Raw genomic sequence first — 54,903 nt, forward strand, 5'->3', positions numbered from 1 at the left:
CGTCGCTCTTCCGTTCAGGCGTACGCCTCGTCCCCGGCCCGTCGGCGTTTCAGTTCCCGCCGGGTCCCTTCAGCGGACAGCTCGTCAGCAGCGTGTGCCGGTCCGCGCCGCCGGGCCTGGGCAGGGTGCGGCTGGGCGGTGGCTGGTGGCCGCGTCCGAGCCAGCCCTCCAGTGCGGTGAAGGCGGAGCGGTGGCAGGGGACGAGCGGCCGGAGCCGGTCCGGGAAGACGTCGAAGAGCGAGTCGACGTGGGTACCGCCCTCGACGCGGTAGTACCGGAAGAGGCCGCCGCGTCCCGCGTCACGGACCATGCGCGCGTAGACGTCCGAGTCGGGGCCGATGGGCAGGAGCACGTCGAGGGTGCCGTGCAAGGTGATCAGCGGCCTGCCGATGCGCCCCGTCAGCGAGATCCGCTCGACGGCGCGGTGCACCTCGCCCGGCCGGGCCGCGTAGTCGTAGTCGGCGTCGCAGCCCGCCGTCCCGGACGGACAGTACGGCGTCCCGGCTTCCACGGAGCCGTCGAAGTGGGGGTCGAACTCCTCGCGGTAGATCCGCTGGGTCAGGTCCCAGTAGTACTGGTGGTGGAAGGGCCACAGGAACTCCGAGCCCGCCGGGAAGCCGGCCGCGAGCATCTCCTGACGGGCGGGTTCCGCGCCCGCTCCGCCCGCCGCGTAGGCCGGGTAGGAGCGCAGGGCGGGTGGCAGGAAGGTGAACAGGTGGGGGCCTTCCGTGCGCCACAGGGGGCCCTCCCAGTCCACTCCCCCGTCGTAGAGCTCCGGATGGTTCTCCAGCTGCCAGCGGACCAGGTAGCCGCCGTTGGAGATGCCCGTGGCCAGGGTGCGCGACGGCGGCCGCAGATAGCGCTGGGCGACCACCGAGCGGGCCGCCCGGGTCAGCTGGGTGACCCGCTCGTTCCATTCGGCGACCGCGTCGCCGGGTTCGGCGCCGTCGCGGTGGAAGGCCGTCCCGGTGTTGCCCTTGTCGGTCGCGGCGAACGCGTAGCCCCGGGCGAGCACCCAGTCGCCGATGGCCCGGTCGTTGGCGTACTGCTCACGGACCCCCGGCGAGCCGGCGATCACCAGGCCCCCGTTCCACCGGTCGGGCAGGCGTATGACGAACTGGGCGTCGTGCTGCCAGCCGTGGTTGGTGTTGGTGCTCGACGTGTCGGGGAAGTAGCCGTCGATCTGGACGCCGGGGACACCGCTGGGAGTGCTCAAGTCCCTCGGTGTCAGCCCTGCCCAGTCGGCGGGGTCGGTGTGGCCGGACGCGACGGTGCCGGCGGTGGTCAACTCGTCCAGGCAGTCCGCCTGCTGCCGCTCGGCCCCCGGCACCCGAAGCGTGTCCGCCCGTACGCAGTGCCCGGGGGCCGCGGAGCCGGGTGCGAGGGCATCGGCCGGGGTCGCGGTGAGGACGAGGAGCAGTACCGCTCCCCCGGCGGCCCACCGTAGCCGCCTGCCTGGGACGGGATGTGCTCTGTTCATGGGGCTGCCTCCGGGTGCGTGAACGCTGTCGGGCCAGCGGACGCTACCGCCGCGCACCACGCGCCGGGAGGCTGCGCGTCACCACAGCCGGAGCGGTCGCAGTGGAGCTCGCCACCATGGGACGCCGCGGCTCACGGGGTGTCGGAGCCGGGAGCCGGGGTCGCCGCGGGGTCCAGGATGCGGTTGAGGAAGTTCCTGGTCCGCTCGTGCTCCGGACGGCCGATCACCTGGGCCGCCGGTCCCTGCTCGACGATCACGCCGCCGTCCATGAACACGACCCGGTCGGCCACTTCGCGGGCGAAGCTCATCTCGTGGGTGACGACCATCATCGTCATGCCCTCGTCCGCCAGTACCCGCATCACCGACAGCACTTCGCCGACGAGTTCGGGGTCGAGTGCCGAGGTGGGCTCGTCGAAGAGCATCACCTCCGGGCCCATCGACAGGGCCCGGGCGATCGCCACCCGCTGCTGCTGGCCGCCGGACAACTGCGCCGGAAAGGCGTCCGCCTTGTCCGCGAGACCGACGCGCGCGAGATTCTCCCGGGCCACGGTGGCCGCCTTCTCCTTGTCCCTGCCGAGCACCCGGCGCTGCGGCAGGGTGAGGTTTCCGGTGACGCTGACGTGCGGAAACAGATTGAACTGCTGGAAGACCATGCCGATACGGCGGCGCACCGCGTCGATGTCGACATCCAGGTCGGTGACCTCCGTACCGCCGACGAACACCTGTCCCTCGTTCGGCTCCTCCAGCAGGTTCACACAGCGCAGCAGCGTCGATTTGCCGGAGCCGGACGGGCCGATGACGCAGACCACCTCGCCGCGGGCGATCTCCAGGTCGATACCGCGCAGGACGTGGTTGTCACCGAAGGACTTGTGCAGTCCGCGGATCTCGATCTCCGGGCGGTCGCCGGCCGTCGTGTCCACCGTCTCGGTCTTCTTCTGTGGCATCTCGTCCTCAAGTGGCCTTGGCCGCGCGGGCCTCGAGGCGGCGCACCACGAAGCTCAGCGGCACGGTCACGAGGAGGTAGCACAGGCCCGCGACCAGGATGGGGGTGGAGTTGGCGGTCTGGCTCGCGAGGTCCCGGCCGAATTTCGTCAGTTCCCGCTCCTCCAGTGTCACGCCCAGGAACAGCACCAGCGAGGAGTCCTTGAACAGCAGGACGAGTTCGTTGGTGAGAGGGGGGATGACGATGCGGAACGCCTGCGGAATGATCACCGAGACCATGGCGCGCGCGTGCGAGAAGCCCAGCGAGCGGGCCGCTTCCATCTGGCCCTTGGGTACCGCCTGGATGCCCGCCCGGATCGTTTCCGCCATGTAGGCGGCGGCGACCAGGCCGAGGCCCAGCGCGACCTTGCCGTACGTACCGCCGGGGATCTCGGTCCCGGGGAACGCCAGCGGGACCGCCACGCCCACGAAGATGAAGATCAGCAGGGCGGGCAGGCCCCGGAAGAGTTCGATGTAGACACTGGCGAGCCACCGGTAGGGGGCGACCGACGAGAGCCGCATCATCGCGATGACCAGACCGAGCACCAGGCCGAAGACGAACCCCGACACGGTGTACACGACCGTGTTGCGCAGGGCGAGGGTGATGATCTCCGGGAAGAGCCGGACGGCCAGGTCCGTCTGCGCGAACTGGTTGCGCAGCCGGTCCCAGTCGGCGAAGAAGCCGAGCAGGACCAGTGCGGCCACGAAGATCGCGTACTGGATGCCCTGCGAGACGCGGCGCCGCTGGCGCCGCGTCAGCCGAGAGGTCACGAGGCGGCCTGGGGCATCGGGCCGATCCACTGCTCGTAGAGCTTCTTGTAGGTACCGTCGGCCTTTGCTGTCGTGATCGCCTTGTCGATCGCGGCGAGGAGGGCTGTGTTGCCCTTCTTCACCGAGAATCCGTACTGCTCACCGGTCTGGATGTTCTGGCCGAGGACGAACTCGGCGGCGTTCTTCGGGTCCTTGAGCCAGCCCTGCACGACGGGGTAGTCGATGACGACGGCGTCGACCTGGCCGGTGCGCAGACCGTTGAGCACCGCGTCCGAGCTCTCGAAGGCGACCGGGTCGAGGCCCTGCGACTTGGCGTAACTCTCGCCGGTGGTCTCCGCCTGGGCGCCCAGCTTCTTCGTCTTGACGTCGGCGAGCGAGGTCACACCGCTCTTCCTGGTCGCGAGCAGCGCCTGCGTGGCGTCGAAGTAGGGGACGCTGAAGTCGACGTTCTTCTTGCGCTCGTCGGTGATCGTCATACCGGCCGCGGCGAGGTCGCACTCGCCGGAATTGAGGAAGGCACCGGTCTTGAAGTTCTCGAACGGGGTGTCGAGGATCTTCTGTTCGACTTTGAGATCGGCCGCCACCAGGTCGATCAGGGCCACGTCGAAACCGACGACCTTGCCCTCCTGCTCGAACTGGAACGGCGGGTACGGCAAATGGGTGCAGGTGGTCAGCTTGCCCTTCTCGACGACGGGTACGCCTCCGGCCGCCTCCCCCGGCCCCTCGCCGTTGGCGCAGCCCACGACGAGGAACATTCCCGCCGCGGCGGCGCCGGCCGCGGCGCGGATCCGGAGACTGCTGCGGTGACTGCGCTGTCCTTCGGCCGTCCAGGACACGGTTGACCTCCACGGGGTGCGGGGCGGGCGGCGGTCACGGACGAGACCGTCGGTCGCGATCGTAAGCCCCGTGCGGCATGCGGCGAGGGACCATTCGCGATGCGGCGTATCGGGTGTGGAGTTTCGCGCCACGCCCGCGTCCCGGTCAGCTCACCACCACCGGGGAGGAGCCGCCGGGCACCGTCAGGCGGGGCGCGCCCGTACCGTCCGCCGGGACCGACCAGATGTCGCTCGCCCGCCCGCCCTGCCCCGGCAGGGCGTAACCGACGGTCGTGTCGTCCAGCCAGGCGGCCTGGTCGTCGACGCCGCGCGACTCGGCCAGCGGATGTTCGCGCATTCCCGCCAGGTCGAGGACGTACAACCGCCAGGGCGCCGTCTGGTCGTCCGAGACCTTCTTCTTGAAGGCGATCCGCGTGCCGTCCGGCGACAGCGACGGGCATTCGACGTTCTCACGCAGCGCCTTCGCCGACCAGTTCCGCAGGTCGCCCTCGACGAGGTGGGTGCGGCCCCTGGTCGAGACGGTGGCGTAGAAGCGGTTGTCGTCCCGGGCGAAGGTCACCCCCCAGTAGTTGACGTCGGGGGCGTGGTAGCGGGCTCCGTCGACGGTCAGCGGGATCTCCTCCATCGATTTGACCAGGTAGCCGGTGCGCAGGTCCAGGATCGACGTCCGGGTGGAGAAGGCGGAGGTGGCGTAGGAGTCGCCGGTCGCGAAGGTCGTCCAGGACAGCATCTGCCCCGAGGCCGAGACGCGGGCCCGGTTGGGGATGCCGGGGACGGTCACGCGGCGGACCTCGCGCAGCTGCCGGTCCAGTACGAGGGCCTCGGTGCGGGCCGGGATGCCGGGCAGGCCGCGCAGGCACAGGGCACGGTCCCCCGCCGCGTGGAACCGGTCGCAGGAGGGGCCGCCGTTCGCGCCCGCACCCGCTGGACCGGGTCGGCGCGCGACGAGCCCGGTGGCCGAGTCCCGGAAGTAGAGCCCGGGCTCGGCGAGGCTGAACGAGACGGCCGCGTCGGCCTGCCGGGGCGGCCTCTCGCGGTGCCTGGCGTGCAGTACGTAGCCCAGCGAGCCGCCCGCGAGAACGAGCACGGCGACGATGACGAGGGCGAGGCGGAGCCGGGGCGAACGGGGATTCATGACTGCTCCGGGGCGGGTGCGGAGGCGGGCAGGACGCGCCAGGCGGCGATCAGGGACCCGGCCAGCGCGAGCGCCGCCGCCCACAGCGCGGGCCCTTGGCCCCAGTAGGTCCAGGCCGCCCCGAAGCCGGCCGCGCCGACGAGCCGGGCCAGCGCCTGACCGGTCTGCAGCACCGCGAGCCCGCTGGCCCGGCCGTGCGCGGGCAGCACGGGGCCGGCGAGCGCCATCAGGACGCCGTCCGTGCAGGCGTAGAAGATGCCCAGCAGGACCAGTACGGCCACGACGGTCGGCCAGGCGACGGGGGCGAGCAGCACGGCGTACGCGCCGAGCAGGGCGGCGTGCCCGTGCAGGAACGGCAGCCGCCGCCCGGTCCGGTCGGCGATCCGGCCCACCGGTACGGCGAGCACCAGGTATCCGGCGGCGGCGCCCAGCGGCAGCAGCGGGAACAGGGCGGGCGGCAGGTCGAGACCGCGCTGGATCAGCAGGTAGAGGAAGGCGTCGCCGATGGTGGTGGCGCCGAGCAGGGCGGCTGCGTACAGGACGCGACGGAAGGCGGGGTCGCGAAGTGCCGTGCGCGGGAGGGGCCGTGCGCGGACGGGTGCCGCGGACGCGGACGGGACGTACAGGACGAGCAGGAGCACGCCGAGCAGGCCGGTGCAGAAGCTGACGGCGAAGACCGCGTCGTAGGCGTCGGCGGTCGCCCACAGCACGGCGAACGCGGCGAGCGGCCCGAGGAGCGCGCCCGTGGTGTCCATGGCGCGGTGCACGCCGAACGCCCGGCCGAGCGTCTCCGGCGGTCCGCTGAGCGAGATCAGGGCGTCGCGCGGGGCGGTGCGGATGCCCTTGCCGAGCCGGTCCGCGGCGAGCGAGGCGGCGATCCCGGCGGTGGCGCCGCCGGCGAGGAGCAGCCCGAGCCGGGAGAGCGCGGAGAGCAGGTAGCCGGCCCCGGCGACCCGCCTGTGCCGGCCGCCGCGGTCGGCGAGCCGCCCGCCGAGCAGCCGTACGAACGCCGTCGCGCCGTTGAACAGGCCGTCGAGGAAACCGAATTGGAGTGGGGAGAGGCCGAGGCCCAGGACGAGGTAGAGCGGCAGCACCGCCGTGACCATCTCGGAGGAGACGTCGGTGACGAGGCTGACCGCGCCGAGCGCGAAGACGGTGCCGGGAACGCGCCGCCCGGCCCCTGCGGGGCGGGGCGGCGCGTCCGGGCGGCCGGTGTTGGCCAGGTACATCAGTGGCAGCTGTACTTCGGGCTCGTGTCCTTGACCTGCCCGTCACTGGCGACGTAGGTCCAGCCGTAGCCGGAGTCGGTGAAATCGAGCTTCAGGACGCCGTATTGACCGCTGATCCGCTTCTGGCTGTTGGGCTGCACCTCCTCGATGGGGTAGGGATCGGCGCCGCCCATCCCTCCGACGATCTCCACGATCCCGTTGGCGGTCGCCCTGCCCTCGGGGTCCTGCGGGGCGAACCGCTCGTAGTGGTGGTCGTGCCCGCCCAGCACCAGGTCGGCCTTGGCGCCGTACAGGATCTTCCACACCGGCTTGGACACCGGGTCGTTGCCGTGCCCGCCGGACGAGAACAGCGGGTGGTGCCAGTAGGCGGCCACGCACTTCTTGCCGTTGGCGGCGAGGTCGGCCTTGAGCCAGTCGAGCTGGGCGGCCTGGTCGAAGGAGTTGGAGTCGAGGGCGATGAAGTGCCAGTTGCCCTCGTCGAAGCTGTAGTAGCTCTTGCCCTTCGGGTAGGCGATGCTCCCGAAGTAGGCCTTGTACCCGGCGAGGGGGCCGGCCGGGTCGTACGTCTCGTGGTTGCCCGGGACCGGGTGGGTCTTCGCCTTGAAGGCGCCCCAGGTCTTGTCGTAGTAGGCGCGGTAGTCGGCGAGCCGGGCGTCGTCGTACTGGTTGTCGCCCATCGTCAGGTAGAACTTCGGATTGATCCGCTGGGCGAGCGCGGCGGTCTTGGGGTGTGCGCAGCCGCTGTCGGAGGCCGTGCACTGGGCGGCGATGTCGCCGGCGGCGACCACCGTGAAGGCGCCTGCCGGGGGTGTCCCGCCGTCGAGGCTGCCGTACACCTCGACCTCGTGGAGCGAGTAGCCGTACGCCGTGCCCCGGGCGGTGCCGTGGACGCGCAGGTACCTGCCCTTTCCGGACAGCCCGGTCCAGTCGTCGACGCCGCCGTTGCCGGCCCTCTCGTCGGCCATCGGGGTCCACGTCGCCCCGTCCGTGGACATCTCGACGCGGTACGCCTTGGCGTGGGCGGCCTCCCAGCTCAGCCGGACCCGCGAGACGGTGGCGGTGGCGCCGAGGTCGACCCGGATCCACTGGGGGTCGCTGCCCTCGGCGCTGGCCCAGCGGGTCGCGGAGTTGCCGTCGAAGGCGTTCGCTGCGCCGAGGGAGGAACTCTCGACGGACGAGGCGGTGGCGGGTTTCCCACGTGAGATGAGCGGGTCGACGGCCGCTCCGGCCGGTCCGGACCAGGCGAGCAGCAGCCCGCCGATGAGCGCGAGCACGGCGGCGAAGGCGATGAGAAGGGGGTGAAGTCTCCTGCTGGGCATGAGGGGTTGAGCTGAGGCATTCAGGCGCATACCTGGACTCCCTGGCCTTGGGGACGGCGAGAGCTGGAACACCGGTGCGGGACACGGCCCCCGAGCCGGGCGGGCAGGGGGCAGCGTCACGGCGGCCGGGTCAGAGCTCTCGCTGAGCACGTCATGCCCCGGGGAAAGGGGCACCGCGCCAAGCCGCCGACGGGGATCGTAGTGGATAGGAAGGTTTCCTACCAGTACTCCAACCGGGGCTGTGGCAGGTGGACTTGGACCGACGGGACCAGCGCAGCGGCCCCGCTCATGCCTTCGTGACCGGTGGGAGGAAGGTGCCCACGGGCGTGCGGTGCCACCAGGTCCGGCTGCTTCGCAGTTCGCGCCGGTCAGTGAACGTGTAGCGGTAGAGGCGAGCGCGGATGCAGGCGGGCGGGGAGGCGGGGAAGGGGTTGTGCCGCAGGAGCTTGAGGGTGGCCGGGTCGTTGTCCAGGAGCTTGGCGATGAACGATCCGAACCAGGGCCTCGCGTAGGCGGGTGAGATCGCCGCGAACCACATCAGCCAGTCGAGGCGCAGGTGGTACGGGGCCACCTGCGGCGGCAGATGGCGCGGGTCTCCTGGTTTGGCCTTGAAGCCGTACTCCTTCCACACCGTGTCGTCGGCGATCTCCTGCTCGTCGGTGCCTTCGATCACCACCTCGTGCCGGACGCGGCCGACGCTGCCGAAGGCGCCGTAGGTGTTGACCAGGTGGAACGGATTGAAGGAGGAGTTCATTACCTGGTGGCGCGAGAAGAGGTTCCGTACCGGCCAGTAGCTGAGCACGGCCACCACCGCGGTGACCGTCAGCACGATGCCCTGGTACCACGCGGGTGGGGCGGCGAAGCCGGGTGGCTCGGGCAGTGGCAGGGCTTCGGCGGCCCGGACCCCGTCGATCACGGTGAACGCGAGGAGCAGGGTCAGCCAGTTGAGCCAGGCGAAGTTGCCGGACGCCACGAGCCACAGCTGCGTGACGACGATGACGCCCGCGGCCACGCTCGCGACCGGTTGCGGAGCGAACAGAGCCACCGGGACGCCGAGCTGGGCGACGTGGTTCGCGGCGGTCTCGACCCGGTGCAGGGGCCGCGGCAGGTGGTGGAAGAACCAGCTGAGCGGGCCCGGCATGGGCTGGGTCTCGTGGTGGTAGTAGAGGCAGGTCAGGTCACGCCAGCACGGGTCGCCGCGTACCTTGATCAGCCCGGCGCCGAACTCCAGACGGAACAGCAGCCAGCGCAGCATCCACAGCACCAGGACCGGGGGCGCCGTGTCCTCGTTGCCCAGGAAGATCGCCAGGAAGCCCGCTTCCAGCAGCAGCGACTCCCACATGAAGGCGTACCAGGTCTGCCCGACGTTGACGATGGACAGGTACAGCACCCACAGCAGCGCCCACAGGAGCATGGACCCCCACAGCGGCACCCGGTCGGCCGCCCCGGCCACCAGGGCGGCCGAGAGCGCCACGCCCGTCCACGCGATGATCGCGAAGAACCGGTCCGAGTAGTGGAGGTGGAAGATGCTGGGCGACCGGCGAAACGGCACGGCCGCCACGAAATTCGGCACGGGCAGCATCCCGCGCTCACCGATGAGCGCCCGGAACTGGTTGGCGGAGCTCAGGAAGGCGACGAAGTACAGGGCTGCCAGGCCGCGCTGGAACACCAGCCTGCCCAGCCAGTAACTGTCGTCGGTGAACCACTCCACAGCAGCACTCCCGGTGGGGACGTGGGGCCGTGGGCACGCACGCCCGCGGCCTCCCCTCCGCATCCGCTTCTGTGGTGGCGCTTGCCCACCGATCGGCCAGTCATTCCGCCGGCCGACGGCAGGGCCGGGCGGCTTACGGTCGGCGGGTGGGGGTAGCCGCCCCGTAGGAACGGCTACCGGCGGCAGGAGGAGCCATGGTCCGGCAAGTCCACGAGGTGATGACCGCGCATCCGGTGACCGTCGAGAAGCTGACGTCGCTGGCGGAGGCGGCCCGGGTGATGCGTGACGCCGACATCGGGGACGTCCTCGTGGTCGACGAGGGTCGGCTGCGCGGCATCCTGACCGACCGGGACCTCGTCATACGCGCCATCGCGGAGAACAAGGACCCCGCCGACACGACGGTGCACGCCGTCTGCACGACCGAGCCGGTCACCGTCCGGCCCGGCGATGACGTCGGCCACGCCGTCGATCTCATGCGCCGACACGCTCTGCGGCGGCTGCCCGTGGTAACCGAGGAGGGCGAACTCGTCGGCGTCGTCACCCTCGGTGATCTCGCGGTCGAACAGGATCCGGGCTCCGCTCTATCGGCGATCTCGGCAGCGGAGCCCGACTCCTGACCTCGGCCGTCCGCCACCTGACGTGCGTCGCGCTCACCGTCCACCCCACCGGTACGCCCAGCTCGCCGGGCGTGCTGCGGCTGGGCCGGGGCCGCATCACCGTACTGGCGCCGGACCGTCTACGCGATGAGGCCGGATAGCAGAAATGGGTGCGACGGCGTCGAGTCCTAGTCCGAGATCGCGGGTCCGCCGTACCGCCCCGCACCGCGCCGCGCCCTTGGTGACGGCCACGCCGTGCCCGTCCGGCTACGGAACACCGCAGGCTGACGTCACCGAACCGTAAGGCCGCACCGGCGCGCGAGGCGTACTCCTCTGCCCGGCTGAAGGCCGTGAACGTGGACGCCCCGAACCGGGCGGCGACCCGCTCGTCCACCCCGGTGCTCCGCTGCCCGGACCGGATCGGCTCCGGCACGGCTACGCCCAGAGCAAGTGGGTGGCCGAGTGGCCCGTCGCACGGGCGGCCGCGCGCGGCCTTCCCCTGTCCGTGCACCGGCCCTCCCGGATCGGCGCGGACACCGGAACCGGCGTCCGCCAGAGCGCAGACTGCTTTGCTTCTGTCTGCTGCTCAAGGCATGTGCCGAAGCCGGGTCGGCGCCGGCCAGGGGGCGGCCCGTCCTTCGACCTCGTCCCCGTCCCCGTCCCCGTCGAACCATGTGCGCCAAGCCGTGGTCGCGCTCCCCCGCCGGCGCGACACCGTCAACCGCACCTTCCACATCACCGCCGACGAACGCCTCCGGCTGAGCACCGCCGCCGAAGGCCGGCAGCGCACGAGGGCGGTGTCCCCGACGCGACCCGGCCGCGAGCGGAACGTCAGCGGCCGGTCCTGTCACCGCCCTCTCGACGCCTGCGGCCGCGTCGGCCGAGGGCCCCCGCCAAACCGATCAAGCCGCCCGTGAGCGCGCCGGCCACGAGGATGCGCAGCAGGTCTTCCATCGAGTACTCCCCTCTCAGCCAGGTTCACCGTTGCTCAGTCCGCCCCCAGCGACCGGTTGAAGATCTCTTCTTCTCACGGCAGAGGCGTGCACGTGCTCGGGTGCCTGATCGACTACGAACGGGGACACTATCGACGTGCAGACGGCCTGGCTTGGACAAATTTGACCTCGCCTCTCACAGGGCGAGGGCTCCCTCCGCCACGCGGGCGGCGGCCATCTGGCCGGGAGTGGTCTCGGCCAGAGCACGGAACTCGCGGTTGAGGTGAGCCTGGTCGTAAAAGCCACAGGCAGCGGTCACTTCAGTGAGATGCGCACCCTCGCCGGTGAGCAGCCTCACGGCCCGATGGAAGCGCAGTACCCGGGCGGACATCTTGGGTGTCAGGCCGATCTGTTCGGTGAACCGGCGGATCAAGTACCCCTGGCTCCAGCCCACTTCGGCCGCGATCCGGCCGACCGGGATCGCCCCGCCGGCGCGGGACAGCAGTCGCCAGGCGTGGCTCACCTCGGGCGCGGGATGCGGGCCACGCTCGAGCCGGGCCGACAACGCGAGGTCCAGCAGGTCGAACCGGGCTCCCCAGTCGCTGGTGGCTGCCAGTTGCTCCACCAGCACTCCGGCCTCGGGGCCGAGGACGTCGCGCAGCTCGACCACCCTGTTGGTCAACTCGCTCATCGGCACGGCGAACAGCCGGAAGGCGCCCAGTGGGGTCAACTCGAGCCGAATCGCCTCCTGCCCACCGGGATGGTCACACACCCGGGGCCCGTCCTCCAGACCCACGACCAGCGAGCCGGTCACCTGGCTGTTCGGGCTCGCGTCCCCCAGCCGGCGCACTTGCGCGAACGGCTCCCCCAGGCTGATCACCACGACGGCTCGACCCGTGGGAACGAGCCGCACCCGATAGGGCGAGGCCGCCGCCTCCCAGTAGCCGGCATAGCTGTGCACGATCGGGCGCAACTGGGCAGGCCACGGCCGGGTCACCCGCCACCGATCACCCACCCGAGTCACCTGGACTCCCCGACCGGCCACGCCTGTGCTTCCGACCACCGGCATACCCTCTCCCCTCCCGTGGCGACGGGCGCCCAGCGCCGGCCCAGCCCCCTGATCAGCCGGTGCACCTCGGCCCCTGCACCACTTCCAGGTCAAGCATCAGCATCTCAGAGAGATCCGCGGTGCAGGCGGCCGCCGTGTGAGGGAGGGGCAGGCCCCGGCATCCCGCACCCGGCTCGTATCCGGCGGGCACGCCGGTGCGGCCACGGAGTCCGCCGACTGACCTCACGATCCCAGAAGCGGTTCCTCCCGTGCCTCCAGTTCCGGGTCGGCTTCGCCGGCGCCGCTTCCGGTACGGCTGCGCGGTGGCTCAGGCCGTACCTCGAAGCCGCCGCGACCGTCGAACCGCACCGCGTGCACCACGTCGAAGCCATCCGCCGGCGAGGGCTTGCGCAGCCGCTTCAGCGTGGCCAGGACGCCGACGTCCGGGACGCGGTCGTGGCCCCCACGGGCGGCGTTGCGCCGCAGCGAGCCGGCCGCGTCCGGCGGGAACCAGTACGCCGTCACGGTGGCACCGTGGGCGTGGGCCAGTTCGACGAGCGGGGCCCACTCCTCCGGTGACGGGTTGGTGTTGTCCACCGCCACCGGCCGCCCGGCGGCCAGGAGCTCCCCCACCAGCCGCATCTGCCGCTGCTGCTTGTTGCGGGCACCCCGCGGGAACCGGTCCTTGCTCACCAGCTCGTACTGGCCGGACAGACGCTGCTCGTAGAAGGTCGACTTCCCGGACGCCTGGAGCCCGACGAGCACGGCCACATCCACTGCTTTCGCCATACGGCCACGATGACACGCCGTCGGCGGACGGATGCAACCGCTCTGGGGTGAGGGCTGCCGGGGAGTGCCCAGCCTCCCGCCAGCGCCAGGCAGCCGATCACGGCCGTGCCGGTGGTCATGACGCGCCGACCGCGCATGGCGTCAGCGGGCGCCGGTGTGGCGGCGGCGGGCGAGCAAGAAGGTCACGCCGGCGGTCAGGACGCCTCCGCCGACAAGGCTGACGATTCCGATCGTGGCGCGGCGGTCGTGGTCCGCGGCGAGGTGACCGCCGCTCCCCGCGCTGATCGTGGCGGCTTCCTTCCCGTGCCGGCAGGTGCCGCCCCGGACCATGTCGTGGTGCGTTTCCACCACGGGGCGGGCGGCTCGTGCGGCGGCGACGGCGTCGGCGTTGCCGCCCGTCGAGATCTCGCGGTCGATCAAGGCCAGCGCCTCGGTGTGGGCGGCGTCCTGGTCGGAAAGCCATGCGGCGTCATAGGCGGCCGTCCCGGCCTTGGCCTGCACGGCGGCGAGCTTCTTCTGCTGCTCCGCGGTTGGGGAGCTCGGCAGGGTGGCGTTCAGCTTGGCGGCCAGCGTCTTCAGACCGGCGTCGAGCTTGGTGTGGTCGCGGACCAGCACAGCGCCGACGCCCTTCACGCAGGCCGTCGTCGCGTGCTTCTGCGCGTCGCTTCCGGCCGCGACCTCCGCCAGATTGCCTTGGTGCGCCGCCTTCACGAAAGCGGTGTCCTGCTCGGTGGCGGACGCGCTGGGCGCGCCCAGGAAAGTGGCGGCGGCTATGAGGGCGGCGGTGGCCACCAGTCGGTTCGGCATCTCTGCTCCTTAGCGCGTGCAAGCATCGCGGCACGCAGCCGAAACGGGCGCCTCGTGGCACCCGAGGACCATCCCTTCCGCGCAGACACGCCGTCGCCACTCCCTCGGACTCACGTTCACCACAACAGCCGAATCATGCGGCCCGGCAGTGGGCCCCCCTGAGGACGGCCGGCGAGCAGTCGCGGCCGGATGCTCCCGCGACCGGAGCAGGCCCCACGACTGCCTGGTGATCACCGCTCAGCTGGGGAAGCATCCTGTCGTACGCGGACGCGAGGACGGATGTCATGGACGAAACCCTGAAGGATTTCCTGGAAGCGCTCTCGCCTGAAAGCCGGGCGCGCGTGGAACGGGAGGCGGTCGGCCGACAGCGGGAGCTGGCCGCGCAATGGCAAGAACGACTCGAAAGGGAGGTGGAGTCTCGCGGCACTGATTTCCTCGTGCCGGGCATGTCGAAGGCCGCTCATGAGGCGGAGTATGTGGTGAGTACGTCATTGGAGCAGCGGGGGGAGACATGAGCCGCCGACAGCGGCAGCGGAGCATGGCGTGGCCTGGCATGGCCTGGCGTCGCGGCGAAGACTGCCGAAGCCCGAAATTCTCACCCGTACGCCGGCCACCGGCCCGGTGTCGCGAGATGCGTGGCGAGCAGTTCCATTTCGCCGCCCAGCGACGGCCCCGGCAGCCACGCGGGCCCGCCGATGGGTGAATCGCGCAGCTCGGCCACGGTCGGGCCTTCCCGCCCGCCCAGCTCGACGAGGATGCGCGCCGTGATGGCGCCGAGCCGCTGGCAGCGGTCCGGCAGATCGGCTGCGCGGGACAGCAAGCCGGGTTCCCACCATGAATCGCCGTCGCAGAAGGCGATGTACGGCGTATGGACGGCGCGCCGCGACAGCCTGGCCGGTGCCGCCGGCGGACGCGTTGTCGACGACGATCACAGCCCTTGTCGGCAACGATTTGCCCGGGCGGTGATCGTGAAGGCCGGCGGCCGGCGGGCCGGGCCTGCCCGTCACTGGCCAGATGGATCTTCGTGGTCAGCCCGCCGCGGGACGTCCTCGAGGCGGCCGGTCGCCACCAGGTTGCCGTCCACGGTGCGCCGCGCGAGGTCGCCGGTGCGGAAGTAGCCGTCGGCGGTGAAGGAGCGGGCGTTGTGGTCGGGTGCCCGGTAGTAGCCTCGCGGGGTGTACGGACCGCGGGCGAGGAGTTCGCCGGGCTCCCCGTCGGGCACGTCCTTGCCGTCGGCGTCGACGATGCGGATCTCATCGTCGGGCGAGAGCGGGCGGCCCCGCGTGGTGAGCACGGTCTCGTCCGGATCGGCGGGCCGGGTGAGAGTGAGCAGCCCCTCAGCCATGCCGAAGACCTGCTGCAGACGACAGCCCAGTTCGGGGCCTATCCGTTCGGCGGTCGCCCGGGGCAAGGGCGCGCCGCCGATCTGTGCGAGACGCAGACTGCTCAAGTCGGCCTGGGCCGTGGGAAGTGCTTCGAGCCAGAGCTGGGCGACGGCTGGCACCAGCGACGTGATGGTGACCCGCTCTCGTCCGATGACCGCAAAGCATTCGGCGGGGCCCGGGTTCTCGACCAGGACGACGGTGCCGCCGACGGAGAGGGTGCCGATGATGCCGGGGCAGCCGAACGTGAAGTTGGACTGGGCGGGCAGCGCGGCGAGATACACGTCGTTCTCGGTGAGCGACACCAGCTCAGCGGCGGCCCGCGCCTGGTAGGCGTAGTCGTTGTGGGTGCGCGGAATGAGCTTGGGCGGCGCCGCGGTGGTACCAGCGGAGAGCAGGAAGAACGCCACCTGGTCGGCGCTCTGGGCAAGCGCCCGCTCGGGCGGGGCGTCGATGGAGCCCAGCGGGCTGTAGTGGCAGCCCGACGGGTCGGTCGTAAGGCCGCCGTACGGGGACGAGGCGCCCGGCGCCTCAAGGGTGAACACCCGCCGCAGGAAGGGCCCTCGGGCCGCGATGTCCGCGGCCATCGCCGTGTGGTCGAAGCCCTGGTACGTCGAGGGACCGACGTAGCCGACGGCCTGGGTGACCCTCACGAGGTGGGACACCGCGGACGCGCGGTGCGAGACCAGGCAGAACACGGGGACCGCGCCGGCGCGCATCAGCGCGAACACGGTGATGACGAACTCGGGAACGTTCGGCAGCTGGACGACGACCCGTTGCCCGGGCCGGATGCCGCGCAGCCGGAATCCGGCGGCCATGCGGTCCACGCGCCGGTTCAGGGCCGCGTACGTGATGCGGGTGCCGCCGTGCACGAGCGCGGTCCGCGGTCCGTACTGCAGGGCCCAGCCGCGCAGCAGGTTGTCCAGCGTGTTGCCACGCCAGTGCCCGGCCGCCCAGTAGCGGTCGACGAACTCCTCGGGCCAGGGCGTGCAGCCGTCGAGTATGGAGGTCATTCGCTTCCTTCTGTACCAGTTGAGGGCCGGTCCCTCACAACGGCGACCTCCAGGAGGAGCCGGGCTCTCGCCGACAGTCGGGCCGGCCGGTTCTCATATCGCTCCCTTCTCAACGCCGGGGAGCAACCCGCTGTCTTGACCTGGCAATCCAATCTGTCAACCCCCCTGCACGCAATGTGCTTTCCCAACCATGGAGGCTGAATTGCATCGGCAGAAAGACCAATGAGCGCCGCTGACCAGGAGGAATGGTGAGCGCTGACCAGGTCGGCCCGCTGGACGAAGCCAAGGCCCAGCTCACCGAGGCCCTCTCGCTGTTCCAAGACAGCCACCAGCCGCTGTGGGCGGACGTGACGCACTTCCGGCCGGACACCGCGCCCCGGCCGAGATTCATCCGGCCGCGCACCGGCCCACGCCGAACGCCTCGCACGCCGAGCAGGCCATCGCACTGCGCGGCATCCGCCGCCGAGTGGCGCCGGGCCACCCTCCTCGTCGTCCTTGGAAAGGCGCTACACGCGATGGGCCACGCGGACCCCGCGCGTGCATGCTGGCGGAAGGCGCTGGCGGTCTTCGAGGCCATCGAAGCCCCGAGTCGGAGCCCGTTCGCAAGCTCATAGCGGTCGAGGCAGGATCGGTTCTCCATCTGCTCGGCTGCACCGTGGGTGGCCGCGTCCTCGAGTACGCGGTCCCGCGCCGGCCCACGTCGGACGTCGGACGTCGGACGTCAGTCGCCTCCGCCGCCGCCGCCGCCTCCTCCGCCTCCTCCGCCTCCTCCGCCTCCGCATGAGGAGCCGCCGCCCCCGCAACCACCCCCACCGCCGTCGCTCCGCGAACCCTTGCGCCCCTGCTTGCGCGACGACCCACCGCTTCCCCCCATCGCCGCCACGATCAGCACGATGAAGATGAACCCCAGGATCACCAGGAACTCCATGTCCTCTACCCCCGCTCCGCGTTCCGGTCCCGTTCCGTCCGTGTCAGGGCGATCCCCCGCCCGGTCGCCGGACCAACCCCACTTGAGCAACTCCAGAGCTTCGAATGTCGTACGTCAGCCGAGGGCCTCGCTCGTGAGCCCGTCGGACGGTGCGTGCGGGCAGGCCGTCTTCCCCCATGCACGCATGTGCGTGGACGATGGGGGAACGACGCCGCGAAGGAGAGACACATGAGGGCACGTACCGTCCGGACTCTGCTCGTTGCCGGGATGGTCGTCCTGGCCACTCTCGGCTCTCCCACCGCGGCGCAGGCCCTGCCCGCGTGCCCGAGCAACGCCATCTGTCTGTGGCGCTTCCAGGACGGGACCGGCGACGTGTACGTGTGGCGCGGCGGTTACGTGGACCTGCCGAGCAAATTCGTGGACCACGTCGGCTCCTTCCGGGCCAACAGGACCGGCGCTTTCATCGACTGGGCGACCGGCAAGGACTGCCGTCCGGTACGAGTCGGCGACTACGCCTCCAACTACCAGGGCCGGTTCGGCGGGAAGATCGACGCGGTCGGCAACACCTGCTGACGGTCGGCGCGTCCGGTCGGGACCGGGGCCCCATGCCCTGCACCTCGGCGAGCGTCCTCGCCGCCACGATCCGAACCGACATCGGGTGAGGTCCACGAGACTGGCCGATCTCCCCAACTGGCCCTGGGCCACCCGCTCTACGCCCTTCTCATGAATTTCAGAGCATGATGAGCAGACGCGTCTTCGGCTTGAGCTTCCTGTTCACCGAACGACTCTGCACGTACACCTCCAACTTGGGATTGCGCCCCGCCTTCACGGAGACGGTCCCCTGGATACCCGTGCCGAACAGAAGACTGCGTGCCGCGTCACCCGTGTATGCGCGGTCAGTGTCCTTCTCGACCACGATGACTTCCTTGTCGGGCTGAACCTGAACGCGGGTGCCCAGCTGGTAGTAACACGATCCGCGTTCGTACGTCACGCCCGGATGCGAATCAACGAAGGATCGGATCTCGACCTCCGTGTCGACCTTCAGGAGTCGGTACTTGTCCGCCGGGACCGGTTCGAGGTTCGCCCGCACGTCGTCGACCGATATGTCCTGGCCGACCGCGAACAGGTTCTTCGTGCCGCGCACGCCCTGCTCGCGGCCACGGAGGAAGCTGGTGGCGGCAGCGCGCACGGTACCGATCGCCTCCTCGACACCTTTCTGGGAATCCGCATCCCAGATGGCGATGTTTCCGGCCGGGAAGCCGTAGTTCTGGGCGGTTCGCTTCGCCAGGGAGTTCGGAACGAGGATCGCGGAAGTCCAGTGGCCCGGAAGCGCACCTATCTTCGCCGCGATCCTGTCGAGCCAGGGGCCGAGGATGGCCATGTCGCCGTCGTGCCGCCTGTCGCCGCCGGAGGCGTTCTCCTCGCCGTCCGTCACCACGATCTGGAGGAAACTGTGCTCGCCGTACGCCTCCCAGATGTGGCCCAGGTCGTCCAGGGACTTCAGAGAGGCTTCGATGAGGGCCGTAGCGCCATTGTTGACCTTGTACAGACCCCGCATGGACGGCAGATGCTTCACGTCCATGTCCCAGACCAGGTTCTCCACCTTGTGGTCGAAGGAGTAGAGGCTGATCCGGGTCTCGTGACCGAGGCTGTCCGACTCGGCCTTCAAGCCCGCCACGAACTCGTCCACGACGCGGATGAGTTGGCTCTGGTGCTGACGCATGGAACCCGAACAGTCCACTACCAGCGCGACGTGATTCACCTTGTGCTGGATCTTGTTGGCGGACACGCTTCTGCTCCTTCTCCGAGGCTCCCCGAGTGATGTCTCCACACTATGGGGAGGCACTGACAACGGAGCTTGACGGACGATCACCCGCCCGCCCCAGCGGCAGACCGTCAGCGGGAGGCCTACCGTTCGCTGGCCTCCGCCAGGCTGTACCCGCAGCCTGAGCCTTGTCGATCGCGGCGTTGTACCCGGCCACGGTCATGGGCCCGTTCTTGCCCTCGGCATCGGTCAGCTTCTTGCCGTCGATGACGAAGGACGGCGTACCCTCGACGCCGTCCTTGTTCTCGTCGAACTTCTTGGAGATCTCCAGCGCCCAGCGGTCGCAGATGCCGTCCTCGACCGCCTTCCGTAACGACCCGTTGTCCTTCAGCGCAGGCACCTGGTCGGCCACCTCGATCAGGTACTTGCGCGTCCTAGTAGATCTTCAGGTCTTCCTGGCGTCGGCCTTGCCCAGCAGGGCTGTTGTGCCGTCCTCACCGGTCGTGTTGTTCGGCTTGACCAGCTTCGCCTTCTTCGCGACTTCTCACGCGGTGGGCTTGTTCGCCTGCATGATGAGGTCGTCTGGAGTGGAAGTCAGGAAGGCTGGGGCGCATGGTTTCGGTATTGCAGAACGTGGCGATTGACTGTGCGGATGCCTATGAGCTGGCCCGGTTCTGGAGCAGTGTGACGGGCCGTCCGATGCGTCCGGATGTCAGACCGGGTGACCGGGAGACTCAGGTGCTGCTGGCGGAGGGCCCAGTGCTGTACTTCAACCAGGTGCCCGAGGCTAAGACGATCAAGAATCGGATCCATCTGTGCTTGCGCCCCGAGACCTCGCGCGATCAGGAGGTGGACCGGCTGCTGGGCCTCGGTGCCACCTTTGTCGCTGATCACCGGAATTCTGATGGCTCAGGCTGGGCAATCCTTGCTGATCCGGAAGGCAACGAATTCTGCGTTCTGCGCAGCGAGTCCGACCGAGCCGCCATGAACTCCTGACGCTGACGCGCCGTCCTGGCCGGTTTCGTACGACAGCTGGTCACAGCCACTCGTCGCTGCCCGCGACGAGAACGGTCGCTTCGTAGCGGACGGCGAGCTTGTCGGAAGAGCGTACGGCGGACCACGCCGACGGCCCGCGCGATCTCCTCCGGCGTCACGTCGGGGTTCCGGCCGAGCCCCTGCCGGGCGGTGGCGAGGATGCGGGCCGGTTGGAGCGAGAGTCGCGTCGGATCGGTTCGCGGATGACGGGCCTGGTCATGGGCCCTCACCCTCATCAGCCGAGGTCGGGCAGTGGGCGCCGGGCGACTTCGCGCGCGTCCTCCGGGGGGACGCCCAGCATGCGCAGCAGCATCTCGGCCAGGTTCGACGCGGCCTCGTCGCCGTCGAGTTCCGGGCGGGCGAACCGCAGCTCCACCAGCGCCAGCAGGGAGCCGCCCAGGGCGGTCAGCGCGACGGTCGGGTCGGCGATGGTGAAGCGACCGGAGGCGATGCCGACGTCGAGGTCACGCAGGGCGCGCGGGGCAAGGCCCGAGTCGGAGTGGACGTGCCCGAGTCCGCGGTGGCGCAGGACCTGCATCAGTGCGGGTCGGGTGTCGGCCAGGCGCGCACTGAGGCGGAAGCCCGCCGCGACGAGTTCTGCGGGGTCGTCGATGCCCTCCAGGTGCTCGTCGAAGGTGTGGCCCAGTCGGCGTCACGGACGCCAGGACGGCCCACCAGGACCTCCACAGCGAACACGGCGCCCTACGGGGCGAGCGCCCCGGACGGTCCCGCAACCCGGTGATCAAGGTGGCTGACCTGGCCTGGCTGGAGTTCGAGAAGCCCGACCTGGACCGGGCGGACGTCTTCGCCCGTGACTTCGGCTTCGGGATCGCCGCCCGTACCGAGCGCGAGCTCTGGCTGCGCGGTACCTTCGCGGGCTCGCCCTGCATGGTGATCCGGCGTGGTCGCACCTCCCGCTTCATCGGTCCGGTGTTCCGTGCCGCCGAGCGGACCGACCTGGACCGGCTCGCACGGGCGACCGGGACGGACGTAAAGGACGCGGACGTCCCGGGCGGCGGCAAGGTCGTGAGCCTGCTCGACCCGTCGGGCTTCCCCGTGCGCGTGGTGCACTGCGGCGAGGAACTGCCGACGCTGCCCGAGCAGCAGCCGCTGCTCCTCAACTTCGGCACCGATCGCCGTCGTACGAATGTCACCCAGCGTCCGCCGCGTGAACCGTCGCGGATCCAGCACCTGGGTCATGTGGTGCTGGAGACGAGGGTGTTCGCCCGCGCCCTGGACTGGTACCTCGACACCCTCGGGATGATCGTGTCCGACTTCCTGTTCCTGGACGGGCAGCGCGACCGTGGCCCGACGATGGCTTTCGTGCGCTGCGACCAGGGCAGTGTGGCGGTGGACCATCACACGCTGGCCATGCACCTGGGGCCGGGCAACGGCTACGTCCACTCCGACCTACCAGGTCACCGACCTGGATTCGATCGCCGCCGGCGGAGAGTACCTGGCCGAGCGCGGCTACAAGCGCAGTTGGGGTATCGGCCGGCACATCCAGGGCAGCCAGCTCTTCGACTACTGGCGCGACCCCGACCACTTCATGCTGGAGCACTTCGCCGACGGCGATCTCTTCTCCTGCGACGTCCAACCCGGCTGGGCGCCCATGTCCACGAGCGGCCTCGCCCAGTGGGGGCCGCCGGCCACCCGCGACTTCCTCGGCGCCGGCCCCTCCCCGCAAAGGGTCCGCGACGTCATCCAGGCCCTGCGCGGCGACAACGAGATGGACCAGGCCCGCCTGCTGGGCCTGCTCAAGGCCGCGAACTCCTGACGCCCCCACCCCCCCCGATGAGGTAATGACATGAGCACCAACGTCCTGCGTACCGCCGACGGCTGGTGGGTGGTGCGCGACGCGCGCGCCGTCCGTATCGAGACCAAGGCCGTCACCACCGCCGAGCTGCTGGCCGACCGCGCCGCTGTCGCATCTACCCCCTGCCCCGCGCCGTCGCCACCGACGACGAGGTGCGCCGGATCCTCCAGGCCGCAGGCATCCAGGACGAGTTCGCCGCGATCGCCCGCCCCGCGCGGGGGCTGCGGCTGCTGGACGCCCGCCACCGGGTGATGGCCGAGTTCCCGCGCGATTCGCAGGGACCGCACGGATTCCCGCAGACCAGCATGTTCGACCAGCCCGAGTTGGAACGACTGCTGCGGGACGCCCTGGCCCGGCGCCCGGAGTGCGAGCTGCGCAGCGGGGTCGAGGTCGTCGGCGTCGAGCAGGACGCCGACGGGCCGGTCCGTGGATGTACCGGTACGACGAGGGCGAACACGTCATACGGGCGGACGCGGTCCTCGGCTGCGACGGCGCCAACAGCGTGACCCGCGACGCCATCGGCGCCCAGTGGGAGGACCTGCGCTTCGAGGAACGCTGGACCGTCATCGACGTGCGCACCAGCCTCGAGGTCCGCAGCTGGGAAGGCGTCGATCAGGTCTGCGGCCCAAGCCGGCCGGCGACCTTCATGCGTATCGGCGAGGACCGCTACCGGTGGGAGTTCCGGCTGCGGGACGCATCGGAACTGGACCACGAGCGGCTGCGTGAGCTGATCGCCCCCTGGGTGGACCTGGCATGCGGCGCCGACTTCGACGTGGTGCGACAGGCGCGGTACACCTTCCGAGCCCGCATCGCCGACCGGTGGCACCGCGGCCGGGTGTTCCTCCTCGGCGACGCCGCCCACCTCACCCCGCCGTTCGTCGGGCAGGGCCTGTGTGCCGGCCTGCGCGACGCCTACAACGTCACATGGAAGCTGGCGCGTGTCCTCCAGCAGGGCGCGGACGAGCGGCTGTTGAAGACCTATGAGAGCGAACGCAAACCGCACGCCCGGCATGTGATCCGCCTCGCGGTCGCGATGGGCCGGGCCATGACCGGCGGCCAGGACGGCGCCGCCGCCATCCGGCGCGGAGTCCTGGGCGCGGCCTGCCGCATCCCCGGCCTCACCACGGCGGCAGGGCGCGACCTCAGTCCCGCCGTGGCCGCAGGTCCACTCGTACGCCGTCGTGCCCTCCCCCACAGCGCGCTGGGCGCGCGTGGAAGGTTCCCCCTGGGCGGCCGCGGTCTCGTGGGCCGCTTCTGCCCGCAGCCGTGGGTGACCACCGAGGGGCGGCGCGCCCGCCTCGACGACGTGCTCGGCGACTCCGTCGCCGTCCTGACCGCCGCTCCCCTCTCACCTTCGCTGCGGGCGGTCGCCCATGGGCTCGGCGCCCGCACCATCCCGGTCACCGGCCTCGGCGACGACGGCCGCCTCGCCGACTGGCTGCGCGAGGGACGGGCGGACGCCGTGCTGCTGCGCCCCGACCGTGTCGTCGCTGACGTCGTCCCGGCCGGCGGGGCCACGACTTCACGGACACCGCCGGCTGGGCGTCCCTACTGCACACCACACGAAGCCCTTCGCCTCCCCAACAGACCGTTGATAAAGCCCTGTTGAGGGGCACGACGCAATGAACAACGGTGTGACCGACCGCAGCGAGCCCAGGTCATGCGCGCCTACTCCGTGCCCTGCGCTCCCTGACGGCCGTGGCCGAGGGGAAGTGAGGGGCGGGCGTCGGCCTCGGCCGCGTCGGCGAGGGCCTCGGCGGCGGCCTCGGCGGCCCGCGCCGCATCATCGGCGGCCTGGGCGGCGGCTCTGTCGTCCGGGGACGTCTCCCGGGTGGCCGGCGACTGGGGCAGCACCTCGCTGAAGGCTCGGGACACACCCTGAAGTGCGGAAGTGACCTCGCTGGGGATCACCCAGAAGGAACTGCCGGGCCCCTGGGCGAGCTGAGGCAGCATTTGCAGGTACTGGTAGGCGAGGAGCTTGGGGTCGGGGTCGTTGCGGTGCACGGCCTGGAACACCTCGTCGATGGCCCGGGACTGGCCCTCGGCCTTCAGGATCTCAGCGGTACGGTTGCCCTCCGCCCGCAGAACCGCAGCCTGTTTGTCGCCTTCGGCGGTGAGGATCTGCGACTGCCGCTGCCCCTCCGCCCCGAGAATCGCCGCCCGCTTGTCGCGCTCGGCACGCATCTGCTTCTCCATCGCGTCCTTGATGGACTGCGGAGGGTCGATGGCCTTGATCTCCACCCGGTTCACTCGCAGGCCCCACTTGCCGGTGGCCTCGTCCAGTACGCCCCGGAGCTGGTTGTTGATGGTGTCGCGCGAGGTGAGCGTCTTTTCCAGATCCATGGAGCCCACGACGTTGCGCAGCGTGGTGACGGTGAGCTGTTCGACACCCTGGAGGAAATCCGCGATCTCATAGGCGGCGGCTCGCGGGTCCGTGACCTGGAAGTACAGGACGGTGTCGATCTCCACGACGAGATTGTCCTCGGTGATGACCGGCTGCGGCCTGAACGAGACGACCTGTTCCCGTAGGTCGATCTCCGAATAGACGCGGTCAATGTACGGAATGACGAGGTTCAGACCCGGCTTCAGCGTGCGGCGGTAGCGGCCGAGACGCTCGACATTGCGAGCGCGCGCTTGCGGCACGATGCGCACCGCCCGCACCACGGTGAAGACTGCGATGACCGCGACGATCACGCCGGCCACCAGCAACGCCGAGACTTCCATGGCTCACTCCCGGGGGTAGACGAGGGCGGTGGCGCCGCTGATCTCCACGACGTCGACCGTCGTTCCAGGGGGAATCACCAGCGTCTCGTCATAGGCGCGAGCCGTCCATTCCTCGCCTCCGATGCGGACCCTGCCACCCAGGCCGGTCACCTCCGAGACGACATAGGCGGCCTTGCCGACCAGTGCGTCCGTGCCGAACCGCTCCGCCTGAGGCTGGAGCAGGTGGCGCACCGCAATGGGGCGCACGAACAGCACACTCAGCGTAGCGACGACGGTGAACACCAGAAACTGCACAAGCGGTGGAACCCCGGCTGCCGCGAACCCCGCCGTGACCAACGCGGCACCGGCCAGCATCCCGAGCGCGGCAGTGAGAGTGAAGATCTCCGCCACAGCCAACACCGCTGCGGCGATCAGCCACATCAGCCACGGATCCATTGCACCCTCCTGGCCGCGACGGCTTGACGAAGGCACCTCAGGCAAGCAAATCCACCTTTAAGGCGATTTTACCCTTTTCCTGAAATCGGAGCTCCTTCACGAGCACCGTAGAAGGACAGGCCGGAGGGGCGGCTTCACGGGTACTGACACACGTCAGTCAGCGGCCTTCGAGTAGGCGATCGTCGGTAATGGCAGCCTCGGCGGTCGGTACGTCCAGAGGATCGGAGGGTGACGCCGAGGTTGCGGAGTCAGGCGGGCGAGAGGGCCGGTGTGGGCTGCCCGTGCCCTGGCCGACCTCATCGCGAGCGACGTCCCCCCGTACGGGGCCGGTGGACTCAGTGGAGGCAGAGGCAGAACGGATGGCCGGCCGGGTCCGCGTAGACCCGCCAGTTCGCCTCCGGGCGGAGCTGGTCCGTCCGCTCCAGCACGGTCGCTCCGAGGGTGAGCGCCCGCTTCTCCTCCCCGTCGAGGTCGTCCACGTCGAAGTCCAGGTGGAGCTGCTGCGGGCGCTGCTGGCCGGGCCATTCGGGCGGTCGGTAGCCGTCCACCCGCTGGCAGGCCAGCGGCGTCCCCTCGAACCCGTGCACCTCGACCCAGTCGGGATCCTCCGGATCCGCGACCACCCGGCCGCCGAGCAGATCCGCGTAGAACTCCGCGAGCCGTACCGGATCAGCGCAGTCCAGCGCGATCGCCTGCAACTTTCGAATCACTTCCGACACCCCTCGCTCTTCGGCCGCTTCCGCGACGCCCCTGTACGGGAGGGGGCGTACCCGCCGCGACGGCGGGCACGCGCGGCGGTAGGCCGGACCGCCGCCGGGCTTCACCGAAAGGGGAGGCGGCAGCGGGATCCGCCATCCGCTACGCGAACGCCGCCCGCTCAACCACCACGGCCGGCAGCACAACCAGCCCCGCGCCAACTCGCCCTCGTCATCGACGACATGGCCGCGTCCTTCCCAGCAACTGCTCATCCTGCTCCGCACATCGCCTCCGCACGAGCGCCCGGCGGCTGCGCAGGCTGCCCTCACCGCACACGGGCTCGGAGCAGTACGCCGGGCCGTCCCTGGAGAGCCTGAAGGCCGGATGCCGGCGAACAGCCGGTCTTGGTTGCAGTCCCTCTTCCAGGGTAAGAGCGCAGCGACTGGCGGCCCGTCCGCCGGCACAGCGCGCGTTTGCGCAAGCGGGGAGACGAAGCAGGGAGTGCTTCATGATTCTCATCCTCGGACTCATCATCCTGATCGCCGCGCTGATCATCGCCGTGGCCGGTGTCATCGGCAACCTGGGCAGCGCCCACGAGCTCACCAACGACTTTTCCGTCTTCGGCTACCACGTGACCAGCTCCACCGGCGCGCTCTTCCTCTACGGGATTGCCGTTGGTGCTGCCGCCCTCCTAGGACTGGTGCTTCTTCTGACGGCGGCCCGCCGAGCTTCGCGCCGCGGTCGGCTCGCGCGCCAGGGCTCTGGCGTTTCAAGGCGGGAGAGCGCGGTGGTGGACCGCGAACGCGACGACCTCATCCAGCAGCGGGATGCCGCCCGCGCGCAAACCGACCAGTCCCTCGGCGAAGACCCGAGCGCCGCACGCGGTACGGGACATCGCCGCTCGAAGTGGTTCGGCAAACGCACGAACCTCCGCTAGACCTGCGGGCTGGCTGGTGCTTCGGACCTGTGCGGTCACAGAGGCGCGGATGCCGCGGTGAGGAGTGCGGTAGCCAGGTCGGGGGCGGTAGCTTCCCCAGGGGAACCGACCTACCGTGGGAAGAAACCTGCTCACGCGTGGCCGCCGCCCAGCGGACGGATGATACGCGGGAGGGCGTCCGGCGTCGCCGGCGCCCCTGGAGACACCTGTCCGGACCTCTGCGGGGAACCGCGTCGGCGCCTCGTGCGAGGTCGAAGCCGCCAAGGCCGGAGCTTCCCAGGCGCCTGCAAGCACCATCCTCGCGCTGGCCGGTTCGGTCGGCCACAGGGAGGTACGTACGTATGGCCAGAGGGAAGAACGCGGCCCCCACCCCGTCCCAAGGACAGCGCGTGGCCGACAGCCACGCCATGGAGGCCGCGTCCCGGGTGGGGCTCTGCACCCGGGGAGTGATCTACGTGCTGGTCGGGCTGCTGGCCGTACAGATCGGCTTCGGCGGGGACAGCGGCAAGGAGGCCGACCGGTCCGGCGCGGTGAGCACCATCGGTGAGCAGCCCTTCGGCCGGGTGCTGCTGTGGGCGCTGGTGGTGGGGCTGGCAGCGATGGCGCTCTGGCGACTGTCGGAGGCAGTGTTCGGACAGGCGGTAGCCGGCGGTGACACGTGGACCCGACGCCTCGGCTCTCTGGGCCTGGCAGTCTTCTACACGATGATCTGTATCGGCGTGGCGCAGACCGCGCTCGTCGGCGGCTCTGCCGGCGGCCGTCCCGGCGACGAGACGTCGAAGGACTACACGGCGAAGGTGCTGAACTGGCCGGGCGGGCGGGTGCTCGTCGGCGTGGTGGGCGCCGTCCTGGTGATCGGGGGCGTGGTGATCGTCGTCCGCAGCGTGATGCGAAAGTTCGAGGACAACCTGCGGACCGGTGAGATGAGCGCGCCCACCCGACGGGTCGTGGCGGTGCTGGGCATCATCGGCGGCATGGCGTGCGGCGTGATCGCGGCAGTCGCCGGCCTGTTCATCCTGCTGGCCGCCGTCCAGTTCGAACCGAACCAGGCCAAGGGCCTCGACGCGACGCTCCGCTCGTTCGCCGCCACACCCGCCGGGCCCGTGCTGCTGATCGCGGCAGCGGTGGGCCTGCTGCTGTTCGGCCTCTACTCGTTCTGCGAGGCCCGCTGGCGCAAAGCTCCGGAGCATGACGCTTCGACCGGAGGAACCGCGCCATAGCCCGCACCCAGCAGCGCCGCGGTGGCCGGAGTACGCAGCTCACCCACAGCCGGTTCGCGTTTCGGCCCGCTGCCGGCAGCACTGCGGCGATGCCGGCGGAACGAGGGGCCGCATGTCGTTGGTCCAACTGCTCGTGCCGGCTGCTCGCCGGGCTGGCGGGCATCGTCGGATGGCAGCTGTACCGGTACCCGGGCGGGTGGAGGTTCGCATTCTCCGATGCCCACCACGAAGACCGACAGGACCTGTACTCCGCCCGGCGTGCCCTGCACTCTCTGAAGATGAAGGCCGGCACCGACCTCGCCCCCGCCTCCGCCCACCTGGCCGGGCCGAACAGGTTCACCGCCAGCGCGTCGACCGCGCACGTCGCGAGCCGGACGAGTCGGTCAGCCCCGCCCGCAGCGGGCAACTCGCAAGCTGACCCTCGCGGGAATCGCCGCGCACTGCGAGCCGGCCCGTTCGGGCAGGAAGGCATACCTCTACGTCACCCACGCCGAAGGCCAATCCGAACACCACCCAGTGGATACCGGCGACTACCCCGAGGAGGCTGTCCAAGTACGCAGCCCACCTCGCACGCCACGGAGCAGCTCGAGACCGTGTCTGCGGCCGTGCAGGAGCAGCTGATCGGGATGGACCCGTTCAACATCGAGATCGGGTCCGCCCGCGCGTCCGGATCGGCGGCCGCCGTCGAGATCTGGCCGCAGGCCGGCCCGGCCGAGCTGAACCACCGGGTCGGCGCCGGGCTCCTGGCCGCCGGCATGGACCTGCCGCCCGAGGAGACCCCACTTTGGGCGGGCGTTCTGCAGCGGCGGTGTCGGCCCACGAGGCGCCGGTCCCCACGGTGATGGCGCGGCTCAGCCCAGGGGAGCGTGCTGGGCCGGACGTTGAACACCGTTACCGGGGTGCGGCCGTACCCGTGGGCGGTGCGGCGGCGGGCGGTGCATGCGTGGGGGACTTGGTCGTCGACGGTGTCCGGGTCGCGGCGGTGGCCGCTTGGGGGTGGGCGGGGAGGTAGCGGTACAGGGCTACGGCGGTGAGCGCGGTGACGGTCCCGGCTGCGACGGCGGTCAAGGTCATCGCGTCGGTGAAGGCTTCGCGGGCGGCTGTCGCCACGAGTGGACGCACCGCCTCGGGGAGTTCGTCCGTCCAGGTCCGGGAGCTCGGACTGCCGTGACGGGCGATGTCGATCACGTGGTCGGGGGCGTGTGCGCGGGTGAGGGAATCGGTGAGGTGGGAGGTGAAGACGGCGGCCAGGACGGAGCCCTGAACTGCGACGCCGAGAGCGGATCCGACTTGACGGGTGGCGTCGTTGATGGCCGAGCCGAGGCCCGCGCGGTCCTGGGGCACGGCGCCCATCACGAGGTCCGTGGCCGCCGCGGCCACCAGGCCGGCGCCGACGCCGACGATGAGCTGGAAGACGGCGCTGCGGGAATAGCCGGAGTCGGGGCCGGTACCGGCCAGGACGACGAAGCCGGCGGCGACGACGCTCAGGCCACCGATGATGGGCGGCTTGTGCCCGAGGCGGGCGGCGAGGGGGACGGCGGCGACCGCACCGACGGCAAGTCCACCGGGGAGCGGCAGGGTCCGTAGGCCGGCCTGGAACGGGCTGTAACCGAGGACGCCCTGCAGGTAGAGCGTGAGGACGAACAGGGCACCGAACATGGCGAACGACATCAGGGCGAGGGCCGCGGCGCCCGCACTGACGCCGGGCAGGCGCAGAAGGGCAGGCGGCAGCATCGGGTGGGCGATGCGGCGTTGCCGGGTGAGGAAGGCGGCCAGAAGGACGGCCGCGGTGGTGAAGGCGACCAGTGTCGAGCCGCTGGTCCAGCCGCGGTGGGGGCTTTCGGTGACGGCCCACACCAGAGCCAGCAGGCTGCCGGCGGAGAGGGCGGCGCCGGGGAGGTCGAACGTCGAGTGGTGCGTGGCTCGGGATTCCGGTACCAGGGCGAGGGCGAGGACGATGGCCACGGCGGCCAGCGGCAGGTTGATCCAGAATCCGGCGCGCCAGGAGAAGTGCTCGACGAGCCAGCCGCCGATGACGGGGCCGCTGAGGCCGCCCAGGCCGCCGACGACGGCCCAGGCCGAGATCGCCCTACGGCGCAGGGCGGGTTCGGGGTAGAGGTGGTGCAGGACGGCGAGGGTGGCGGGCATGAGCAGCGCGGCGCCGGCGCCCATGGCGCAGCGTGCGGCGATGACGTGTCCGGGGGTGCCGGCCAGGGCCCCGGCGGTCGAGGCGGCGGCGCAGAGGGCCAGGCCGCTCAGAAAGGAGCGGCGCCGGCCCCACCGGTCGGTGATGGCACCCATGGCCAGGACGGTGCCGCCCAGCACGAGTGCGTAGGCGTCGACGGTCCACTGGACCTGTGCCGTGGTGGGGGCGAGGTCGCTCTGGAGGTCGGGAACGGCGACGTTGAGGACGGTCAGGTCCAGGCCGAGGATGAACAGGCCCAGGCAGACGGCCGCGGCCGCCCCCGCTCGGTGAGGGCGGGGCGGGCTGGGTGCGGGCGGGCTGGGTGCGGGCACGCCGGAAGCCGGACCGGTCATGACCGGCTCGCGGCGAGGAGACGGCCGCCGCCCGGTGTTTCCGGCGTTGCGGCCGCGAGGTCGTCCAGGAGCCGGGCGACGAGCGCCGGGGCTTGCGCCGGGGGATACATGTGCCCACCGGGGAAGTAGTGCGGGGTAGCGGGACGCGTCACCAAGTCGTTCCATGCCGCGACGGAGCTGGGGTCGGTGACGGGATCGTCCTGGCCGCCGTACAGGGCGAGGGGGACGTCCAGGGCAGGCTCGTCGTGATGGCGGTACTGCAGGAGCAGGAGGAGGTCCGCGAAGAGTGGGGTGCAAGCGGCAGACAGCAGCCGGTGGTTGCCGCGGACGCGCTCGGGGAGGGGGCCGACCAGTTCGGCGAGGCCGTCCAGTCCTGTGAGGAGCCGGGAGGGAAGGGCGGTGGTGTACGTACCGAGGTGGGGCGCCGCCATCGAGGAAAGTGCCAGCAGGACGGGCAGGGGGCCGGCACTGCCGCGCAGCCGGCGGACGGCCGCGAAGCCCAGCAGGGCGCCGGAGCTGTGGCCGAAGACCGCGTACGGCCGCGGGTCGTGAGGGTCATGGAGGACATGGGCAAGGCGAGCGGTGAACTGGGCGGGGTCCGTCAGAGACGGCTCCCGCCTGCGGGAACCGCGACCGGGCAGGCTCACGGAACACAATTCGACGCTGGACGGCAGCAGGCCCTGCCAGGAGCGGAAGAACTCCGGTCCGCAACCCGCGGGCGGCACGCAGTACAAGCGCAGATCCGCGTCCGGACGGGCGTCCAGGACGACGCGTTCGAGGGTGTGCGGGGGCGAGAGGTCCCCGGGGGTGGACGGCGGGGCGACGGCCATGGAATCACTTCCTTCGGCTCCGGGCCTGCGGCGGCCGGGGACGGCGCCGGGCGGCAGCGCTGCGGTGAGGGTCAGGGTGCGGTGATGACCAGGACGGCGTTCTGACCGCCGAATCCCAGGGAGTTGCTCAAAACGGCCCGCATGCGCCGGGCGCGGGGAGCCTTCGCCACGACGTCGAGATCGATACGCGGGTCCTGACGCTCCAGGTTGGCCGTCGGCGGGATCATCTGGTGCTCCAGCGCCAGCACGCTGAAGGCGGCCTCGATGGCGCCTGCGCCGCCGATGGCATGGCCGATGATGCTCTTGCTCGCCGTGACCGGGGGAGGGGTCTTGAAGACGCGGCCGAGGGCGGCAGCCTCGATGAGGTCGTTGAGCTGCGTGGAAGTGGCGTGCGCGTTGACGTGGTCAATGTCGAGGGCCGCCAGGCCCGCATCCGCGAGCGCCGCCCGCATCGCCGCCTCCAAGCCGCGACCGCCCGGCTCCGGAGCGGTGGGGTGATAGGCGTCGGCAGACGCCCCGTACCCGGCGAGGTGGGCCCGCACCCGGGCCCCACGGGCACGGGCATGAGCGGCGCGTTCCAGGACGAGGACGCCGGCACCCTCCCCCAGAACGAAACCGTCCCGGTCCGCGTCGAAGGGACGCGAGGCCCCGGCGGGATCGTGGGTACGGGTCGACAACGCCGTCATGCGCGAGAAGCAGAGCGCGGTGACGGGGCAGGCGCGGGGGGCCTCGCTGCCGCCGGCCAGCACGATGTCACAGGCATTGCTGCGCAGCAGGGCCATGGCGGTGCCCAGAGCGGTGGCACCGGAGGCACAGGCTGTGGAAGTTGCCAGGTTGGGACCCTGCGCGCCCAGATCGATGGCGATCTCCCCGGCGGCCATGTTGGGCACACTGCGCGGAATGGCCAGAGGGGACACTGCCGCGTGGCGGCCGGCGTGGACTTTCGCGGACTCCTTCATCCACGTTTCCATGCTGGTGGAGCCGACACCGATGACGACACCGACCCGCGTAGCGTCCCAGTCCCCTGGAACAAGGGCGGCATCGGCCACGGCCTGCCGGGCAGCGGCGATCGCCATCTGGACGAATCGGTCCATGCGCCAGGCTTCGCGGCCCACTGCCTGACGGGGGTCAAAGCCGGTGGCGGCGCAGGCGAAGTCCACCGCCATGCCGGCCATCGCCGCCTCGGTGCGAGCCAGGGACTCCCCCCGCACAAGAGTGGCCCAGTTCTCCGCGGCTCCGATACCCGCAGGGGTGATGAGGCCGAGCCCGGTGACGGCGACGTCGTCCGGCCTCACCCGCTGATCCGTTCCGCGCCGACGATGCGTTCGAACCATGCGGCGAGTTCACCGAGCGAGGTATCGGGACGCGGTACGTCGGCACGGTCGACGATGCTCACCGCGTACCGGTCCTCGAGAAGGGTCGCCAGTTCCAACAGGGCCAGGGAGTCCAAGCCGGCGGCGGCGCAACTCACCTCGGGCCTCAACTGCTCGCGGGGGACGTAGAAGTGCTCGGTCAGATGGTCGACGAGAATCTCGTACATTTCTGCCATAGGAAGCCATTATTGGCTTTCGGACACAAAGAGGAGATCACGCCACGGGCCTTGAGGCCATTTCACCCCGTCGACCCAGTCGAGTCCACCCGCGGCCCGACGCCGCGTCGAGCAGGACGGGCCACCGGCGCCGGCCGACTGCGGGTACAGCGTGAGGGGTCTCTCGGCAGTCCGCGGACCGGCCGCTGTCCAGCACGCAGCGGCTGTGTCGGAGCGTCCACAGGTACTCCACCCAGGAGAAGGCGATCGCCCGCCTCACGACCATCTACCAGGAGAGGAAGTCAGCCCCCGGAACCAGAGCAAGACCGACCGCATCCAGAACAAGGCCGACGCCCACGTCTGGCGCGAGTCGGACCTCCCGGCGAGGAGTGTGGGCGTCACGGTGATCGCGGACGGCGCCTACCTGGGCATCGGGCTGATCGTCCCGCATCGCAGAGGGGCCGGGCGGCCGCTCCTGCGTGGACAGGAGTCGCCATTGCACGGTGAACGGACAGGTCAGCGACCACGCCAACCCGCCCATACCCACCCTTCTGCAACAACATTCAGGTGGGATGGATGTCGTCGTGTTGGAGGCCGGTGCGGACGCCGGTGATGACCACGGCGATCAGGCAGAGGGCGATGACGGTCTCGGCCCACAGGAAGGCGAACCAGTCCATCACGCAGCCGATCGGGGGTGTGCCGGGGGCGTTGTTGCGGAATGCCGAGAGGGCGAACAGGGTGGCGGCCATCCAGCCGAGGGCGGCCCAGACCAGGCCCTCGCGGCGGGTCGTCACGTACCAGGCCCCGATGAGCACGGATGCCGCCAACGCCCACATCACGATCATCATGAAGACCGTGAAGACGAGCAGGCTGCCCGATCGGGCCAGCCCCAGCCCCAGCGCCACGCCGGCAGCCTCTTGCTCGGACGGGGTGGGTGTCGCGGAGATCGAGAAGAGTGTGTCGTTGTTGGAGAACAGCATCCGCACCGGCACCTGCTTGCCGTCCAGCTCTGCCCAGAACTCGATGTCGGTCTCGTAGGTGTCGAACGGGTAGTCGCTGATCGATCCATCCGTGATCGCGACCCGCACGTCCCTGATCGTGAGCCGCTCGTGCGCCCTGAACTCCAGATCGCCGAGGGTCTGCGCGGAGGTCTGGAGGCTGAGATCAGCCACCGGGGCGGTCCCGCCCTCCTCGCCGAGGATCCCGCGCGGGGTGACCCGTACCCGCAGTGCCAGCTCTCTGGCCGCGGCGTCGACGCGTTGGACGTTGGCCTCCACGTCCACCCGGTCGGTGGCTTGGGATCCGACCGTGTGGACCGTATCGAGCGTCTGCCGCTCGGTGAACTGCAGCCACGACCCCACGGCCACCGCGACCAGCAGCAGCGTGGCCCCCGAGCGGCGCGGGCCACGTGATTCCCAGGTTGGGGCCATGGTGACTCCGACGAGGTGGGAAGGGAAATGGACTCGTCCGGCCCGACGCCCGTCCTGGTCGCCGATAGCGGTGACCAGGACGGTGGCTTCGGAGCGGAGCACGAGCGGTTTCAGGGCTCGGTCCTGAACTCCGGCACCTCAAGGCTCTTCAGGCATTCGGTCTTCGGCGCGTCCGGGTTCTCGAAGAACGAGACGGCGATGTCCTGGGCGCACTTCGACGTGGCGATCACCACATGCGGCTCGTAGGGGATCGTGACGACCTTGGCCTTGCTCAGCGTGTGGGCGACGTACGGCCCGTTGTCCGCCCCGGTCTGGGCGTCGAACGCACCCGACAGGGCGAGGGTGGGGATGTCGCTGCGGGTGACGCCCCTGATCGAGGGCGCAGCCGCAGGGACCTTCCAGACGTCGCAGTCCGGATGGAGGAAGGTGAGCAGCGGGGCCTGGGCCTGCACCGAGCGGGGGAACGACGGGAACTCTTCCTGTCCGCCCTGGAGCGCCGCATCCTTGCTCTCGTACGGCGTCCACTCGCTGCAGAAGATGCTGTAAGCGAGACCGTGCGAAACCACGCCGATGCCCTTCGGGTTGGTCCTCCAGCCCGCAGTTCAGCGTCAGGGGCTGCGCCTCCAGCTTGCGGACCTGCTCCGCCAGGAGTTGGGGAAGGTCCGGGTACCGGTCCTTGCAGGTGGGCTGCGCCGCGCACGCCTCGAAAATGTTGTGGATTCCCTCGGCGGTGCTGCCCCATGTCCACGGCAGGGTCACGAACTGGGAAGGTGCGATCGAGTCGATCGCCACCGCGCGGATTCCCTCGGGGTGCAGGCGCAGGTACGTGAGGGCCAGGTTGCTGCCGTAGGAGTACCCGTAGACGTTCCACTGGGAGATGCCCAGCGCGTTGCGCAGGTCGGCGAAGTCGGCGGCGTTCTCGGTGCTGTTGTAGGCGCTCAGGTCGACTCCGTCGGCCATGAGGCGGGCCCGGCAGTCCGTCACCGCCTTCAGCATGATCTGTTCCGCCTGCTGTGCGTCATAGCCCAGGCCCACGGCCTGCGCGTTGAACCGGTCGACCTCCGGGAGGCGAGGTTCGGCTGGTCCGCGCCTCGCCGAGACCGTCTGCCTCAGCACACCCCGGCCACCGGCACACCCCGCTGGCTCTGCGCGAAGGCGGAGGTCACCGGGCTTCCGCTCCGATCCGACCTCACCACGGCAGACCCCGCCGGACTCCGAGAGCGCCTCGGGGTGTCCGAAAGCGCCCGGGTGCTGCTCGTCTTCTGCGGCAGCAGCGGCTCTCAGCGCATCAACAAGGCCGTCCGCGCCCAGCTCGGCACCCTGTGCGACCAGTACGCGGTCCTGCACGTCTGCGGCAAAGGCAACCTGGACCCCAGCCTCGAAGGACAGCCTGGGTACTGGCAGGTCGAGTACCTGCACCAGGACATGAACGACGCCCTACACCTCGCCGACACGGTCATCGGCCGAGCCGGCGCAACCACCCTCGCCGAACTCGAAGCTCTCGCCATCCCCGCCGTGCTCGTGCCGCTGCCAACGTCCGTCAGCCGCGGCGACCAGATCGAGAACGCCGCCGCGTACGCCGAACGGAATCCGGACCGTTGCGTCGTCGTCGCGGACGAAGCCCTGGCCGACGGAAAGCCTCTCGTACGGGCCTGCGAGAAGCTCCGGGGAACCCTGCGCCAGGCGGACCCGGGCACCACGGCACGTCAGGCCCGCGAGGCGGCCGGCCAGGTTGCTCGGCTGACCTTGGGAGCCGCAAGGTCAGCTCCCGCGCGGCGATGACGTCAGCGGTCGTGGTGCCCGTACATGTCGAGGATCTCGCTCTCGCTCTCCCCGCGGTGGAACACATGCCAGTGCATGTGCTTCGACTCCTGATAGAGCCCCAGGTTCGTGTTGACCGAACACGAACCGTGCTCCTTCTCCACCATGGCAGCGACCTCCTGGACCACCGCGACCACCTCGTGAAGCAGGCTGGGGTCCGCGTCGCCGAGATCCGTCAGCGAGGGAACGTGCTCCTTCGGAATCACCACGACGTGGACCGGATACGAGGGGTTGGTGTGGTGGAAGGCGAGGACCCGCTCCGTCTCGACAACCGGCTGGATTTCCACCCGGCCACTGAGTGCCTGGTTGCAGTAGAAGTCGCTGACCGCCACATCAACTGTCACAGTGCGTCACCTTCGGTGTCAGAGTGCGATTGGGCGTCAGCGTACAGGCTGTCCACCCCCCATTCGCCCACCCCGAGGGCGCCCTCCCCTACGAGCAGGAGATGGCGATCCTCGCGGAGGCATCCGCCCAGACCAGACCGGTCGACGCCACGGTGACAAGGTGGCTTGGGATCGTCGCCGACCGCCGCAGGAGACGACGTGACGTCGTCCTTCTCCACCCCGAGGCCTTCGCCGAGGCTATCTGCTCCCGGTTGCCGCGGCCGCCCGCGCGATCCGCGGTCCTACCAAGCGCTCTGCCAGATCCAACGGGTACCAGGCGGCGCCGGACACCTCGGACTCCTGGATGGTTCCGACCTCAGCCTCGGCCGTCGCGAAGGCATAGCCGACGTCCAGGTGGTAGTGGTCCGGCTCATCCTGCGCAGGCCTGGCCGGTATCTGGCCGAACTCGACATAGGCGGGGTGCGCCGAGACGGGGACGACCAGCTCGGGGTCGATGCCAGTCTCCTCGGACAGCTCACGCAGGGCCGCGCCGAACAGCGTGGTATCGGTCGGTTCAAGATGCCCGCCCGGCTGCAAAGTGAGCTGGTACGCGCGGTGTTCGATCAGCAGGACCTCAGCGCCGTCCCGTACCAGCAGCGCGCCGGCGGTCACGTGCATCGGGAAGGTCCGCCGCGAGGCGAACTCTCGGCCTTCGGCCAGGAGGCGCAGCGGCTCAGCCAGCTGTCCGGCTTCCTGCGGGTAGCGCTCCAGGTAGGCGGTGAGCACGCCCGCGATCTCGGAATCAGTGATCGCCACAAGTGCTCACCCCCATGTCGCCACGAAGGGGGGTTCCGCCGAGAACGGCGGCTCGAAAGCGGCCAAGAGGCACGCGCACAGTCTGCTCCACAGGGGTCCACGGGGTACGAGAAGCCCCGCACTCTACAAGTCCACCCGGCCCCGACACGCGCTAACGAGCCCGTTGCCGTCCAGCACTTGGGACCCTCGGCGATTCGGCCAACCTCCTTTCGTGGCACAGCGGTTGTGGGAGGCGGGTCGGTGTAGTTCCCACCGTCCGCCGCACGCCGTATCCCGGGAATTCGGAGCCGACCGAAAAACGTGTGTTCGAAAACTCAGCGGCTGTCGTTGAGCTTCCGACAGCATCCGAACGGCGATCCAGGGGGGACCCGATGACCACATCCCAAGCACACAGCAAACCGGCCGCTACACCGCCTCCGCCTCCGCCTCCGCCAGCGGAGATCACCTACAGCGGGCAGTACTCCGTCAATCCGCTCGCCGAGGTCTCCTTCCGGAAGATGTGCGCCACGCTCCCGTCCGTCCTGGCCCGGATCGGCCGCCTGTCGTGGCGGACCGACCGGCAGGCCGTCCGGCTCCTGATCGGGTGCCAGATCGTCACGGGCGTATCCGCCGCGGTGCTGCTGGCCGCCACCGCCCGCGCGATGGGGCCCGTACTCGGCGCCGGAAGCGCCGGCGACCGCCTCCAAGGAGCGTTGCCCGCGCTGCTCGTGGTCGCGCTCGCCGCCACGATGAACCGGATCGCGGGGGCCGTGGCCACATACGCCGAGCGGAGGATCACTCCTCGCCTGACCTCGGAGACGGACAGCGCCCTGGTCGAGGCGGTCTGCCGGGTCGAGGCCGCGGCATACGCGGGGGACGGCTTCTCCGACCGGCAGGAGGCGGCCGAGATGGGGGTGGTGCGCACCCACGTGATGGTCACCGACGCCCAGCGCTTCATGTCCTCCCTGATCCGCCTGGTCACCGCCGGCAGCGTCCTGTCCCTGCTCAACGTGATGATGCTGCCCCTCCTCCTCCTCGCCGTGCTCCCGGCCGGTATCGGCGCCGTCCTGACCGCCCGAGTCGACTACGAGATCCATTACTCCAACATCTCCGACAGGAACGTGCGGGGGATGATGCGCTGGTGGGCCACCGCATCCCAGTATGGCGACGAGGTCCGCGCCAACTCGATGACCGACTACCTCGTCTACTGGTACCGGGCCCTGTCCGACCGGTGTGACCGGCGGAACCTGGCCGCCGCGCCCCGTACCCTGCGGATCTCCCTCCTCTCCGCGCTGGCCGGCGGCATCTTCCTCCTCGCGACCTGGGGGGCGCTCGCCTGGCTCGCCGTGACCGGCCGGATCGAACCCGCCATCGCCGCCACGGCCGTCATCGCCGTCCAGACCGCGCTCGCCGCCCTCTCGCAGGTCGTCATCAACGGCGCCGCTATCTTCCACACGAGCCTGTACCTCACCGACATGCAGTCCTTCCTCGACGAGGCCGCCGCTCGTACTCCCCGGCGCGGACCGCGCGAGATCACCGGTCCGGTCGAGGAGATCCGGCTCGACGAGGTCGTCTACCAGTACCCGGGCAAGGACAAACCCGCGGTGGACGGTGTCTCCCTCACCCTGGAGCGCGGCCAGATCCTCGCGATCGTCGGAGCAAACGGCTCGGGGAAATCGACGCTGTTGCGACTGCTCACAGGGATCTACCTCTGCGACAAGGGCAAGGTCACCTGGAACGGAAGCGACCTCGCCGACACCGACCCGGGCAGCGTCTGGCGCAGCACCGGCCTGGTCCCGCAGGACTTCGCCAGGTGGCCGCTGCGGGTGCGCGAGAACATCACCCTCGGCCAGCCCCGTACCCACGACGACGGACCCGTGTGGGAGGCCATCGACGCAGTCGGCCTGCGCGAGGCCATCGAAGAGCTCCCCGACGGTCTGGACAGTCTCCAGGCACGCGACATCTGGGGAGGCGTCGAGTTCTCCGGCGGGCAGTGGCAGCGCGAGGCGTGCGCCCGGGCCTTGTACCGCAAGCCCGAGCTGCTGATCTTGGATGAGCCGACTTCTCAGATGGACCCTCGCGGTGAGCACCTGATCTTCGAGCAGATCAAGGCGATCGCCGCTGACCGGATCACCATCATGGTCACCCACCGCCTGGAGAACACGAAGATCGCGGACCACATCGTCGTGATGGAAGACGGCCGGATTTCCGAGCAGGGCCGTTTTGACGATCTCGTACACGGCGGTGGGACCTTCGCGGAGCTCCTGGCGCTCTCCCAGGACCGCTGACCACTTCGCCTGCCCCTGCGGCCCGCACGCGAGGCGGCGGGCCGCGCATCACCGAGGAGAAGCCTGTGCCTGTTTTCCACACCGCGGCCGAGGTGCGCGGCCGGCGTGCGTCCGCCTCGCCCATGGAGGGAAGTGCGGCGTGAAACAGACGTCGAAGCCCCTGCCCGCGTTGCTGCTTCGCTGGGCCGAGGAACGGATCGGGGCCGTCGCGGCGGTACGCGACGCCTCACACAACTGGGACCGCTCCCGGGTGTGGGAGCTGGAGGGCATCGGTGGGGCCTCCTGGTATCTGAAGGTCTCGCCCAGCGAGAAGTTCTACATGTGCGAGAGCCGCGCATACCGTCACATCGTTCCCGCTTTGGGGCACACCCGGGCGCCCCAGCTCGTCGACCGCCAGGCCCGAGACCTGGTCCTGCTGCTCACGGCGGTCCGCGGCGCCCCGGCGAAGGAGCTCGGCCCGGAGACCGTCGAGTGGCGGGCGGTGCACCAACAGGCGGGAGTGCTGTGCGCCCGGCTCCACGAGGCCGGGGAACTCGACCGCTCCGATCAGGTCGAGGCCGAAGCCTCCCTGAACGCCGCTGCTGACGGAGCGGAGACGTACCTGGCCCGCGCCGGGAACCGGCTCAACGAGGACGAGCAGCAGCTGATCCGGTACCACGCTGCCCGACTTCGCCGTGTCGGCTCCGTTCCCGTCGGCTACATCCATGGCGACAACCAGCCCAGAAACTGGCTGTGGTCCAAGGACGGGCTCGCGCTCATCGACTTCGAGAGGACCCGGCCAGCGGCCCGTATCCAGGACTTCGTCATCCTCACGGCCACCCAGTGGGCCGACCATCCGGACCGCGCGCAGGCGTTCTTCCGGGGGTACGGGCGGTCGCTCACCGACGCCGAGCGGCATGCCCTGCCCTGCCTGACCGCGCTGGACGCGGTCAACTGCCTGGCCTGGGGTCCGGACAACGGCGACCAGTTGGTCACCGCCCGAGGCCGGCGGACCCTGGACCGCCTCATGAGGGAGGACCGGCCGTGAGCGCCGTACACCGCAGCATCTCGCACATCATGGTCATGCTGCAGCGCCCCGATGACGGCTGGATCCTGGCTGTCCGGCACCGGGAGATGTCGTGGCACTCCCCCGGGATGCTGACCGTGGTCGGGGGCCGCCTTGAGGAAGGCGAGTTCCTCAACGAGGGTGCGGCGCGCGAGCTCGCCGAAGAAGTCGGCATCCACGTCGCCTCGAACCGGCTGCGGTTTTGCCAGCTGCCCCACTTTCACGCGGCGGACGGCGAGCGGGTGATCGGCGCCGTCTTCACGGTTCGGGAGTGGGAGGGCACCCCGTACAACCGCGAGCCGGAGACGCACAGCGAGTTGGTGTGGGTCGATCCGGGTGCGCCGCCGCCCGACTGCCACCCGTTCACGCACGAGGTCCTGACCCATTTCGCCAACGAACAGCTCTACGCGAACGTGATCGCCCCGCAACTGCCGGGCGGTGAGGCCCGGTGACGACCTCCACCCAGCCGGCCAAGGTCCGCAAGCGCGTCTCCCCGGACCTGCGGCGTCTCGTCGGAAGCGAGTGCGCGAGCCTGTCAGGCTCGGCGGTCAGTACCGTCGCCCTCCCCGCCCTGGCCGTGCTCGATCTCGATGCTTCCACCACCCAGATCGCGCTGCTCGCCTTCCTCGGCCAGCTCCCGAACGCCATCGTGGCGCTCCCGGCCGGCGCGTTCTCGGACCGGCATGCCAAGCGCCCCCTGATGATCGCCGCGGACCTCACCGCCGCCGCAGCACTCGTGACCATCCCGGCCGCCGCCCTCACCGGGGTGCTCGGCATTGGCCAGCTGTATGCGGTCGCGGTCGTCCTCGGCATCGCCAAGATCGTGCACAGTTCGGCGTCCATCAGCTATCTGCCTGTCCTCGTCGAGGCTGACCTGCTGCAGCACGCGAACTCGCGGCTGGGCGCGGCCTCGTCAGTGGCCGACAGCGCGGGCAGCAACGTGGGCGCCGCGCTGGTCGGAGCCGTCGGCGCCGCCCGCTCAGTCCTCGCCGACGTCCTGTCCTACCTCGTCTCCGCCTTTCTCGTGTGGCGCATCCGCACCCCCGAGCCGGCCGCCGCACCGCCCGAGGGCCGCCGCAGCCTCGCGCGGGACATCGGTGAGGGCCTGGCGCTACGTGGCCGGGCAGCCCACCATCCGTACGGTGATCGCTGCCCTGTCCACGCTCAGCTTCGGCCTCGCGATCATGAACACGTACTGGGCGTACTACCTGCTTGTTCCCGCTTAGCAACAGTGTTGCTTACTGCCTAATGTGCCACCTGACCTGCTCGTTTGTTTGTTGCACTCAGCCGGGTTGCATTGATACTCATCGGCCATGCACCAATCGACGTACTCATCAGCGGGCTGGGAGTCTTGGGGCCTTGCGTTCAGTCCAGCGATCCCGGAGGGGATGCCGTTGCTGTTCGACGACGACCTCCTCTTTGAAGACAGCAACGGCGTCCGTCCCACAACCGTGATCAACTGCTGGGCCTGCGAGCTGCCGGCGAACGGATGCCCATCGCCGAATTCATGGCCCTACTACGTGCGGACGGTGCGTGAGTGGCTGGAGTTCATATCCGAGCACGGGGTCGCCCTGTTCGACACGCGGCGTCGTCTGAAGGCGGCGTTGGGCGCGTACTCCGTCTATCGAGCCCAGGGCCCCCTCAAGCACCGCTTCGAGGCATCTACGTGGAACCAGAACATGGGGATTCTGGCGGGTTTCTACAAGTGGGCGAAGGACGAGGAGTACGCAGACTCCGAGCCGTTCACGTACCGGCAGGCGGTCTGGGCCTTCAAGGGGCAGGTCCGTCGCGGACGGGTCAACCAGTCACGAAGGCGCCAGGCCAAGCCCCATGTGACGATCAAGTATCTCGACGACGACTTCACGGACATCCTCCTGAAGGCGTTGGCGGGCCTGGGCCCGGACGGGGAGCGGGATCTGCGGTACCGCGGCCGAGAGATGGCCCGGAACTCGGCGGTCGGCCGGCTGATCGTCTCCAGCGGGCTACGCAGCCAGGAGTACACATACTTGCTGGTCTGCGAGGTGCCGCCGCTTCCTTCCCGGCGGACTGCGGTACCGGTGTCGTTCCCGATCCCTTCCGGATCACCAAGGGAAGCAAGTACCGCGAGTCGTGGATCGATTACGACGCCTTGGCTGAACTGCACTCCTACATCGCTCTCGACCGGACAGCGGCCACGTTCGGATCGCCGTGGCGTCCGCCGGCCCGGTGGGGGGAGCCCCTGTTCGTGACGGAGGCGGACCAGCGGGGAGGGCGCGTCAACGGGGTCCGTGTGCAGTGGAGTTCGCTCGTACCTGACGAGCGACGGCGCCTGGTCGCCCCGGAGGGGGGTTCGATGCTGCTGTCAGTGTGGGGCCAGGGACGCCCGTTCACCGGATGGTCCTCGGTCTTCGCCAGGACCGCGGATCGCATCCGCGAGCGTTACGAGCCGCGCTTCCCGCACGTCAATCCGCATCGGCTGCGTCACACCATGGCCATGGCGACGATGGCTCGGCTCATGCGCGGCTGGTATGAGCAGGCCGCGCGGCAGGTCCGCGACACCGATGACGATGCCGCCCTGGCGCACTACCTGCGGTCCCAGGAACCGCTGCTGATCCTGCGCGATCTGCTCGGACACACCACTTCACTGACCACGGAAGCGTACCTCCACCGCTTGGACGTGCTCCGCCTGTTCACCTTTCTGTACCGGCGGGTCGGCAAGGAGTACGGCCTGCTGGACGAGGAGGCCGAGCTGGAGCTCGGGGCTGAGTTCGACGACGAACTGGCGGGGGTCTGATGCCGGCCACCGTCACGCTTGACCCGCTGGGTGTGCACTGCATCTTCAGCGACGGGTCGGAGTACCGCCGCCCCCTGCGCGTGCGACGCCCAGTGGTACTCCCGGGGCTGGCACGCACCCTGCTGGAAGGCGCCACGGACCTTGTCCATCCGCACGGACAGGTCGACAGCGCCGGAGGAGTCGACCTCTACCTCACGGCCGTCCGCGGTTTCACCGACTGGCTGGTCGAGTTCGGGTTCTCCGGCGGAGTCTCCGACCTGACGCGCGCGCTCCTCGCCCGGTACTGGCGGCAAGGGGTGCGGTCCTCCCAGGAGAGTGCGCTGCGGGCGATGTTGCGTTGCGCGGATGACCAGGATCAGATTCTGGCGCCGGACGTGCGCGCGTTCGTCGATGGTCGGCTGTTCAACACGGGCGAGCGGTAAGGCTCGCACCAGCCGTACAGCGAGGCCGAATGGGCCCGGCTCATCCGTACCTGCCGGGACGAGGTCGATGGCGCCTTCCGCGCGTTCTGCGCGGCCCGTGAGCACGTTTCCTCAGTTGACGGGCCGGGGGCTTCGCTCCGGGAGCGCACTGCCCATCACTGGCTGGTGCTTCACAACGGGCCCGACCCGCTCGTCACCGAGATGGCAGAGCGCAGCTCGTTCCCCTTCCGGCAGAGATACGGAGTCGGTCTTCGCGCGGTGCTGGATCCGCTGATCCCGACCCTGGATGTGATCATCGCCTATCAGCTGCTGTTCGGCGCCTACACCGGAGTCGTGCCGGACGGGATCGCGGACCTGGGACTCGACGACATCGAGTGGGCGGGTGACGAGAAGATCCTCCTCAGCTACGTCAAGGGCCGCACGGCGGCAGAGAGCCTTGCTCTGTCACGTCAGGCCACTCGCCTGGTGGAACAGTGGCTCGATCACTCTGCGGTGGCCCGTCGTTTCGCGCCCGAGGAACTGCGCCCCGAGCTCTGGGTGCGTTTCACGCCGAGTGGCACATGGGCGGGTGAGCGGTGGCTGGCCAAGCCGGCCACGCGCCTGTCCATATGCGCCTGGGTTGAGCGGCGCCAAGCAGTCGACGAGGACGGGCGCCCCACGCAGATGAGTGGTGACGACGGTCTCCCCCTGGCCCTTCACCGGCACCGCATCCGCACTACCCACGACGCGCTGAAAGACCGGTCACACTGGCGCGGCAGCCGCCGGTCCACACTGGATCCGAACCGATCCCCCGGCGTTGAGGGGGACCACTACCTGACGAACACGACGCCGGCTCAGCGTGAGGCGGCGGAGGACATCATCGCCCAGGCGCAGGGGGACCTCGTGCGCCGGGCGCTGCCGCCCTTGGTGCTGGCCACCGCTGAAATGGCCGACCTGGTGGAGAACTATCCCGAGCACATGAAGCGGCTCGGCCTGGATGACAACGCCTTGGCGCAGCTCCTTTCCGGGGAACGCGACGTATTCACCGCGGCGTGTGGAGATCAGCTGTCGGGGCTCCACGGCCCGAAGGGCAAGCCCTGTCCGGCACGTCCGTGGGTGTGTCTGCTGTGCCCGCTGGCCTTGTTCGCCCCCCGCCATCTGCCGAACCTGCTGCGGCTACGGGCGTTCTTCTCCCGCCAGTGGCAGCAGATGACCACCGCCGAGTTCATCCCCGTCTTCGGCCCGTACGCCCACCGTCTCGACGAGATCCTGACCCCCGACCGGTACTTCTCCGAGCACGCGCTTCGGGCAGCCGCTGCCGAGGTCACCGATTCCGATGTCGAGCTTCCCCTGCGGCCTGAGGAGCACACCGTATGACCACCCTGCACCGGCCCACGGGCCTCGCGGCTGCCTTTTCTCGTTCGGTCTTTCGAGGTGAAGACGTGTGCGCTGCGGCCGGGCTGCCGGTCCACGGTGCGGGCCCTCATCCGCACTTCGACGACGCAATCTGGGACTTCACGGGTGTCATCGGGCTGCCGCGGTACCTTGCGCGGTACTCGCGGATCTTGTCCTTCACCGAGATCCTCAATCCCCAGTGGAGGGAACTCGCGAAGGAGTTCATGTTCGCCAGGCTCGCACCGGACCACCGCGCGGTGCGGGAGCTTGCTCACGCCTACCGAACGCCTGTGCAGATAGCCACGGTGCACGGGCGGCTGACCGTGCTGACCGGCTGGTTGAACTGGCTCACCGAACAGGGGGTCGACGATCTCGGGGAGGTATCTCAGCAGCACTGTGCTGCTTACCTGGAAGTTCGCAAGAAGGTACGGGACAAGCACGGCGTCGTGATCCGTGACAGCAGCCCCGGCTACCGCATGGACGTAGTGGCGGTCATCCAGGAGTTGGGTTACTACAAGGAATTGTTCTCCACCGGCGGCTACGTGTCAGGTTTCCGTCCGTGGGGGCGACGCACGGCGTACTCCGTCGCCGGGATGGTCCGTCGGACGGGCAACACGACACCGCCGCTGAGCAACGACGTCTTCCAACCGCTCGTCGCGGCGGCCCTGTACGTGGTGGAGGTGCTGGCCGCACGTCATGGCGCTGCAGCAGCAGTTGCAGGTGATGGTGCCGAACCGGCCGGGCCGCAACAACCGTGAGCGTCCGGACTGGAGGGTCGAGGTCGCGCAGGCCATCGACCGTCACATACAGGAGGCTGATCCATTCGATGTCGCCCTCGATCACGTCGTAGCCGAGCGGCTGGCCGACGGCTGGGATCCGGACGATCCGCTGCTGCGGGTGAACCTGATCTCCCTCGCCCACGAGACCGGCCGGCGCGCCTTCCACTACACGTGGCTGCCCACGCTGCGCGGCCACCTGGAGAAAGCCGTCAGGGAAGTCGGCCTGCAAAACGCTGGGGCCGGACGGCCGCCCTGGTCGAACGCGCGGACGGACGGGGCAGTGTCCCCTGGACCCTTCCGATGAACACCACCGAAGCCCGACTGCAGCTCTCCCGGGCCCGCACAGCCTGCCTCATCGCGCTCGCCGCACTGACCGGAATGCGGAAGAGCGAACTGGCTGAGCTGACCAACGACTGCCGCCTGCCTCCCGAACAGCTCGGCGAGGGCCGCGTTCGCTACCGCCTGAAGGGCAAGGTCATCAAGGGCCGGAAGCTGGGTGGTGAACACGATCAGTGGGTAACCATCAAGCAGGCGTACGACACCGCCGGTGTAGTCGCCTCGCTCGCTGACCCGGTGAAGAACACCGGTCACCTGTTCAAGTCGCTCTCCTTCTTCACCCCGTACGAATGGTTCCTGACCTGGGTCAATGCCCAGAGGGACGTCGCCTCGGGCTGGCTCCGATCCCCGAGATACCGGTCAGTCTGCGGATGCTACGGAGAACCCTCGCGGTGGAAATGGCGCACCGGCCCGGTGGTCTGCTGGCCGCCAAGATCCATCTCAAGCACATTTCTGTGGTCACCACCGAGGGCTATGCGGACCGCCCCGGTGGGGCCCAGTCGGTGCTGATGGCCGAGTTTGGCCAAGAGGAGCGAGAGCACAAGATGCGCGTCGCCCTGGACGCATTCCACGACTACCAAAACGGTATCCGGCCTGCGGGGCCTGGCGCCAGCGACCTCCTGGACTTCTTCGCGTTCGTCGACGAACAGCTGGATTCCTCAGGGGCGCCGAACATCAAGCGCAGCGACCAGGAGGTGACGAACCTGCTCGCCAAGCGGGCCAAGTCTCTGCACCTGGGGCCGGCGAACTACTGCTGGTTCCTCGATCCGTCCAAGGCGCTGTGCCTCAAGCTCGCAGGGGCCCATGCCCGCAGGGCAACAGAGCCGTTGATCGGCATGTGCGTTTCAGCGCGGTGCCCCCAGGCCACCCATCATGCCGGGCACCGCCCGGTGTGGGCGGCCAGCGCCGAAAGCAAGAAGGTCTTCATCGCCACCATCGGACGCGCACAGCGGACGGAGAAGGCCCGGCTGAGTACGGAACTCGCCCGCGATGAAAGGGTGCTGGCCGAGATCGACGCCCTCTCCGGAACGGGGGCATGACGTGGCCCGCATCAGCGACGAGACCCGGCGGAACAACGAGACGGTTATTCGGCAGGTCATGGAACGGCTCCTTGCCGGTGACGTTCCCTCGGGCGGCAAGTGCGACATCAAGACCCTCGCGACCCAGGCCCGGGTTGCCCGCACCGGTTTCTATCCCAAGAAGAACCGCGACGGCTCGCCGCGGCCCGGCCCCTACCAACACCTGGCGGAGGAGTTCGAGCGCCGGTTGACCGAGCTTCGGGAAACGGGCGTGATTCCGGACCCGCGAGCGGCACAGATCGAGCGCCTCAAGGAACAGGTCTCCGGGCTGAAGGAACGCCTCGCCGCGCGTGACGCGCAGGTCGATGGGCTCACTGACTTCAGGGAGCGGGCTCTGTCGCAGATCGCCGCCCAGAGGAGGGAGATCGAGCGGCTTCGTGACGTCTTGACCGCGCCGTCGAATGTCCGTGCTCTGCCGAACAGTTCGAAGACGAGTGCACCGTACGGATCGTGCAGCTGAGCGCAATCGCAGGTAGGGGGCGACCGCCCGGTTGAAGAGTGCCGGACGGCCGCCCCGTTGCTAGGCGGCTCCGCCGACCAGGGCCTCCACACCGAAACGCTCATTCTGTAGTGGGGCCAGGCGGCGCAGGGCGACCGGACGCACGAACACCACACCGGCCGTCGCCGCGACGGCGAACACCAAGAACTGCCACGGGAGAGGAAGCCCGAGCGCCGCGGTCGCGGCGGTGATCAGCGCGGCGCCCCCAAGCAGCCCGAGCGCGGCAGTGAGGGTGAAAATCTCCGCCATGACCAGGAGCAGCGCGGCGATCAGCCAGATCAGCCAGGGATCCATCGCTTACGCCTCCTGACACGGAAAGGAGCGCGCCGCCCGCATATGCGAGTTTTGGTTTACTTTACCCGTTTCTTCTCTGGGGAACCGAAACCCGAGAGGTCGCCCTGACGTACGTATGAGGACTGGGCGCCAGTGAGAGGGCTGCGTTCGCGCCGCCGCAGGGCCAGGCGTGGCGGCTGATGTGTGACGGGAGCGGGCTGGCTGGCTGGCTGGCGAAGATGGGTGCTGGCCCCGATGCGGGCGGGCGGTGCCGATGGTGATGGTGGGGTGGAGGAGCACCTGAGCGCACGGTGCGGTCTAGCCGGCCGGTGGTGTTCGACGCCACGGCATGAACGGAGCCAGCGCCGATGACGAGCCCGCCCCCGCCAAGTCCCCTTGCCGCCCCTGGCATCGACCGGCCGGGCCCGCCGTGAGTGTCACCGCGTGGATGGCCGTGGCGGTGTTCGCGACCGTCTACGTGCTGATCGCCACCGAGAAGGTCCACCGGGTCACAGCGGCCCTGGGCGGCGCGGTCGTCATGCTGCTGATCGGGGCGACGAGTCCGGAGCACGCGTTCTTCTCCGATGTGGCCGGGATCGACTGGAACGTCATCTTCCTGCTGCTGGGCATGATGCTGATCGTCTCCGTCCTCAAGCGCACCGGCCTGTTCGAGTTCGTCGCGATCTGGGCAGCCAAGCGGTCCCGCGGGCGCCCATACCGGCTGATGGTGCTCCTGATCCTCGCGACCGCGTTCCTGTCGGCGTGGCTGGACAACGTCACCACCGTCCTGCTGCTCGCCCCGGTAACCATCGCGGTCTGCACCCGGCTCGGTGTTCCGGTCGTGCCGTACCTGATCGCCGAGGTGATGGCGTGCAACATCGGGGGCGCCGCGACCCTGATCGGTGACCCGCCCAACATCATGATCGGCTCCCGCGCAGGTCTGTCGTTCAACGACTTCCTGCTCCACATGGCGCCCATCGCGGCGCTGCTGGTCGTGGTGTTCGCGGTGATGGCCCGGTGGATGTTCCGCAGCGCGTTCTCCTACGACCCCAAGCGGGCCGCGCACGTGATGGCGATGCGGGAGCGGGACGCCATTACCGACGGCCGGCTGCTGGCCGTCAGCGGCATCGTCGTCGTGATCGTGATGGCCTGCTTCGTCCTGCACACCACCCTGCACCTGGAACCCTCGGTCGTGGCGATCTCCGGAGGCCTGATCCTCCTCGCCGTCTCCCGGCTGGGCGCGCGCCAGGTCGTCGCCGACGTCGAGTGGGAGACCCTGGCGTTCTTCGCCGGCCTGTTCGTGATGGTCGGCGCCATGGTGCAGACGGGCATCCTCACCGACCTCGGCCAAGCCGCCGCCCGAGCCCTGGACGGCAACCTGTTCGGCGCGTCCATGGCCCTGCTGTTCGTCGATCGTGCCGTCCGCGGTGATCGACAACATCCCCTTCGTCGCCTCGACCAGCCCGGTCGTCTCCGAGATCGTCACCGCCTCCGGAGGAATGGGGCAGGCCCAGGTGCTGTGGTGGTCCTTCGCTCTCGGCGCGGACCTCGCCGGCAACGCCACGATCATCGCCTCCTCCGCCAACGTCGTCACGGTCGGTATCGCCGACCGCGCCGGACACCACATCTCCTTCTGGCAGTTCAGCCGCTACGGCCTCGTTGTCACCGCGGTCACGACGGTACTGGCCGGGGTGTACGTGTGGGTGCGCTACTTCGCTCTCGCCTGACCGATGGAAAGGAGGAGAGGACCATGACGGACTCGGATGATGAGAGGATCGCCGAGCTCGAGGCCGTGCTGTGGCACGACGATCCCCGCTTCGCCCGCGCCCTGGGCAAGGGGCGTCCGCGCCGGCCCCGCGAGTACCGCAACGGGCGGGCCCGGCTGATCATGGCCTGCGCCCTGGCCGTCATGGTCGCCGGGGCCGCGGCGCGGCTGGGGACGCTGCTGGCGGTCGGCCTGATCCTGGCCGCGATCGCGGCGCACCTCTTCGACACCAGCCGCCGGCGTGGTCCGCGCCGGCCCGGGCCATAGGGTCGGGCGGTGACACTTCAGCGGCTGTACCTGGTGCTGCTGGTCGGCGGCGTCGTCCTCATGGCCAGCATCGCCGCAGCGCGTGCCGCGCACCGGATCGGCCTGCCGAGTCTGCTGTTCTTCCTCGCCGTCGGGGTGATCGTCGGCGAGGACGTGATCGGCATCGAGTTCGACGACGCGCAGCTCGCCCAGTCCCTGGGAACGGCTGGCCTCGCAGTCATCCTCGTCGAGGGCGGCCTGAGCACGCACTGGCCCGACGTCAGGCGGGTGTTGGCACCGGCCGGTGTGCTGGCCACCGCCGGGGTCGCCGTGTCGGTGGCGGTCACGGGTGCCGGGGCCCACTATCTCCTGGGCATGGACTGGCACCTGGCTCTGCTCCTGGGCGCGATCGTCTCCTCCACCGACGCCGCCGCCGTCTTCGCCGTGCTGCGCTCCCTGCCCCTGCCCCGTAAGACCACCGGGCTGCTGGAGGCCGAGTCCGGGTTCAACGACGCCCCCACCATCATCCTGGTCCTGGTCTTCTCGACCGCCGCCGCCGACCTCCCCGGATCCACCGCCATCCTCGCCAACGTCCTCTACCAGCTGGGCGTCGGCGGGCTGCTGGGCCTGGCCGTCGGCCGGATCGGGGTGGCAGCCCTGCGGCACATCGCCCTGCCGGCCACCGGGCTGTACCCGCTGGCGACCGTCGGGTTCGGCATCATCGCCTTCGCCGCCGGCGGATTCGTCAACGCGAGCGGCATCATCGCCGCCTATCTCGCAGGGCTGGTCCTGGGCAACTCGCGGCTGCCCCACCGAGCCGCGACCCGCTCCTTCGCCGAGGGCACCGGATGGCTCGCCCAGATCGGCCTGTTCGTCATGCTCGGGCTGCTCGTAGACCCCAGCGAGCTGCCCTCTGCGGTCCTGCCGGCCCTCGCGGTCGGTCTGGTCCTGCTGCTGGTCGCCCGCCCCGTGTCGGTCGCCGCCTGCCTGCTGCCCTTCCGCACCCCGTGGCGGGAACAGGCCTTCATCTCCTGGGCCGGCCTGCGCGGAGCCGTGCCGATCGTCCTCGCCACCTTCCCGATCGTCGCCGCCATCGACGGCTCCCGGCAACTGCTCAACATCGTCTTCGTCCTCGTCGTCGTCTTCACCCTCGTCCAGGGCCCCACCCTGCCCGCCGCCGCTCGCCTCCTGCGCATCGCCCGGCCCGGAACGCCGAGGGAGATCCAGGTCGAGAGCGCCCCCCTGGACGTCCTGGACGCCGACCTGCTCACCGTCACCATCCCGCCCGGTTCACGCCTTCACGGCGTCGCCGTCTTCGAACTCCGGCTCCCCCCTCCGGCTGTGATCACCTTCCTCGTCCGCAGCGGACGCACCCTGGTACCGGGCCCCGACACCGTCCTGGCAGCCGGCGACGAGCTGCTCCTCGTCACCACCCCGGCGACCCGGCAGGCCACCGAGCGGCGCCTGCGCGCTGTTGGCCGCCGGGGCAAACTCGCCCGCTGGCTCGGCGAACACGGCAGGTCCGAACCCGCCGGCGGTGACACCGACTGACTAGGAGCCGTTCCGAGGGCCGGAGACCTGCGCGAATCCGACCACGGCAACCCCGACCATCAAGAGCGGCACGAAGACCGTGAACGTCAAGGCGGGCGCCGCCGCGAGCACCACTGCCATCAGGAGCGTTCCCACGCCCCAGACGACCGGCCGCCGCACACTGCGCCGAAGCCAGGGCAGCACGACACGGCCGGTCACGATCGTCCAGACGCCGACGGTCCCAAACCCAAGGGCCACCACGATTGTGGCCGCCTGCACGACGGTGAGCATGTGTGCCTCCATACATCAGCATGACTGTGGGCGCGAGGACCCGCGTCCGTGGCGAAGACGATCCCGCAGACGGCTGGGTCACCGATCGCGGCGACTGGCGGCGAACTTGTAGGCCAGGTATACGGCGGTTGTCGGCCATAGGACGATCAGCAGGGTGAGGGTGACCGCGCTGGAGGCCGGGTCGCGTTCGGTGTCGCGGCGCCAGCCCGCGTGACGGGCCAGGAGGCGGGGCAGCCGGTGGGCGAAGCCGACCGCGCCGCCGAGGTAGACAGCCAGGGCGGCGAGCAACAGCACGGTCTCCCGGCTGGTGATCGCCGCCCAGGTGTCCTCACTCACGCGCGGCCGACCGAATCCTGGGCCTGGTCCTTGAGGTCCTCCGGGGATCCGGGCTGGGAGGGCACCGCGGCCAGGACCGGACCCGACGGGGTGCGGCGGCTGCCGACCCAGGCAGCCACGGGTTCGGTGTAGCGGGCGGTCAGCGGCCCGATCACCACCAGGATCAGGACGTATGCGGTGGCGAGCGGCCCAAGGGCGGGCTCGATACCCGCGGTGACGGCGAGGCCGGCGATGACGATGGAGAACTCGCCGCGGGCGACGAGCGTGCCGCCGGCCCGCCAGCGCCCCTTGACTCCGACCCCCGCCCGCTTCGCCGCCCAGTAGCCGGTCGCGATCTTCGTACCCGCCGTGACGACAGCGAGGGCGAGGGCGGGCAGGAGGACGGGCGGGATGCTGGCGGGGTCGGTGTGCAGGCCGAAGAAGACGAAGAAGACGGCGGCGAACAGGTCGCGCAGTGGGCTGAGTAGCGTGTGGGTTCCTTCGGCGACCTCGCCGGAGAGGGCGATGCCGACGAGGAACGCGCCGACGGCGGCGGAGACCTGGAGCTGCTGGGCGACGCCCGCGACGAGCAGGGTCAGGCCGAGGACCACGAGGAGGAGCTTTTCCGGGTCGTCGCTGGAGACGAAGCGGGAGATGTGGCGTCCGTAGCGGACCGCGACGAAGAGAACCGCTCCGGCGACGCCGAGGGCGATGGCCAGGGTCGCACTGCCGGCGGCGAGGCTGACCCCGGCGAGCAGGGCCGTGATGATCGGCAGGTAGACCGCCATGGCGAGGTCTTCGAGGACCAGGATGGACAGGATGACGGGGGTCTCGCGGTTGCCGACGCGGCCGAGGTCTCCCATGACCTTGGCGATGACGCCGGAGGAGGAGATCCAGGTGACGCCGGCCAGGACCACGGCGGCGACGGGGCCCCAGCCCATGAGCAGCGCGGCTATCGCACCGGGTACGGCGTTGAGGGTGAAGTCGACCAGCCCGGCCGGGTACTGGGATTTGAGGTTGGAGACCAGATCCGATGCGGTGTACTCCAGGCCGAGCATGAGCAGGAGGAGGATCACGCCGATCTCGGCGCCGATCGCGACGAACTCCTCGCTGGCGGGCAGCGGGAGGATTCCGCCGGTGCCGAAAGCGAGCCCGGCCAGGAGGTAGAGGGGGATTGGGGAGAACTTCAGGCGTCCGGCGACCCGGCCGAGCAGTCCCAGGCCGAGGATGATCGCGCCGAACTCGATCAGGAAGAGAGCGGCATGCACAGGCGTCACTCCCGTCCGAGTATCGCGGCGGCGGCGTCGACACCTTCGCGGGTGCCGATCACGATGAGGGTGTCCCCGCCGGCAAGGCGGAAGTCCGGCGCGGGCGAGGGACGGGCTTCCGCCCGGCGCAGCACGGCCACGATCGACACGCCGGTCTCGGTCCGCATCCGGGTCTCGCCCAGCACGCGGCCGTTCCAGTGCGAGTGCGCGGACAGCTCGATCCGTTCCGCCACCAGCCCGAGATCGGTGGTGTGCAGGACGTTCGGACTGTGGTGCGCCGGCATCAGCGCATCGATCAGCGAGGCTGTTTCCGCTCCGGTCAGGCGCAGCGACTGCGCGCATGCGTCAGGGTCATCCGTTCGGTAAAGGTTCACCGTCCGCGTGCCGTCCCGGTGCGCGACCACGGACAAGTGGCGGCGTTCGCGGGTGGTGAGGTCGTACTGGACCCCAATGCCGGGCAGTGGTGTGGTGCTCATCCGTGGAGCAGGCACAGCTGTCCCCCCTCGTCTTCGTTCCGTACGTGATGCCGCTGCGGCGGACGCTCGATCTCGGGCAGGAGAAGGCCGCCGGCGGGCCCATCGTGCCACTATTCGCACGTCCGAAATATGGGTGCCGCCACGGATGGACAGCAGCCTTCCCCCGGCATGAGGATGGGGCGGGGAATTGGGCTCCGTCGCAGTTCAGAGCACCTGAAGACTGGGTGGCTGCAGGGCCGTGGCGGATGCTGGGGGACCGGCTGGAAAGGCGTGTGGCCGTGTCGTTGTACTGGCGGATCTTCCTCCTGAATGCCGGAGTTCTGGCCGTCGCGGTGGCCTTGCTGCTGGGTCCGGTCACCGTCTCCACGCCCGTCCTGTTCGGGGAGGCACTCGTGCTGCTCGGCGGGCTGGCCGCGATGCTGGTCATCAACGCGGTACTCCTCAGGGTCGGCCTGGCCCCGCTCGCCCGCCTGAACCGGGCCATGGCCACCGCCGACCTCCTCAAACCAGAGGCCCGCCCGACCGTTACCGGCGGTGGGGAGATCGCAGCCCTCACCCAGACCTTCAACACCATGCTCGACCGCCTCGAAGCCGAGCGGGCCACCAGCAGCGGCCGGGTGCTCACCGCGCTGGAGGCCGAACGCAAACGCATCGCCCAGGAACTCCACGACGAGATCGGCCAGACCCTCACCGCCGTCCTCCTCCAGATCAAGCACGCCGCCGACCGCGCCCCCGAACCGGTCCGCACCGACCTCCACCAGGCCCAGGAGACCACCCGCGCCAGCCTGGACGAGATCCGCCGCATCGCCCGCCGCCTGCGCCCCGGCGTCCTGGAAGAACTCGGCCTGCACAGCGCACTGCGCTCCCTGGCCGCCGAGTTCACCACCCCCCGCCTGGGCGTCACCACCCACATCACCCCCGGCCTGCCCCACCTCGACCCCGCCGCCGAACTCGTCCTCTACCGCGTCGCCCAGGAAGGCCTGACCAACGCCGCCCGCCACTCGGGCGCCACCCGCGTCGAAGTCCACCTCCGGCCCCTGCCCCGCGGCGGCGTCGGACTGCTGGTACGCGACAACGGGCACGGCCTCGGGAACGCACCCGAGGGCGCGGGCATCCAGGGCATGCGCGAACGCGCCCTGCTCATCGGCGCCGAACTCCTCGTCGGAGCCAGCCCGCACGGAGGCACCCAGGTCCGCCTCGAAATCCACGACACCACGGGGGCAACACCATGAGTCGACCGGAGGTCGGGCCCGCCCGCATCCTGCTCGCCGACGACCACACCCTCGTCCGCCGC

Annotated in this window: 56 protein-coding genes and 9 pseudogenes (1 of these 65 only partly in view); 31 read left to right on the top strand and 34 right to left on the bottom strand. The window is 70.0% G+C overall.

What is annotated here, in order from left to right:
- Positions 1–49 precede the first annotated feature (49 nt).
- The 8 genes from ACWDYJ_RS21660 to ACWDYJ_RS21695 all read right to left on the bottom strand — a co-directional run bounded on the left by ACWDYJ_RS21660 (position 50) and on the right by ACWDYJ_RS21695 (position 9,462).
- Entirely contained in the window at positions 50–1,480 is a 1,431-nt protein-coding gene (locus ACWDYJ_RS21660; RefSeq protein WP_451567213.1) for a 3-hydroxybutyrate oligomer hydrolase family protein, read from the bottom strand.
- A gap of 131 nt (positions 1,481–1,611) precedes the next feature.
- Entirely contained in the window at positions 1,612–2,424 is an 813-nt protein-coding gene (locus ACWDYJ_RS21665) for an amino acid ABC transporter ATP-binding protein (protein WP_451567214.1), read from the bottom strand.
- A gap of 7 nt (positions 2,425–2,431) precedes the next feature.
- The gene (locus tag ACWDYJ_RS21670) at positions 2,432–3,232 is read right to left on the bottom strand and encodes an amino acid ABC transporter permease (RefSeq protein WP_451567215.1); all 801 of its coding nucleotides are present in this window, start codon (positions 3,230–3,232) and stop codon (positions 2,432–2,434) included.
- Positions 3,229–3,987: an ABC transporter substrate-binding protein gene (locus ACWDYJ_RS21675; protein ID WP_451567269.1), complete on the bottom strand. Its 759-nt coding sequence runs from the start codon at positions 3,985–3,987 to the stop codon at positions 3,229–3,231. The genes ACWDYJ_RS21670 and ACWDYJ_RS21675 overlap by 4 nt, the downstream gene beginning before the upstream one ends.
- A gap of 226 nt (positions 3,988–4,213) precedes the next feature.
- Positions 4,214–5,203, bottom strand: coding sequence for a hypothetical protein (locus ACWDYJ_RS21680; RefSeq protein WP_451567216.1), 990 nt, complete (start codon positions 5,201–5,203; stop codon positions 4,214–4,216).
- Positions 5,200–6,432 (bottom strand): MFS transporter, encoded by a 1,233-nt coding sequence (locus ACWDYJ_RS21685; protein ID WP_451567217.1) that lies wholly within the window; start codon positions 6,430–6,432, stop codon positions 5,200–5,202. The genes ACWDYJ_RS21680 and ACWDYJ_RS21685 overlap by 4 nt, the downstream gene beginning before the upstream one ends.
- A complete protein-coding gene (locus ACWDYJ_RS21690; protein WP_451567218.1) occupies positions 6,432–7,751 on the bottom strand; it encodes a discoidin domain-containing protein in 1,320 nt (439 codons plus the stop codon). Before ACWDYJ_RS21690 ends, ACWDYJ_RS21685 begins: the two co-directional genes overlap by 1 nt.
- Before the next feature lie 286 nt (positions 7,752–8,037).
- Positions 8,038–9,462 carry a lipase maturation factor family protein gene (locus ACWDYJ_RS21695; protein ID WP_451567219.1) on the bottom strand — a complete coding sequence of 475 codons (1,425 nt, stop codon included), beginning with the start codon at positions 9,460–9,462 and terminating at the stop codon, positions 8,038–8,040.
- Between the two features lie 194 nt (positions 9,463–9,656).
- On the opposite strand from ACWDYJ_RS21695, the gene ACWDYJ_RS21700 reads away from it, so the two are divergent.
- Positions 9,657–10,079, top strand: a complete 423-nt coding sequence (locus ACWDYJ_RS21700) for a CBS domain-containing protein (protein WP_451567220.1) — start codon at positions 9,657–9,659, stop codon at positions 10,077–10,079.
- Between the two features lie 385 nt (positions 10,080–10,464).
- Entirely contained in the window at positions 10,465–11,277 is an 813-nt protein-coding gene (locus ACWDYJ_RS21705) for an SDR family oxidoreductase (RefSeq protein ID WP_451567270.1), read from the top strand.
- Here ACWDYJ_RS21705 and ACWDYJ_RS21710 read toward each other — a convergent pair.
- From ACWDYJ_RS21710 to ACWDYJ_RS21720, 3 genes are all read right to left on the bottom strand, one after another.
- A complete protein-coding gene (locus ACWDYJ_RS21710; RefSeq protein WP_451567221.1) occupies positions 11,187–11,963 on the bottom strand; it encodes a helix-turn-helix domain-containing protein in 777 nt (258 codons plus the stop codon). The two genes, ACWDYJ_RS21705 and ACWDYJ_RS21710, sit on opposite strands and share 91 nt — an antisense overlap.
- Positions 11,964–12,281: 318 nt before the next feature.
- On the bottom strand, positions 12,282–12,827 hold the full coding sequence (locus ACWDYJ_RS21715; protein WP_451567222.1) for an AAA family ATPase: 546 nt from the start codon (positions 12,825–12,827) through the stop codon (positions 12,282–12,284).
- Positions 12,828–12,968: 141 nt separating this feature from the next.
- Entirely contained in the window at positions 12,969–13,634 is a 666-nt protein-coding gene (locus ACWDYJ_RS21720) for a DUF4142 domain-containing protein (RefSeq protein WP_451567223.1), read from the bottom strand.
- A 284-nt stretch (positions 13,635–13,918) separates the two neighbouring features.
- On the opposite strand from ACWDYJ_RS21720, the gene ACWDYJ_RS21725 reads away from it, so the two are divergent.
- On the top strand, positions 13,919–14,149 hold the full coding sequence (locus tag ACWDYJ_RS21725) for a hypothetical protein (RefSeq protein ID WP_451567224.1): 231 nt from the start codon (positions 13,919–13,921) through the stop codon (positions 14,147–14,149).
- Between the two features lie 80 nt (positions 14,150–14,229).
- On the opposite strand, the gene ACWDYJ_RS21730 is transcribed toward ACWDYJ_RS21725, so the two are convergent.
- Complete coding sequence (locus ACWDYJ_RS21730; protein WP_451567225.1) at positions 14,230–14,454, bottom strand: hypothetical protein; 225 nt, start codon at positions 14,452–14,454, stop codon at positions 14,230–14,232.
- Between the two features lie 183 nt (positions 14,455–14,637).
- A complete protein-coding gene (locus ACWDYJ_RS21735) occupies positions 14,638–16,029 on the bottom strand; it encodes a (2,3-dihydroxybenzoyl)adenylate synthase (RefSeq protein ID WP_451567226.1) in 1,392 nt (463 codons plus the stop codon).
- A 1,156-nt stretch (positions 16,030–17,185) separates the two neighbouring features.
- Here ACWDYJ_RS21735 and ACWDYJ_RS21740 point away from each other — a divergent pair.
- Positions 17,186–17,530, top strand: coding sequence for a peptidase inhibitor family I36 protein (locus ACWDYJ_RS21740; protein ID WP_451567227.1), 345 nt, complete (start codon positions 17,186–17,188; stop codon positions 17,528–17,530).
- A 157-nt stretch (positions 17,531–17,687) separates the two neighbouring features.
- Here ACWDYJ_RS21740 and ACWDYJ_RS21745 read toward each other — a convergent pair whose 3' ends face one another.
- Together ACWDYJ_RS21745 and ACWDYJ_RS21750 are read right to left on the bottom strand one after the other, a co-directional pair.
- Complete coding sequence (locus ACWDYJ_RS21745) at positions 17,688–18,746, bottom strand: VWA domain-containing protein (RefSeq protein WP_451567228.1); 1,059 nt, start codon at positions 18,744–18,746, stop codon at positions 17,688–17,690.
- Positions 18,747–18,789: 43 nt separating this feature from the next.
- Complete coding sequence (locus ACWDYJ_RS21750; protein ID WP_451567229.1) at positions 18,790–19,134, bottom strand: thioredoxin domain-containing protein; 345 nt, start codon at positions 19,132–19,134, stop codon at positions 18,790–18,792.
- A gap of 200 nt (positions 19,135–19,334) precedes the next feature.
- Here ACWDYJ_RS21750 and ACWDYJ_RS21755 point away from each other — a divergent pair, with 200 nt between their 5' ends.
- On the top strand, positions 19,335–19,718 hold the full coding sequence (locus ACWDYJ_RS21755; RefSeq protein WP_451567230.1) for a VOC family protein: 384 nt from the start codon (positions 19,335–19,337) through the stop codon (positions 19,716–19,718).
- Positions 19,719–19,822: 104 nt separating this feature from the next.
- Here ACWDYJ_RS21755 and ACWDYJ_RS21760 read toward each other — a convergent pair.
- Positions 19,823–19,977 (bottom strand): annotated as a pseudogene (locus ACWDYJ_RS21760) (TetR/AcrR family transcriptional regulator); the annotation flags it as partial.
- 15 nt (positions 19,978–19,992) lie between these two features.
- Positions 19,993–20,400, bottom strand: a pseudogene (locus ACWDYJ_RS21765) (TetR/AcrR family transcriptional regulator); the annotation flags it as partial.
- Between ACWDYJ_RS21765 and ACWDYJ_RS21770 the strand changes: the two are divergent.
- The 3 pseudogenes from ACWDYJ_RS21770 to mhpA form a co-directional block, all read left to right on the top strand.
- Positions 20,355–21,534, top strand: a pseudogene (locus ACWDYJ_RS21770) (VOC family protein). The pseudogenes ACWDYJ_RS21765 and ACWDYJ_RS21770 overlap by 46 nt on opposite strands.
- A gap of 30 nt (positions 21,535–21,564) precedes the next feature.
- Positions 21,565–21,729: pseudogene (locus ACWDYJ_RS21775) on the top strand (fumarylacetoacetate hydrolase family protein); the annotation flags it as partial.
- Positions 21,687–23,199: pseudogene (gene mhpA, locus ACWDYJ_RS21780) on the top strand (bifunctional 3-(3-hydroxy-phenyl)propionate/3-hydroxycinnamic acid hydroxylase MhpA); the annotation flags it as partial. The pseudogenes ACWDYJ_RS21775 and mhpA, both read left to right, overlap by 43 nt.
- A gap of 42 nt (positions 23,200–23,241) precedes the next feature.
- Here mhpA and ACWDYJ_RS21785 read toward each other — a convergent pair.
- The 3 genes from ACWDYJ_RS21785 to ACWDYJ_RS21795 form a co-directional block, all read right to left on the bottom strand.
- Positions 23,242–24,297, bottom strand: a complete 1,056-nt coding sequence (locus tag ACWDYJ_RS21785) for an SPFH domain-containing protein (RefSeq protein WP_451567231.1) — start codon at positions 24,295–24,297, stop codon at positions 23,242–23,244.
- Between the two features lie 3 nt (positions 24,298–24,300).
- The gene (locus ACWDYJ_RS21790; protein WP_451567232.1) at positions 24,301–24,732 is read right to left on the bottom strand and encodes an NfeD family protein; all 432 of its coding nucleotides are present in this window, start codon (positions 24,730–24,732) and stop codon (positions 24,301–24,303) included.
- 335 nt (positions 24,733–25,067) lie between these two features.
- Positions 25,068–25,442, bottom strand: coding sequence for a VOC family protein (locus ACWDYJ_RS21795; protein WP_451567233.1), 375 nt, complete (start codon positions 25,440–25,442; stop codon positions 25,068–25,070).
- A 494-nt stretch (positions 25,443–25,936) separates the two neighbouring features.
- Here ACWDYJ_RS21795 and ACWDYJ_RS21800 point away from each other — a divergent pair, with 494 nt between their 5' ends.
- The 3 genes from ACWDYJ_RS21800 (at position 25,937) to ACWDYJ_RS21810 (ending at position 28,427) form a co-directional block, all read left to right on the top strand.
- Entirely contained in the window at positions 25,937–26,365 is a 429-nt protein-coding gene (locus ACWDYJ_RS21800; RefSeq protein WP_451567234.1) for a hypothetical protein, read from the top strand.
- A gap of 389 nt (positions 26,366–26,754) precedes the next feature.
- Positions 26,755–27,585: a DUF1206 domain-containing protein gene (locus ACWDYJ_RS21805; protein ID WP_451567235.1), complete on the top strand. Its 831-nt coding sequence runs from the start codon at positions 26,755–26,757 to the stop codon at positions 27,583–27,585.
- 593 nt (positions 27,586–28,178) lie between these two features.
- Positions 28,179–28,427 (top strand): hypothetical protein, encoded by a 249-nt coding sequence (locus ACWDYJ_RS21810; RefSeq protein ID WP_451567236.1) that lies wholly within the window; start codon positions 28,179–28,181, stop codon positions 28,425–28,427.
- Positions 28,428–28,476: 49 nt separating this feature from the next.
- Here the strand turns inward: ACWDYJ_RS21810 and ACWDYJ_RS21815 are convergent, their stop codons facing one another.
- The 4 genes from ACWDYJ_RS21815 to ACWDYJ_RS21830 form a co-directional block, all read right to left on the bottom strand.
- Positions 28,477–30,102: an MFS transporter gene (locus tag ACWDYJ_RS21815; RefSeq protein ID WP_451567237.1), complete on the bottom strand. Its 1,626-nt coding sequence runs from the start codon at positions 30,100–30,102 to the stop codon at positions 28,477–28,479.
- A gap of 17 nt (positions 30,103–30,119) precedes the next feature.
- Positions 30,120–30,953 carry a thioesterase II family protein gene (locus tag ACWDYJ_RS21820; protein ID WP_451567238.1) on the bottom strand — a complete coding sequence of 278 codons (834 nt, stop codon included), beginning with the start codon at positions 30,951–30,953 and terminating at the stop codon, positions 30,120–30,122.
- Between the two features lie 71 nt (positions 30,954–31,024).
- Positions 31,025–32,287, bottom strand: a complete 1,263-nt coding sequence (locus tag ACWDYJ_RS21825; protein WP_451567239.1) for a beta-ketoacyl-[acyl-carrier-protein] synthase family protein — start codon at positions 32,285–32,287, stop codon at positions 31,025–31,027.
- Entirely contained in the window at positions 32,245–32,493 is a 249-nt protein-coding gene (locus ACWDYJ_RS21830) for a phosphopantetheine-binding protein (protein ID WP_451567240.1), read from the bottom strand. Before ACWDYJ_RS21830 ends, ACWDYJ_RS21825 begins: the two co-directional genes overlap by 43 nt.
- A 328-nt stretch (positions 32,494–32,821) precedes the next feature.
- Here ACWDYJ_RS21830 and ACWDYJ_RS21835 point away from each other — a divergent pair.
- A pseudogene (locus ACWDYJ_RS21835) lies at positions 32,822–32,971 on the top strand (IS5/IS1182 family transposase); the annotation flags it as partial.
- A 73-nt stretch (positions 32,972–33,044) separates the two neighbouring features.
- Here the strand turns inward: ACWDYJ_RS21835 and ACWDYJ_RS21840 are convergent.
- The 3 genes and pseudogenes from ACWDYJ_RS21840 to ACWDYJ_RS21850 form a co-directional block, all read right to left on the bottom strand.
- The gene (locus tag ACWDYJ_RS21840; protein ID WP_451567241.1) at positions 33,045–33,911 is read right to left on the bottom strand and encodes a DUF4436 family protein; all 867 of its coding nucleotides are present in this window, start codon (positions 33,909–33,911) and stop codon (positions 33,045–33,047) included.
- A 110-nt stretch (positions 33,912–34,021) separates the two neighbouring features.
- Positions 34,022–34,477 (bottom strand): alpha/beta hydrolase, encoded by a 456-nt coding sequence (locus ACWDYJ_RS21845; RefSeq protein ID WP_451567242.1) that lies wholly within the window; start codon positions 34,475–34,477, stop codon positions 34,022–34,024.
- Positions 34,478–34,694: 217 nt separating this feature from the next.
- Positions 34,695–34,907, bottom strand: a pseudogene (locus ACWDYJ_RS21850) (alpha/beta fold hydrolase); the annotation flags it as partial.
- A gap of 234 nt (positions 34,908–35,141) precedes the next feature.
- On the opposite strand from ACWDYJ_RS21850, the gene ACWDYJ_RS21855 reads away from it, so the two are divergent.
- Positions 35,142–35,693 carry a UDP-N-acetylglucosamine--N-acetylmuramyl-(pentapeptide) pyrophosphoryl-undecaprenol N-acetylglucosamine transferase gene (locus tag ACWDYJ_RS21855; protein ID WP_451567243.1) on the top strand — a complete coding sequence of 184 codons (552 nt, stop codon included), beginning with the start codon at positions 35,142–35,144 and terminating at the stop codon, positions 35,691–35,693.
- Between the two features lie 2 nt (positions 35,694–35,695).
- On the opposite strand, the gene ACWDYJ_RS21860 is transcribed toward ACWDYJ_RS21855, so the two are convergent.
- Entirely contained in the window at positions 35,696–36,076 is a 381-nt protein-coding gene (locus ACWDYJ_RS21860) for an HIT domain-containing protein (RefSeq protein ID WP_451567244.1), read from the bottom strand.
- Between the two features lie 237 nt (positions 36,077–36,313).
- Positions 36,314–36,871, bottom strand: a complete 558-nt coding sequence (locus tag ACWDYJ_RS21865; RefSeq protein ID WP_451567245.1) for an NUDIX hydrolase — start codon at positions 36,869–36,871, stop codon at positions 36,314–36,316.
- 371 nt (positions 36,872–37,242) lie between these two features.
- Between ACWDYJ_RS21865 and ACWDYJ_RS21870 the strand changes: the two genes are divergently transcribed.
- The 13 genes from ACWDYJ_RS21870 (at position 37,243) to ACWDYJ_RS21930 (ending at position 47,406) form a co-directional block, all read left to right on the top strand.
- Entirely contained in the window at positions 37,243–39,138 is a 1,896-nt protein-coding gene (locus ACWDYJ_RS21870) for an ABC transporter ATP-binding protein (RefSeq protein ID WP_451567246.1), read from the top strand.
- A gap of 139 nt (positions 39,139–39,277) precedes the next feature.
- Positions 39,278–40,165, top strand: a complete 888-nt coding sequence (locus ACWDYJ_RS21875; protein WP_451567247.1) for a phosphotransferase enzyme family protein — start codon at positions 39,278–39,280, stop codon at positions 40,163–40,165.
- The gene (locus ACWDYJ_RS21880) at positions 40,162–40,635 is read left to right on the top strand and encodes an NUDIX domain-containing protein (RefSeq protein ID WP_451567248.1); all 474 of its coding nucleotides are present in this window, start codon (positions 40,162–40,164) and stop codon (positions 40,633–40,635) included. Before ACWDYJ_RS21875 ends, ACWDYJ_RS21880 begins: the two co-directional genes overlap by 4 nt.
- Entirely contained in the window at positions 40,632–41,432 is an 801-nt protein-coding gene (locus ACWDYJ_RS21885; RefSeq protein WP_451567249.1) for an MFS transporter, read from the top strand. Before ACWDYJ_RS21880 ends, ACWDYJ_RS21885 begins: the two co-directional genes overlap by 4 nt.
- A 145-nt stretch (positions 41,433–41,577) precedes the next feature.
- On the top strand, positions 41,578–42,411 hold the full coding sequence (locus ACWDYJ_RS21890; RefSeq protein WP_451567250.1) for a hypothetical protein: 834 nt from the start codon (positions 41,578–41,580) through the stop codon (positions 42,409–42,411).
- Positions 42,412–42,515: 104 nt separating this feature from the next.
- Positions 42,516–42,956, top strand: coding sequence for a hypothetical protein (locus ACWDYJ_RS21895; RefSeq protein WP_451567251.1), 441 nt, complete (start codon positions 42,516–42,518; stop codon positions 42,954–42,956).
- Entirely contained in the window at positions 42,956–43,378 is a 423-nt protein-coding gene (locus tag ACWDYJ_RS21900) for a hypothetical protein (protein WP_451567252.1), read from the top strand. Before ACWDYJ_RS21895 ends, ACWDYJ_RS21900 begins: the two co-directional genes overlap by 1 nt.
- Positions 43,379–43,543: 165 nt before the next feature.
- Positions 43,544–44,734 (top strand): hypothetical protein, encoded by a 1,191-nt coding sequence (locus ACWDYJ_RS21905; RefSeq protein WP_451567253.1) that lies wholly within the window; start codon positions 43,544–43,546, stop codon positions 44,732–44,734.
- Positions 44,731–45,510, top strand: a complete 780-nt coding sequence (locus tag ACWDYJ_RS21910) for a hypothetical protein (protein ID WP_451567254.1) — start codon at positions 44,731–44,733, stop codon at positions 45,508–45,510. The genes ACWDYJ_RS21905 and ACWDYJ_RS21910 overlap by 4 nt, the downstream gene beginning before the upstream one ends.
- Entirely contained in the window at positions 45,449–45,835 is a 387-nt protein-coding gene (locus tag ACWDYJ_RS21915) for a hypothetical protein (RefSeq protein ID WP_451567255.1), read from the top strand. The genes ACWDYJ_RS21910 and ACWDYJ_RS21915 overlap by 62 nt, the downstream gene beginning before the upstream one ends.
- The gene (locus ACWDYJ_RS21920) at positions 45,832–46,377 is read left to right on the top strand and encodes a hypothetical protein (protein WP_451567256.1); all 546 of its coding nucleotides are present in this window, start codon (positions 45,832–45,834) and stop codon (positions 46,375–46,377) included. The genes ACWDYJ_RS21915 and ACWDYJ_RS21920 overlap by 4 nt, the downstream gene beginning before the upstream one ends.
- Positions 46,323–46,907 (top strand): hypothetical protein, encoded by a 585-nt coding sequence (locus ACWDYJ_RS21925; protein WP_451567257.1) that lies wholly within the window; start codon positions 46,323–46,325, stop codon positions 46,905–46,907. Before ACWDYJ_RS21920 ends, ACWDYJ_RS21925 begins: the two co-directional genes overlap by 55 nt.
- A 1-nt stretch (position 46,908) precedes the next feature.
- Positions 46,909–47,406, top strand: coding sequence for a hypothetical protein (locus ACWDYJ_RS21930; RefSeq protein ID WP_451567258.1), 498 nt, complete (start codon positions 46,909–46,911; stop codon positions 47,404–47,406).
- A gap of 63 nt (positions 47,407–47,469) precedes the next feature.
- Here ACWDYJ_RS21930 and ACWDYJ_RS21935 read toward each other — a convergent pair.
- Positions 47,470–47,739, bottom strand: a pseudogene (locus ACWDYJ_RS21935) (NfeD family protein); the annotation flags it as partial.
- Between the two features lie 427 nt (positions 47,740–48,166).
- Between ACWDYJ_RS21935 and ACWDYJ_RS21940 the strand changes: the two are divergent.
- From ACWDYJ_RS21940 to ACWDYJ_RS21950, 3 genes and pseudogenes are all read left to right on the top strand, one after another.
- Positions 48,167–49,445 (top strand): annotated as a pseudogene (locus tag ACWDYJ_RS21940) (ArsB/NhaD family transporter).
- Between the two features lie 23 nt (positions 49,446–49,468).
- A complete protein-coding gene (locus tag ACWDYJ_RS21945; RefSeq protein WP_451567259.1) occupies positions 49,469–49,750 on the top strand; it encodes a DUF3040 domain-containing protein in 282 nt (93 codons plus the stop codon).
- 9 nt (positions 49,751–49,759) lie between these two features.
- On the top strand, positions 49,760–51,280 hold the full coding sequence (locus ACWDYJ_RS21950; protein ID WP_451567260.1) for a potassium/proton antiporter: 1,521 nt from the start codon (positions 49,760–49,762) through the stop codon (positions 51,278–51,280).
- On the opposite strand, the gene ACWDYJ_RS21955 is transcribed toward ACWDYJ_RS21950, so the two are convergent.
- The 4 genes from ACWDYJ_RS21955 to ACWDYJ_RS21970 form a co-directional block, all read right to left on the bottom strand.
- The gene (locus tag ACWDYJ_RS21955) at positions 51,281–51,550 is read right to left on the bottom strand and encodes a hypothetical protein (protein WP_451567261.1); all 270 of its coding nucleotides are present in this window, start codon (positions 51,548–51,550) and stop codon (positions 51,281–51,283) included. It abuts the gene before it with no gap.
- 78 nt (positions 51,551–51,628) lie between these two features.
- The gene (locus ACWDYJ_RS21960; RefSeq protein ID WP_451567262.1) at positions 51,629–51,886 is read right to left on the bottom strand and encodes a hypothetical protein; all 258 of its coding nucleotides are present in this window, start codon (positions 51,884–51,886) and stop codon (positions 51,629–51,631) included.
- Positions 51,883–53,133 carry a cation:proton antiporter gene (locus ACWDYJ_RS21965; RefSeq protein WP_451567263.1) on the bottom strand — a complete coding sequence of 417 codons (1,251 nt, stop codon included), beginning with the start codon at positions 53,131–53,133 and terminating at the stop codon, positions 51,883–51,885. Before ACWDYJ_RS21965 ends, ACWDYJ_RS21960 begins: the two co-directional genes overlap by 4 nt.
- Before the next feature lie 5 nt (positions 53,134–53,138).
- A complete protein-coding gene (locus ACWDYJ_RS21970) occupies positions 53,139–53,609 on the bottom strand; it encodes a cation:proton antiporter regulatory subunit (protein WP_451567264.1) in 471 nt (156 codons plus the stop codon).
- Positions 53,610–53,887: 278 nt separating this feature from the next.
- On the opposite strand from ACWDYJ_RS21970, the gene ACWDYJ_RS21975 reads away from it, so the two are divergent.
- Entirely contained in the window at positions 53,888–54,841 is a 954-nt protein-coding gene (locus ACWDYJ_RS21975) for a HAMP domain-containing sensor histidine kinase (protein ID WP_451567271.1), read from the top strand.
- Positions 54,838–54,903, top strand: partial view of a response regulator gene (locus tag ACWDYJ_RS21980; RefSeq protein WP_451567265.1) — the 5' end (the start) only. It continues 600 nt past the right edge of the window; only the first 66 of its 666 coding nucleotides appear in the window; its start codon is at positions 54,838–54,840; its stop codon lies off the right edge, out of view. The genes ACWDYJ_RS21975 and ACWDYJ_RS21980 overlap by 4 nt, the downstream gene beginning before the upstream one ends.

It is taken from the genome of Streptomyces sp. NPDC003042 (assembly GCF_053591315.1).

Bases quoted from the DNA above. Each gene is read 5' to 3' on its own strand.
- ACWDYJ_RS21820 (WP_451567238.1), bottom strand. From the start codon at position 30,953: ATGGCCGTCGCCCCGCCGTCCACCCCCGGGGACCTCTCGCCCCCGCAC.
- ACWDYJ_RS21680 (WP_451567216.1), bottom strand. From the start codon at position 5,203: ATGAATCCCCGTTCGCCCCGGCTCCGCCTCGCCCTCGTCATCGTCGCC.
- ACWDYJ_RS21755 (WP_451567230.1), top strand. From the start codon at position 19,335: ATGGTTTCGGTATTGCAGAACGTGGCGATTGACTGTGCGGATGCCTAT.
- ACWDYJ_RS21920 (WP_451567256.1), top strand. From the start codon at position 45,832: ATGAACACCACCGAAGCCCGACTGCAGCTCTCCCGGGCCCGCACAGCC.
- ACWDYJ_RS21830 (WP_451567240.1), bottom strand. From the start codon at position 32,493: ATGTACGAGATTCTCGTCGACCATCTGACCGAGCACTTCTACGTCCCC.
- ACWDYJ_RS21740 (WP_451567227.1), top strand. From the start codon at position 17,186: ATGAGGGCACGTACCGTCCGGACTCTGCTCGTTGCCGGGATGGTCGTC.
- ACWDYJ_RS21945 (WP_451567259.1), top strand. From the start codon at position 49,469: ATGACGGACTCGGATGATGAGAGGATCGCCGAGCTCGAGGCCGTGCTG.
- ACWDYJ_RS21720 (WP_451567223.1), bottom strand. From the start codon at position 13,634: ATGCCGAACCGACTGGTGGCCACCGCCGCCCTCATAGCCGCCGCCACT.
- ACWDYJ_RS21800 (WP_451567234.1), top strand. From the start codon at position 25,937: ATGATTCTCATCCTCGGACTCATCATCCTGATCGCCGCGCTGATCATC.
- ACWDYJ_RS21825 (WP_451567239.1), bottom strand. From the start codon at position 32,287: ATGGTTCGAACGCATCGTCGGCGCGGAACGGATCAGCGGGTGAGGCCG.
- ACWDYJ_RS21665 (WP_451567214.1), bottom strand. From the start codon at position 2,424: ATGCCACAGAAGAAGACCGAGACGGTGGACACGACGGCCGGCGACCGC.
- ACWDYJ_RS21895 (WP_451567251.1), top strand. From the start codon at position 42,516: ATGCTGCTGTCAGTGTGGGGCCAGGGACGCCCGTTCACCGGATGGTCC.
- ACWDYJ_RS21690 (WP_451567218.1), bottom strand. From the start codon at position 7,751: ATGCCCAGCAGGAGACTTCACCCCCTTCTCATCGCCTTCGCCGCCGTG.
- ACWDYJ_RS21660 (WP_451567213.1), bottom strand. From the start codon at position 1,480: ATGAACAGAGCACATCCCGTCCCAGGCAGGCGGCTACGGTGGGCCGCC.
- ACWDYJ_RS21715 (WP_451567222.1), bottom strand. From the start codon at position 12,827: ATGGCGAAAGCAGTGGATGTGGCCGTGCTCGTCGGGCTCCAGGCGTCC.
- ACWDYJ_RS21910 (WP_451567254.1), top strand. From the start codon at position 44,731: ATGACCACCCTGCACCGGCCCACGGGCCTCGCGGCTGCCTTTTCTCGT.
- ACWDYJ_RS21790 (WP_451567232.1), bottom strand. From the start codon at position 24,732: ATGGATCCGTGGCTGATGTGGCTGATCGCCGCAGCGGTGTTGGCTGTG.
- ACWDYJ_RS21685 (WP_451567217.1), bottom strand. From the start codon at position 6,432: ATGTACCTGGCCAACACCGGCCGCCCGGACGCGCCGCCCCGCCCCGCA.
- ACWDYJ_RS21970 (WP_451567264.1), bottom strand. From the start codon at position 53,609: ATGAGCACCACACCACTGCCCGGCATTGGGGTCCAGTACGACCTCACC.
- ACWDYJ_RS21900 (WP_451567252.1), top strand. From the start codon at position 42,956: ATGCCGGCCACCGTCACGCTTGACCCGCTGGGTGTGCACTGCATCTTC.
- ACWDYJ_RS21725 (WP_451567224.1), top strand. From the start codon at position 13,919: ATGGACGAAACCCTGAAGGATTTCCTGGAAGCGCTCTCGCCTGAAAGC.
- ACWDYJ_RS21870 (WP_451567246.1), top strand. From the start codon at position 37,243: ATGACCACATCCCAAGCACACAGCAAACCGGCCGCTACACCGCCTCCG.
- ACWDYJ_RS21955 (WP_451567261.1), bottom strand. From the start codon at position 51,550: ATGCTCACCGTCGTGCAGGCGGCCACAATCGTGGTGGCCCTTGGGTTT.
- ACWDYJ_RS21700 (WP_451567220.1), top strand. From the start codon at position 9,657: ATGGTCCGGCAAGTCCACGAGGTGATGACCGCGCATCCGGTGACCGTC.
- ACWDYJ_RS21785 (WP_451567231.1), bottom strand. From the start codon at position 24,297: ATGGAAGTCTCGGCGTTGCTGGTGGCCGGCGTGATCGTCGCGGTCATC.
- ACWDYJ_RS21675 (WP_451567269.1), bottom strand. From the start codon at position 3,987: ATGTTCCTCGTCGTGGGCTGCGCCAACGGCGAGGGGCCGGGGGAGGCG.
- ACWDYJ_RS21840 (WP_451567241.1), bottom strand. From the start codon at position 33,911: ATGGCCCCAACCTGGGAATCACGTGGCCCGCGCCGCTCGGGGGCCACG.
- ACWDYJ_RS21735 (WP_451567226.1), bottom strand. From the start codon at position 16,029: ATGACCTCCATACTCGACGGCTGCACGCCCTGGCCCGAGGAGTTCGTC.
- ACWDYJ_RS21915 (WP_451567255.1), top strand. From the start codon at position 45,449: ATGGCGCTGCAGCAGCAGTTGCAGGTGATGGTGCCGAACCGGCCGGGC.